We start from the raw sequence: 57,671 nt of genomic DNA on the forward strand, positions 1-57,671 counted from the left end.
CAGATCGACGCGCTGGCCACCTTGGCCGCGCTGACCACCAAACAGCTGGGCGCGTTCAGCACCGACCAGCTGTCGCACCTGAACCTGGCCGACCTGCGCTCGCTGCGCTCGAACCAGATCGCCGCCCTCAACAGCGACCAGTTGATCGCGCTCACCACCGACCAGATCGCCGGGCTGGCCACGGCCCAGTGGCGCGGCGTGTCGACCGCCAACATCGGCCTGCTGACCACCGACCAGATCGTCGCGCTGGGCTACACGGCGCTGGCCAGCCTGTCGACGCGCCAGGTGGCGGCGCTGTCGACCGACCAGGTGGCGGCGTTGACCACCAACCAGATCACCGTGCTCACGACGCAGGAGATCGCCGCGCTGACGGCCGAGCAGAAGGCCGCGCTCACCACCGACCAGCTCGGCGCGCTGGCGTCGCTGGCGAGCTTCTCGACGGCGGCCATCGCCGCGCTCACCACCGACCAGATCGCCTCGCTGTCGGCCGGCATCCTCGTCAGCCTGACCACGCGCCAGATCGCCGCGCTCACGACCGACCAGATCGCCGCGCTGACGACCAACGCCATCGTCACCCTGGGCACGGCGCAGTTCCGCGCGCTCGGCTCGGACCAGATCGCCGCGCTGACGTCCGACCAGGTGCCGGCCATCGAGATCGCCGACCTGCTGGCGCTGTCGACGCGGCAGATCGCCGCGCTGAGCACCGACCAGCTGGGCCGGCTCACGAACGTCCAGTTCGCCTCGCTGAGCACGCAGGACATCGCCGCGCTGACCACGCGCCAGATCGCCGCGCTCACGACCGACCAGGTGGCCAGCTTCGCCAACCTGGCGCCGCTGACGAGCCGGCAGATCGCCGCGCTCACCACCGACCAGATCGCCAGCTTGGCGCCGGGCCGCATCGCCACCCTGCGCACCAACCAGATCGCCGGCCTGACCAGCGCCCAGGTGGGCGCGCTGACGACCGACCAGATCGTCGCGCTGAGCACGGCGCAGGTGCGCAGCCTGGGCGCCGCCACCCTGGCCGCGCTGACCACCGACCAGGTGGCCGCGATCGAGGCGGTCGACATCGCCGCGCTGGGCACCAACCAGATCACCGCCCTCAACAGCGATCAACTGGCGGCGCTGACGGCCGGCCAGTTCGCCGCGCTGAGCACGCGCGCGCTGGCCAGCCTGACGGGCGCGCAGGTGGCCGCGCTGTCGACCACCCAGATCGGCAGCCTGGCAAGCCTGGCGCCGCTGACGACGACCCAGGTGCGGGCGCTGACGACGGACCAGATCGACAGCCTCGGGCTGGGCCAGATCGCCACCTTGTCGACGCGCCAGCTCAACGCGCTGGCCAGCGCCCAGCTGCAGGCGCTCACCACCGACCAGATCGTCGCGCTCGAGACGCGCCAGGTGCGCGGGCTGGCGACGGCCGCGCTGGCGGCGCTCACGACCGACCAGATCGCCGCGATCGAACTGGCCGACCTGGTGGCGCTGCGGACCGACCAGGTGGCCGCGCTGACGACCGACCAAATCACCGCGCTGACCCTGGCGCAGCTGTCGACCATGACCAGCCAGGAGATCGGCGCGCTGACCAGCCGCCAGATCGCCGTGCTCAGCACCGCGCAGTTCGCCGCGCTGGGCAGCCTGGCCAGCCTGAGCACGCGCCAGATCGCCGGCCTGTCGAGCGACCAGATCATCGCGCTCACGCCGGACCAGTTCGCCGCGCTGCGCACCGCCCAGATCGCCGCGTTCAGCACCGCGCAAATCCAGTACTTCACCAGCGACCAGATCCCGGCGCTGACGACGGCGCAGGTGCGCGCGCTGTCGAACGGGGCCATCGCGGCGCTCACCACCGACCAGATCGTCGCGCTGGCCGGCGACGACCTGGCCGCGCTCAAGACCAGCCAGTTCGTCGCGCTCACCAGCGACCAGCTGGCGGCGCTGTCGACCGACCAGTACGGCATGCTGGCCAGCGCCGAGATCGCCGCGATGACGACCCGCCAGATCGGCTACCTAAGCACCGACCAGATCGCCGCGCTGTCCAGCCTCAAGCCGCTGACGTCGGCGCAGATCGCCGCGCTGAGCACCGACCAGCTGGGCGCGATGGCGGCCGAGCGCTTCGCCACCCTGGGCACCAAGCAGTTGGCGGCGCTGACCAAGAACCAGGCCGGCGGCCTGACGGCGGCCCAGCTGATCGCGCTGTCGACCGGCCAGATCCGCGCCATCGGCACCGGCCTGCTGGCGCGCCTGGACCCGACGCTGATCGCCCAGATCGAGGTCGAGGACCTGGCCGCGTTCACCACCGCGCAGCTGCGCTCGCTCACCACCGACCAGGTCGTCGCGCTGACCTTGGACCAGTTGCACGCGCTCAGCAGCGCCGACATCGCCGCCTTCTCGCAAAACCAGCTGGGCGCGATGACGCCGGAGCAGGCCGCCGCGCTGGGCAACCTGGCCGACTACACGACGGCGCAGATCGCCGCGATGTCGCTGGCGCGCATCGCCGCGCTGACCGCGTCCGACATCGAACTGCTGAGCACGCGCCAGATCGGCGCGCTGCAGACGGTGCAGATGACGGTGCTCACGGCCGACCAGCTCGCCGCGCTGAGCCCGGCCCAGCTGGGCGCGCTGAGCCTGCCCGCGCTGGCCACCCTGACGGTCGACCAAATCGCCGCCATCGAGGCGCGCGACATCCCCGGCCTGAAGACGGCGCAGGTGCAGGCGCTGAGCACCGACCAGTTGCTGGCGTTCACCACCGACCAGATCGCCGCGCTGACGTCGCAGGAGGTGGCCAGCCTGAAGCTGACCCAGCTGGGCGTGCTGACGGCCGACCAGTTGCACGCGCTCGTCAACCTGCGGGCGCTGACGACGGCCCAGGTGCGGGCGCTGACGGCCGACCAGCTGCAGGCGCTGCTGCCCGAGCAGATCGCCGCGCTGCGCACCGTCCAGATCGCCGCGTTGAGCAACACCCAGGCCGCGCTGCTGACGACCGACCAGATCGTCGCGCTCACCACCGCCGAGATCGTGTCGCTGAGCACGCGCGCGCTGGCCGCGCTGACCGCCGAGCAGGTCGGCGCGATCGAGGGCGCCGACATCACCGCGCTGCGCTCGACGCAGGTGATGGCGCTGACGACCGACCAGATCGTCGCCCTCACCACCGACCAGATCGGCGCCATCGGCACCGCCGGCATCGCCGCGCTGAGCGACCGCCAGGTGCGCGCGCTGACGGTCGACCAGGTCGCCGCGCTGGGCAACAACCAGGCGAAGGCGCTGTCGACCCGCGCCATCACCCTGCTCAGCGTCGACCAGTTCGCCGCGTTCGAGCCGGGCGACCTGGCGGCGTTGCGCACCGCGCAGATCCGCGCGCTCACGTCCGACGAGATCGCCAACATGAGCGACGCCCAGCTGCAGGCGCTGACGTCGGCCCAGGTGGCCGCGCTGAGCTCGGCCCAGCTGGGCTACCTGACGCCGGCGCAATTCGCGCTGCTCGACATGATCGCCTCGCTGAGCACGACCCAGGTGGCGGCGCTGAGCACCGACCGCATCCAGGCGCTCAGCGACACCCAGTTGACCGGGCTGAGCAGCAAACAGGTGGCCGCACTCACCAGCCGCCAGGTGCAGGCGCTGACCACGCACCAGATCCAGGCGCTGACGGCCGAGCAGTGGCGCGCGCTGGGCACGGCCGCGCTGCGCGGCCTGTCGAGCGAGCAGATCGCCGCGATGGAGATCGAGGACCTGGCGGGGCTGCGCACAGCCCAGTTCGCCAGCCTGACGACGGCGCAGATCGCCCAGCTGGGCGTCGACCAGTTCGGCGTGCTGTCCACGGCCGAGCTGGCCGCGCTGACGGCGGCCCAGATGAAGGCGGTCAGCAACGCCCAGCTGGCCGCGCTGACGAGTTTGTCGGCGTTCGGCGCCACGCAGATCGGCGCGCTGACGACGGCGCAGCTGGCCGCGCTGGCCATGGACCAGTTCACCACGCTGCGCACGGCCCAGGTGGCCGCGCTGACGGCGGCGCAGCTGCAGGGCGTCACCACCGACCAGTTGGCCGCGCTGAGCACGGCCCAGGTGCGCGCCATCGGCGCGGCCGCGCTGGCCGGCCTCAGCACCGACCAGATCGCCAGCATGGAGGTCGACGACATCGGCGCGCTCAGCGACGCCCAGGTCGACGCCCTGACCCGGCCGCAGATCGCGGCGCTGACCTTGGCCCAGGTCGCCGGCCTGAACACCTCGCAGATCGACGCCATCAGCGTCGGCGACATCGGCGCGCTGTCGAGCGACCAGCTCAACAGCCTGCGCACCTTGGCCGCGCTCAACGCCGGCCAGGTGGCGGCGCTGACGACGCAGCAAGTGGGCGCGATCGACGTCGACCACTTCGCCACGCTGCGCTCGACGCAGCTGGGCGGGCTGGCGCTGACCCAGGTGGCGCAGCTGACCGCCGCCCAGCTCGGCGCGCTGGGCACGCGCCAGATCCCGGGCCTGAACCTGCCGGCGCTGAGCACGCTGCAAATCGCCGCGCTCAGCGTGGCCTCGGTCGGCAGCCTGAACTCGGCGCAGCTGAGCGCGCTCAAGACCAACCAGCTGGGTGCGCTGACGATCGAGCAATTCTCGGCGCTGGGCACGCGCGCGCTGGCCGGGCTGGACGTGACCAAGGTGCGCGGCCTGAGCACCAGCCAGCTGGCCTCGCTCACCTCGCTCAACACCTTCACGGCCGGGCAGATGGTGGGCTTCACGTCGGCCCAGATTTCGGCGCTGGAGGCCGGCATGATCGGCGGCCTGCGCACCAACCAGCTGGCCGCGCTGGGCGCGGCGCAGGCGCTCGGCCTGACCACCGCCCAGATCGCGACGCTGGACGCGCCGCAGGTGGTGGCGCTGAACGCGGCCGTGTTCAACGCGCTCAACTCCGACCAGATCCAGGCGCTCGACGCCAACGACATCGTCGCGCTGCGCACGGCGCAGGTGGGCGCGCTGTCGGCGGCGACGATCGCCAACCTGAGCGCACTGCAGGTGGCCTCGTTCTCGACGGCGCAGGTGCGCGCGCTCAAGGCGACCCAGATCGCCGCGCTGACGTCGGACCAGATCGCCGCGCTGACGGTGGCCGAACTGTCGGCCTTCACGATGGTGCAGGCCGGCGCGTTCAGCGCCGACCAGCTGTCGGCGATGGCCGACGAGCAGCGCGCGGCGCTGCTGACCAGCCCGCTGATCCTCGACCTCGACGGCAACGGCGTGCGCACGCGCGACGTGGCGGCCGGGGTGCGCTTCGACCTGCACGCGGACGGCCACCAGGTCGCGACCGGCTGGGTCGGCCAAGGCGACGGCCTGCTCGCGCTCGACCGCAACCATGACGGCGCGATCAACGACGGCGGCGAGCTGTTCGGCACATCCACCGCCACGGCCGGCGGCGCCAAGGCGCGCGACGGCTTCGCCGCGCTGGCCGGGCTCGACGCCAACGGCGACGGCGTGGTCGACCGCCAGGACGCGCAGTTCGGCGACCTGCGCGTGTGGGTGGACGCCAACGCGGACGGCATCAGCCAGGGCGACGAATTGCGCACCTTGGACGCGCTGGGCATCGCCAGCCTTACGGTGGGCGCCACGGCGACCAGCGAACTGGACAACGGTAACTGGATCGGATTGCGCTCCAGCTACACCAGCACCGACGGCCACGTCGGGCAGGTGGCCGACGTCTGGTTCCGCGCCGAACGGGCGGCGCCGGCGAGCACGCCGGCAAGCTTGCAGGTAGGAACACCGGTGAGCACGCAAGTGAGTGCGCTGGCGCAGGCGCTGGGCGGCTACGCGTTGGCGCAGGCGGCCCAGGGCCAGTTGACGATGCCGGCGCCGTCCGGCGCGACGGCCGATGTCGGCGCGCGGTCCAACTCAAGCGGATTGAACGGCTTGAGCGGCAATATCGCCACGCTGGCCGAGCAAATCAAACGCTACGACGCCAGCACCGGTTTGAGCGGCAGCGCGACGGCGCACACCGACGAATGGTTCCGCAAAGCTAGCATCAACGGTATGCTGGCGGCGAAGTAAGGCGTTCGGCGCCGGCCTTCAAAACCAAAGCGGCAAGCCCGATGCTTGCCGCTTTTTTTTGCTTCCTCCTTCCAGCAAAAAACTGGAGGGGACTATGTCACAGCGCCGTCCCAGCGCCGGTGGACGGCCGGGGCGGGCCATGGGCGCTCATCGCCCGCAAGTGTCGATAGTTGGCTAACGGGCCGGAGCGACATGGCGTTCAGGGCCGCGTGCGCATCCCCGAGGATGGCGAGGTTGTGTAGTGTTAACCGGGTGAGGTCGGCGGGTGCTCGGGCAAGGACTGCCTAGCCTTCGGTGCCACTGTTGCCGGCCATGCCTTGCATCAGGCGATAAACCGATGCGGCAATTGTATTCGCCTGCGAAGGGCCGGTTGCCTGTCCCGCTGTCGCCCTCGGCATCGCGGTTTCATTGAAACCCATATCCCCGCGATTGTCGATGATCACTCGAGTGATACCCGCGGCATTCCTTGCATTTTCAAGCGACATGGTCGCTATGTTCGGCAAGTACATCTCGTTTATTTCTGGACGCATCTTTTCCGCTTCGCGCACTTGCTTCGCGGTGCCGGCTGCCAGTTCTTCCGCAGCGGCTCTGCGTTTAGCGACCTCCGCCGTTTGCTCGGCTGTCGGCGTTCCGCGACGAAAAACCGTGACCTCATGCTCGACAGCGCGAAAGGCCTTGACCTCGTTACCGGGTTCGACCGCAATGCGCCTTGAAGGCGCCACCTGGACAGCTGTGGCGGTACTGCTGGAAATGGTCGTCATCTTCTGTCCTTTGATCAAAGCGTAGTCAGCTTCCACATGCAATCCTACCGCCTCCGCGCGTGCCATGAACGGGGGAGAAGAACGGCAAATCCCCCCCGTCATTGCTTTTTACAGCAGCCGCGATGTGCTATAAAAATCCGCACGTGAGCAGCCATACGCCATCGCTGCCGTCTTGATCTCCCCGAAAACCCGTCGAAACGGGTTTGTCGGGCATCATTTGTTAGGTGCCAGGATGAATTCCGCCGTCTGCGGTAACGATAAATTCAACGGTGTTTCCACCAGTGAACCAGCCTAGCAACAGCACGCCTGAATTCCCCACGCCGTTGTCGTTCATGTCGGCCTGGGAAGTCAAATATAGATCATCGCCCCGTTGCTCTTGGAAGAGATCGTTAAACGTGGCGATATTGTTCAAATAGACATAGTCGGTGCCTGTCGTTCCCGTATCGCGTATGTGGACGATGCCCGACGACTTCACATAATATGTATCGCCGCCTTCACCACCAAAAGCGTCTCCCACGCCATCGAGGTTGAGCGTGTCCGCGCCGGCATCGCCATACAGGGAATACAGGCTGCCATATCCGGTAATGCCGTCATCGCCATCGCCTCCCCGTGCCACGCCTTGTCCGTTCACGGCGATGCGGTCGTCGCCCTCGCCGCCCAGGGCCTGGCCGCTGCGCACCGTGAGGAAATCATTGCCGATGCCGCCATCGGCGATGCCGTTGACGACGGTGATCGTGTCCACCCCGGCTTCGCCAAAGGCAATGCTGCCGACATCGTTCGCCGCGGTCGTGATCGTGTCATTGCCGTTTCCGCCATACAGCATATCCGCCTGTGCCCCACTGTTTGCGGCAATCAGCGGCAAGACGGAACTGCCCACGTCACCGAAGATCGTATCGGCCCCGTCACCACCATAGATGATGTCGTCACCATAGCCGCCCTCGAGAACATTGACGGCCGTATTGCCGGTGATCGTGTCGTTGAGGGAGGATCCGATCAGGTTCTCGACGCTGGTCAGCGCGTCGCCGGCGGCATCGCCACCGGCGGCCGTTCCCGCCGCCAGATCGATTTGGACGCCGGCGACACTATGCAAGTACCACGAGGTGTCGTTGCCCAAACCGCCGGTGATCGCGTCGGCTCCGGCGCCGCCGATGAAAATATTGGCGTTCCCGTCGCCGACCAGGGTGTCGGCGAAACCAGTCGCTTGAATGACCTCGATGTTCGTCAGGAGATCGCCCGCAGCGATACCCGTTTGGATTTTGGCGGCCAGATCGAACGTGATTGCCGATGTCGCCGTTTCGTAACTCACCATGTCAACCCCGGACTGGCCATCGAGCTGATGGCTGTCGCCACTCTCGATGAAGATGTCGCCAAAATTCGAGCCGGCGAATTTCTCGATATCGTGGAAGCTGTCGCCGTGGCCGATGCCGGAGAAGTCGCCGGTGGCGAAGTTCAAGGTCATGGCGTTGCCGTCCGTGTAGCTGACGGTGTCGATGCCGGCGCCGCCGAAAAACTCGTCCGCCCCCGCGCCGCCGAGCAAGTTGTCGTTGCCCGAACCGCCTGTGAGGACATTGTCGCCCGCGTTGCCGGTGCCGGTGAAGGACGCCGTGCCGAGGTAGGTCAGTTTCTCGACATTGGCATAGGCCGCGATGCTGAGCGCGGCCAGCCCGGTTTGCACTTCGTCGATGCCGTTGCCGGCCGCCTCCGCCACCACGACGCTGGCGATGCCGACCGTGTAGAGGTCGTTGCCGGCGCCGCCCGCCAGCGTGTGGCCGGCGGTCGACGAGGCCAGCGTATCGTTGAAAGCCGAGCCGGTCACCGCTTCCATCGCGGTCAATATATCGCCCTGCGCGTCGCCGCCCGCGACCACGTTGGTCGTCAGGTTGACGTTGACGGCCGCCGTCGAACTCGAGTAATCGATCGTGTCGACGCCGGCACCGCCGTCGAAGGTGTTGGCGTCGGCGTTGCCGGCGAAGGTGTCGGCGAAGTTCGAGCCGCGGATCACCTCGATGTTGTCGTAGGTGTCGCCGGCGGCGATGCCGGTGTGCACGCCCGTCTTGAGGTTGACCGTAACGGCGGCGGTGGCATCGGCATAGCCGACGGCGTCGGTGCCGGCGCCGCCGTGGAACTCGTCCGCGCCCGCGCCGCCGTAGAGCGTGTCGTTGCCCCCGCCCCCCGTGATGATGTTGTCGATGGCGTTGCCGGTGCCGGTGAAGGCGCCCGTGCCGATATAGGTCAGCTTCTCGACGCTGCCATAGCCGGCGATGCTGAGCGCGGCGATCGCCGTCTGCACCTCGTCGTAGCCGTTGCCGGCCGTCTCGGCCACCACGACAGTGGCGAGGTTGACGATGTAGAGGTCGTTGCCGGCGCCGCCCCGCAGCACGTGGCCGGCGGTCGACGAGCTCAAGGTGTCGTCGAAGGCCGAACCGTTCACCGCCTCGAACCCGAGCAGCACATCGCCCTGGGCGTCGCCGCCCGATACGGCGTTGGTCGTCAGGTTGACGGTGACGGCCGCCGCCGACGTCGAATAGTCGATCGTGTCGGCGCCGGCGCCGCCGTCGAAGCTGTCGGCGCCGGCCTTGCCGGTGAAGGTGTCGGCAAAGTTCGAGCCCCGGATCAGCTCGATGCTGTCGTAGGTGTCGCCGGCGGCGATGCCGCCATGGATGCCGGTCTTGACGTTGATCGTAACGCCGGCGGCGGCGTCGGCATAGCCGGCGACGTCGGTGCCGGCGCCGCCGTGGAACTCGTCCGCGCCGGCGCCGCCGTAGAGCGTATCGTTGCCCAAGCCGCCGGTGATGATGTTGTCGCCGGCGTTGCCGGTGCCGGTGAAGGCGGCCGTGCCGGTGTAGGTCAGTTTCTCGACATTGTCGTAGGTTGCGATGCTGAGCGTGGCGAGCGCGGTGCGCACCTCGTCGTTGCCGTTGCCGGCCGCCTCCGCCACCACCACGCCGGCGACGCCGAGCACATAGATATCGTCGCCGGCGCCGCCGCGCAGCATGTGGGTGGCGTTCGACGAGGCCAGCGTATCGTTGAAGGCCGAGCCGGTCACCAGCTCGATCGAGACCAGCGAGTCGCCCTCGGCGTCGCCGCCGGAGAGCACGTTGGTACTCAGGTTGACGTTGACGGCCGCCGCAGAGGTCGAATAATCGACGCCGTCGAAGCCAGCGGCGCCGCCGTCGAAGCTGTTGGGGTTGGCGTCGCCGGTGAACGTGTCGCTGTAGCTCGTGCCGCGCATCACCTCGATGTTGTCGAAGATGTCGCCGGCGGCGATGCCGGTATGGATGCCGGTCTTGAGGTTGATCGTGACGGCCGCGCCGACGGCGTCGGCGTAGCTGGCGGTGTCAATGCCGGCGCCGCCGCGCAGCAGGTCGTCGCCCACGCCGCCGGCCAGCGTGTCGTTGCCCAGACCGCCGATGAGCTCGTCGTTGCCGGCGCCGCCCGTGAGCATGTCGTTGCCAATGCCGCCGGTGATGATGTTGTTGGCCACGCTGCCGGTGCCGGTGAAGGCGCCCGTGCCGGTGTAGGTCAGTTTCTCGATATAGTCATAGTTCTCGATGCTCAGCGCGGCGAGCCCGGTCTGCACCTCGTCGTTGCCGTTGCCGGCCGCCTCGCCCAGCACCACGCCGGCGGCGCCGACGATATACAGGTCGTCGCCGGCGCCGCCGCGCAGTGTGTGGGCGGCGTTCGACGAGGCCAGCGTATCGTTGTAGGCCGAGCCGGTCACCAGTTCGATCGAGACCAGGGAATCGCCCTGGGCGTCGCCACCCGAGAGTACGTTGGTGCTCAGGTTGACGTTGACGGCCGCCGCCGAGGTCGAATAGTCGACGCCGTCGAAGCCGGCGGCGCCGCCGTCGAAGCTGTTGGGGTCGGCGTCGCCGGTAAACGTGTCGCTGTAGCTCGTGCCGCGTATCACCTCGATGCTGTCGAAGACGTCGCCGGCGGCGATGCCGGTATGGATGCCGGTCTTGAGGTTGATCGTGACCGCCACGCCGACGGCGTCGGCGTAGCTGGCGGTGTCGATGCCGGCGCCGCCGCGGAGCACATCGGCCCCCACGCCGCCGGCCAGCGTGTCGTTGCCCACACCGCCGATGAGCTCGTCGTTGCCGGCGCCGCCCGTGAGCGCGTCGTTGCCGATGCCGCCGGTGATGAGGTTGTCGCCCGCGTTGCCCGTGCCGGTGAAGGCCGCCGAGCCGGTGTAGGTCAGCTTTTCCACATTGTCGTAGCCGGCGATGCTGAGGGCGGCGAGCCCGGTCTGCACCTCGTCGTAGCCGTTGCCGGCCGTCTCCAGCACCACCACGGTGGCGATGCCGACCGTGTACAGATCGTCGCCGGCGCCGCCCGCCAGCGTGTGCCCGGCGGTCGACGAGCTCAAACTGTCGTTGTAGGCCGAGCCGATCACCGTCTCAATCGCCACCAGCGTATCGCCCTGGGCATCGCCGCCGAAGGCCGCGCCGGTCGTCAGGTTGACCGTCACCGCCGCCGCTGAATTGGCATAGGTCGCGATATCAACGCCCAACCCGCCGTTGAGCGCATCGGCGCCGGCGCCGCCGTCCAGCACATCGTTGCCGGCGTTGCCGAGCAAGGTGTCGTTGCCTTCCAGCCCGAACATCTGATCCGCAGTGGTGCTGCCGGCCAGGGAGTCGTTACCTGTCGTACCCGTGAATGTTGCCATGTTTAGCTATCTCTCAAAAAGGGGAGTTTCCCAGGACCGAAACGAGAATCTATTTTCCAATGCAGCCAAGTCGACCTGCCCCTGTGGCGCCTTGCTCGTCCACGAGAGTTGGTTGCTGCCGAAAAGATGGAAAGGAGGGTCTTCATTGGTAAATTTTATATTTACCAAAGGCAATTTTAATAGATACAAAAGATTACAAACTAACCAATTGTAACAACCTAAGAAGTTGCTGTAGTTGCGCAATTTGGCTGGCGCTCAGGCGTTTTTGTGTCGCCCGGCACTTCTCATGTGCATTTTTCGAGGATGAATGGGATGACGGGACGAGCCCCTTAGCATTTAAAATTTACACAACCCCGATTCCTTCATAGACTAGGTGGATACGTACACCGGTCACGACCAACATGCCCACAAGAAAAATCAAGATCGGCGCCAAAACCGTGCAACTGGACGCGCGCCCGGACCGGCTCGACCTGCGCGACCGTCCGTACGCGCCGCCGATCGCCTCGCTGCCGCCACGCTGGCCCGAGGACGCTGCGCTGCGCAAGCTGCTGCCGCCCTACATCGCGCGGGGCTTGGTGCTGGATCAAAAAACCGAGGGCGCCTGCACCGGCTATGGCCTGGCCGCCACCGTCAACTTCCTGCTGTGGAGCAGCGCCCGGAATAAAAAGGATTTCACCGGCGTCAGCCCGCACATGCTGTACGACCTGGCGCGCTTTTACGACGAGTGGCCCGGCGAGGATTACGACGGCTCGAGCTGCCGCGGCGCGATGAAGGGATGGAACAAGCACGGCAGTTGCGCGCGGGCGCTGTGGACCCGCAGCGTGCACGCCGCCAGCGCCAAGGCCTACCGCCCCGCCGCCGACTGGGCGCGCGACGCGCTGGCGCGCCCGCTGGGCACCTATTACCGCATCGACAGCGCCTCGGTGACCGACATGCAGGCCGCCATCCACGAGATCGGCGCGATCTACGTGTCGGCCGCGGTGCACGACGGCTGGGCGCTGGCGCCCGCGCCGCCGGGGGCGCCGGCCAAGGGCCACGACGGCCTGCCGGCCATCGCCTGGCGCGACGGCGCGGCGGCCACCGGCGGCCACGCGTTCGCCATCGTCGGCTACAACGAGCGCGGCTTCGTGGTGCAGAACTCCTGGGGCGGCGACTGGGGCGCCGGCGGCTTCGCCGTGCTGGGCTATCCGGACTGGGCCGCCAACGGCACCGACGCCTGGGTCGCCGCGCTGGGCGTGCCGCAGGTGGCGCACGCGCTGCCGCCGTCGCGCGCGCGGCGCATCGGCCATTCGCTGGTGGCGGGCGATGTCCTGGCCCGCACCGGTGCGCCCGCCGGTCCGGCCACCGCGGCGGCGCAGCCGTGGAGCACCGAGGGCGCCTACGAGCACGCGCTGGTGGCCGGCAACAACGGCGCCGTGCGCATCGGCCGCCCCGACATCGGCCGCCCGGACGACCTGGTCGAGCAACTGGTGCTGGGCAACCTGGGCCAGTGGCTGCGCGGCGCCGGCGCGGCCGGCGGCAAGGTCGTGATCTACGCCCACGGCGGCCTCAACGCGGAGGCCGACTCGATCCAGCGCATCCGCGTCATGGGCCCCTATTTCCAGGCCAACGGCGTCTATCCGCTGTTTTACACGTGGCGCACCGGCATCCTCGACACCTTGTCCGGCGCGCTCGACGACGCGCTCGGCCTGGCGCCCGGCCAGGCCATCGCCGGCGGCCTGGTCGCCGAGGCCCGCGACAAGCTGCTGGAGGCGGTGGCCCACAACCTCAAATGGTCGTGGAACGAGATGAAGGCCAACGCCGCCCAGGCCGCGCAGGGCGGCGGCGCGCTGGCGCTGCTGGCCGCCGCGCTGGGCCGGCTGCGCGCCGCCCACCCCGCGCTCGAGCTGCACCTGGTGGGCCACTCGGCCGGCGCCTTCGTCCACGGCCACCTGCTCGAGCTGTGCCGGGCCGCCGGGCTGCCGGTGGCCTCGGTCACCTTGTACGCGCCGGCCTGCTCGCTCGAGTTCGCGGCCAGCCACTACCAGGCGCGCGTGGCCGACGGCTTCCTCGCCGCCGACCGCTTCTGGCTGCATATGCTGTCCGATGTCAGCGAGCGCGCCGACCGCGTCGGGCCGTACGGCAAGTCCTTGCTGTACCTGGTGAGCCGGGGCTTCGAAGAGCGGCGCAAGACGCCGCTGGCGGGCCTGCAGCGGCCGCTGTACCGGGGCGCCGACCAACCCGACGACGAGCTGTGGACGCCGGCCGACTGGCCGCGCGTGAAGGCGTGGCGGGCGTGGGTGGCGGCGCTGCCGCCGCAGGCCGACGGCGCCGCCGCCTGCGAGGTGGTCAGCGACCGCGTCAAGGTGTCGGCCACGCGCACCGAACAGGCCAGCCACGGCGGCTTCGACAACGATCTACGCGTGCTCGCGCGCACCATCAACCGGGTGCTGGGACGCCCGCCGTCGGCGCCGCTGGCGGTGCCGATCGGGGACCTGGAGTATTAGTTGGTCCGGGTACTAGCTGATGTAGTTAAACAGCGACAGGCCCGACATCGTCTTGAACGACTTCTGCGCCGCGTCCAACGTGGTCTGCTGCTGCGTGAACAGCGAGATCGCCTTGACCACGTCGACGTCCTGCAGGCCCGACAGGGTGGTGGCGTATTGCAGGTTGAGGTCGTCGCCGGAGCTGTCCAGGTAGTCGAGCTCCTTGAGCCGCGAGCCGACCGCCGACTCCACCGACAGCATGTTGTCGGCGGCGCTGTCGATGTTCAGCTGCGCCTGGTTCAGCTTGTTGTTCAGGCTGGCCTGGCCGGCGGCGCCGTCGCCGGGCGCGCGCAGCGCCGTGATCAGGTCGGTGATGGTGGTAAACACCGACTGCTTGGTGCTGGGCTCGACCGTGAAGTTGTCCTGGTCGGCCGGATCGCCCTTGATATCGAACTGCAAGCCGTCAAACGCGATGTTCTGGCCGCTGACATAGGGCTGCGGCACGGCCGGCACCGGCGCCGCCGGCACCGGCTGGTTCAAGGTCAGGTCGGTGACCGTGTAGGTGGTCACCTTCGGCACGCCCGGCGTGGCCGGCACCACCTGGAAATCGATCTGGTACTGGTGGCCGGTCAACTGGGTGGCGTCCTTGACCGAGCCGCCGCTGATGATGCCGCTGCCGCCGCGGCCGTAGTTGCCGGCCGCCGCGCCGGTGACGAAGGTGCCGTTGCCGGTGGCGTTGTTCTCGAACACGGACGAGCCCGAATCGCTGATCGGCAGGGTGCGGGTCGAGCCCACCTGCAGCGCGCGCTGGCCCTGGTCGCCCTGGTAGGCGGCGCCGGTGGCCGTTCGCGTGAACGGCAAGGTGGTCGATTTATACCCGGAGAACACATAGCCGCCGACCCCGTCCGAACTGTTGGCCTGGCCCAGCAGATCCTGCAGCCGGCCCTCGAGCTCGACGGCCAGCGATTCGCGGTCCTTCTGCGTCATGCTGCCGTTGCCGGCGTTGACGGTCAAGGTCTTGATGTCCTGCATGATCGTGCCCGAGCTGCGCAGCGCCACCGACTCCAGCGACAGCATGGTCTTGGCGTTGGCGCGGTTGGTCACCAGCTGCGTGTTGATGCCCTGCGACTGCGTCACCTCCAGCGCGCGCGCGGTGGCGATCGGATCGTCGGCGGCGGTCAGGTTCTTGCGTCCGGTCGACAACTGCGACTGGGTGCGCGCGAGCGCCGACTGCAGCGAGCTGATCTGCCCGACGCCGACGTCGTAGATGGTCTTCGAACTGATGCGCATGGTCATGGTGCCACCTCTTTCATCTTCTTAAAACGCCGGCCGCCGTCAGCGGCCCAGGCTGAGCAGGGTATCGAACAACTGGCTGGCCACCTGCATCACCTTGCCGGCGGCCTGGTAGGCCTGCTGGTAGCGTAACAGATTGGCCGCCTCCTCATCCAGATTCACGCCCGACACGCTTTGCTGCGCGTTGGTGGCCTGGGCCACGGCGGCGTCGGCCGCGGCGCCGCCGATCTGCGCCTCGCGCGCCTTGTTGCCCACATAGTTGACCATCTGCGCGTACGAGGTCTGGAACGTGGCGTTGCCGTTGTCCATCGTGTTCTTGGTCTGCAGCGCCGCCAGCAGGGCGCCGTTGCGGCTGTCGCCCACGCCGCTGGTGTTGGGCCCGACCGTAAACTTGTCGAGGTCGGCCGGGGTGCCGCTGATGGCGAAGTTGACGCCGCCAAAGCTGATCGCCGCGCCGTCCGTGTACGGGATGCTCGGCGTGCCGGCCGGATACACCGTGGCCACGCCGTTGACCGTCACCGTCACGTCCTGGCCGGCCGGGAAGCCCGACAACGAATTGCTCGCCTTGTCGAACGCCAGGGTCACCGGCGCCGTCAGCGCGTTGCCCGGCGCCAGGTAGTTGGCGTCGACGGTGCCGGCCGTGATCTTGGCGTTGCCGGCGTTGGTCGTCGGCGCGGCCGTGGCGATCGGCGCGGCCAGCGCGATCTTGGTGCGGTCCTCGACCAGCACGTCGAAATCCTTGGCCGCGTTGTAGGTCGGGCGCACCAGGAAGTTGTCGTTGGCGGCCGGCGTGCCGGTGATGGTGTAGGCCACGCCGTCGATCACCTGCGGCGCCGTCTGCGGGAACGGGTTGATCTGCGTGACCTGGCCGTCGCTGAGGCGCTTGACGCTGAAGTTGGCGCCGTCGTAGTCGACGCTGTAGTCGCTCGCCGTCAACCCGGCGGCGTCGGTCACCACGGCGCTGACGGCGGCCGTGCTGCTGCCCAGGTTGTGGCTGTTGGTGCCGACGTAGGCGTTGATCGGGCCGAAGAACGGCGTGCCCAGCGCGCCGTTCTGGTCCTGGCCCAGCTGGTGCTGGGCGTTGAAGCTGACCGCCAGCGCGGCGGCCACCTGGCCGAGCGAGTTTTGCGCGCGGTCCATCGGGCCGTTGCGGAACTCCAGCAGCCCGCCCAGCTGGCCGCCGCTCAGCACCCGGTCCGGCAGCGCGCTGAAGTTGCCGTTGTCGGTCACGTAGCCGACCGTCATGCGGGTGACGTCGGTCGGCGAGCCGGCCGTGCCCAGCGTGAACGCGGTGTTGCCCACCACCAGCGGCTGGCCGGTGCCCATCTCCACGGTCAAGGCGTTGTTGTCGCCGGCGATGACGGTGGTCTTGACCAGCTTGTTCAACTCGGTCAGCAGCGCGTCGCGGTGGTCCAGCAGGTCGTTGGGCGCCTTGCCGTCGGTGCTGAGCGCCGAGATGCTTTTGTTGAGCTCGGCGATCTGGCGGGCGAAGGAATTGATCTCGCCCACGTTCGAGACGATCTGGCCGTTGACGCCCGACGAGATCTCCGACAGCCGCGCGCTCATGCCCTGGAAGCGCGCCGCCAGCGATTCGGCGCTCGACAGCATGGCCTGGCGCGACGCCGCCGAGGCCGGATTGGACGTGGCGTCCTGGACGCCGTTGAAGAAGTCCTGCAGCGCCGGCGACAGCCCGGCGGTGGGATCGGCCAGCAGGTTGTCGATCTGGCTGATCTGCTTGGAGTAGACGTCCAGCGAGGCCTGGTTCGACTCGGCGTTGCGCAGCTGCGTGGCCAGGAAATTGTCGTAGTAGCGGCGCACCGCCGTCACCTCGGTGCCGGTGCCGACGAACCCGAAGCCCTGGTCCAGGGTCGGCGTGTCGCTCTGGATCGCCACCTGGCGGCTGTAGCCGGTCACACCGGCGTTGGTGATGTTGTTGCCGGTGGTCGACAACCCGACCTGGGCCGCCAACAGACCGCTTTTACCAATGCTCAGTAGACTCATGATGTTTTACTCTTAGTTATGATGGGTAACGGCGGCGCGCGCGAAAACTTGAATCAACGTTGCATGAAGCGCCACGGCGCCGGGCCCGTCCCCGCTCAGCCGGCCAGCGAGCGCGTGATAATGCTGGTCAATTTGGCCGCGTACTGCGGATCGGTGGCGTAGCCGGCCTGCTGCAGGCCGCGCGCGAAGCTGCTGGCGTCGCCGCCGCTGGCGAGCACCTTCTCGTAGCGCGGGTTGTTCGCCAACAACTTCGCGTAATCCTTGAAGCTGTCGGCGTAGCTGTCGTAGGCGCGGAATTTCTCGACCCGCGTCTGGGCCCGGCCGTTGACGTACTCGGTGGTGGTGGCGTCGACCGTCTTGCCCTTCCAGTCGGCGCCGGCCTTGATGCCGAACAGGTTGTGGCTGGTGCTGCCGTCGCGGCCCTTGATCTCGCGCTTGCCCCAGCCGCTCTCGAGGGCGGCCTGGCCCAGCATGAACTTGGCCGGGATGCCGGTGGCCTGGCTGGCCTCCTCGGCGTGCGCCGCCAGCTTGTCCTGGAAGCTGCGCACGTGCGCCGCCTGCGAGCCGCGGTTGCCCACCACCGTGGCCGGCACGGCCGACCGGTCCTCGACCGATCCCGCCTTGGCGGCCGCGCCGGCGCCGCCGGCCGCCGCGATCGCCTTTTGCAGCTTGGCGTCCATCAGGCTGGCCACGCCGCCGAAGCTGCCCGCGTTGGCGCCGCTGGCGCCGTCGCCGGCGCCGCCGATGGCCAGCGCCTGGGCGTCGGCGGTCTTGGTCAGCTGGCGGATCAGCACGTCCGACAGGCCGATGCCCTTCTTGGCGATGTTCTGGCTGGTCTGCTGGTCGAGCATGGTGGTGAACATCTTGGTCTGTTCGCTGTTCATCATGCCGTCCTGCGGCGAGGCGTCGCGCATGCTCTTCATCATCATGTTGACGAACATCGCCTCGAACTGGGTCGACGCCGTCTTCAGCGCCTCGGGGCCGCCGGCCTTGGCCGACTGGCGCAGGCCGCCCATGTCCTTGAGGTCGAGCGCGAACTTGCTACTGAGGTCGTTGTTGGTTTTGGAGGTGGTCATGGCGAACTCCGCTTAAATGCGCTTAAATGATCTCGAGCTCGGCGCGCAGCGAGCCGGCCGCCTTCATCGCCTGCAGGATCGACAGCAGGTCCTGCGGCGTGGCGCCGATGGCGTTGAGGGCCTTGACCACCTCGGCCAGCGAGGCGCCGCCCTTGACCATCATGACCTTGCCGCCATCCTTCTTGATATCGACGGTCTGGTTCGGCGTGACCACGGTGCGCCCGCCGGACAGCGCGTTGGGCTGGCTCACCTGCGGATCGGCCGTGACCGAGACTGACATATTGCCATGGGAAATGGCGCACGTTTCAAGCGTCACCGCGCGGTTCATCACCACCGAACCGGTGCGCGCGTTCATGATCACCTTGGCCGGCTGCTCGGCCGGATTGACTTGCATGTCCTGCAGGGTGCCGATGAAGCTGACGCGCTGGTCGCTGCCGCTGGGCGACTGCACCCGGATCACCCGGCTGTCGAGCGCGTAGGCGATGCCGGCGCCGTATTTCTCGTTGATGGCCTCGACCACGCGGCTGGCCGTGGCGAAGTCGGCGGTGTTGAGTTCCAGCTTGATCTGGTTGCCCTCGCCCAGGTTGGAGGCGACCGCGCGCTCGACCGTTGCGCCGGCGGAAATCTTGCCCACGCTCAGGTGGTTGACGGTCAGCGAGCTGCCGCCGGCGCCGCCGGCGGCGACGCCGACGCCGCCCACCAGCACGTTGCCCTGGGCCATGCCGTAGACCTGGCCGTCGGCGCCCTTGAGCGGCGTCATCAGCAAGGTGCCGCCGCGCAGGCTCTTGGCGTTGCCCATCGACGAGACGGTGATGTCGAGGGTCTGGCCCGGTTGCGCGAACGGCGGCAAGGACGCCGTGACCATGACGGCGGCCACGTTCTTCAATTGCAGCTGGGTGCCCTGCGGCAGGTTCACGCCCAGCTGCTGCAGCATCGACACCACGCTTTGCACGGTGAACGGGGTCTGCGTGGTCTGGTCGCCGCTGCCGTCGAGGCCGACGACGATGCCGTAGCCGATCAACTGGTTCTGGCGCACGCCGGCGATGCTGGCCAGGTCGCGCAGGCGCTCGGCGTGGGCGCTCCGCACCAGGGTCGCCAGCAGGAGGAACGCCAGCGCGACCAGCGCCAGCTTGCCAAATTTAAACAGTTTGGCCAGGCGGCGCGGGCCGGGGAACAGGTCGGAAGTGGTCATCATGGCCTCAGAACGGCAGCAGGCTTTGGAAGAAGCGCGAGGCCATCGAGGCCATCTCCGCGCGGTCGACCTGGCTGCTGGTGCGGTATTCGACCTTGGCGTCGGCCACGGCGGTCGACGCCACCGTGTTGCCGGTGGCGATGCTGTCGGGATTGATCATGCCGGAGAAGCGGATGAACTCGACGCCCTTGTTCATCGCCACCTGCTTCTCGCCGGCCACGATCAGGTTGCCGTTCGACAGCACCTCGACCACCGTCACGCCCATGGTGCCGGTGAAGGCGTTGCTGGCGGACTGGTTGTCGCCGTCGGCGTATTTGGTGTCGTTGCTCACGGCCAGCGGATTGCCGAAGGTCGACTGCAGCGGCTTGGGCAGCGCCACGCCGACGCTGCCGGACTTGTTGCCGGAGCTGGCGCCGGTCTTGTTGGCGCTGGTGCGCTCGGTGATGAGCAGGGTCAGCACGTCGCCCACCTGGCGCGCGCGGCGGTCCTCGAAGATCGGCCGGAAGGCCGTCCCCTGGTAGATGGCGCCGTTGTTCGGCTTGGCGGCCAACTGCTCGCTGTTGAGCGGACGGGCCGACATCGGCATGCTGACGATCGACGTCGGCGTGGTCATGCAGCCGCCCAGCGCGGCGGCGGCGGCGATCAGGATAATGGCGTGTTTCATGCTGCTCCCCTTACAGCTGCGCCAGCTTGGCGAGCATCTGGTCGGACGTGGTGATGGCCTTGGAATTGATCTCGTAGGCGCGCTGGTTCTGGATCATGTTGACCATCTCCTCGACCACGTTGACGTTGGACGATTCGACAAAGCCCTGCAGGATGGCGCCGGTGCCGTTGGTGCCCGGGGTGTTGGTCTGCGGATTGCCCGACGCGCCGGTCTCGACGTACAGGTTCTCGCCCTTCGATTCCAGTCCGGTCGGATTGATGAAGGTCGACAACTGGATGCTGCCGATCTGCTGCGGCGCCACCTGGCCCGGCAACGTCACCGACACGGTGCCGTCGCGGCCGACGGTGATGCTTTGCGCGGTGATCGGGATGGTGATGGCCGGCTGCAGCACGAAGCCGCTGGAGGTGACCATCTGGCCGTTGTTGTCGCGCTGGAAGGAGCCGTCGCGGGTGTAGGCGGTGGTGCCGTCGGGCAGCAGCACGTTGAAGAAGCCGTTGCCGTTGACCATCAGGTCCTTGTCGTTGCCGGTCGACTGCGGGTTGCCCTGGGTGTGCACGCGTTCGATCGCCACGGGACGCACACCGGTGCCGAGCTGCATGCCAGACGGCAGGTTGGTCTGCTGCGACGACTGCCCGCCGGGCTGGCGGATGTTCTGGTACAGCAAATCCTCAAAGACGGCGCGCGACTTCTTAAACCCGTTGGTGCTGACGTTGGCCAGATTGTTGGATGTGACGTCGAGCGCGGTCTGCTGCGCCTCCATGCCCGTCTTGGCGATCCAAAGTGAACGTATCATTTTCCTTCTCCCGTAGCATGGATGGGAGCGGCCAGAAGCGACAGCTACTCATCCCACACCACCATTATGCGGGAGAGGTCATCAACCCAAAGCGAGGATCTGGGTGGCTTTTGCGGCGTTATTCTCGGCGTTCTTGAGCAGGCTCATTTGCATCTCGAACTGCCTTGCCAGACTGATCATGTTGACCATGGAATCGACCGGATTGACGTTGCTGCCCTCGACCGCGCCGTCGACCACGCGCACCAGCGGATCGTTCTGCGCCGGCGTGCCGTCCTTCTGGCGGAACAGGCCGTCGTTGCCGCGCACCAGGCCCTTGGGGTCCGGGTTGACCAGCTTGATGCGGCCCAGGGTGTTGGACGGGCCCGGCTGGTAGTCGGTCGACACGGTGCTGACGGTGCCGTCGCCGGCGATCATCACCGTCACGTCCGGCGGAATGGCGATCGGGCCGCCGTCGCCGATCAGGGTCTGGCCGCCGGCCGTCTGCAGCAGGCCGTTCTCGCTGACCTTCAGGCTGCCGTTGCGGGTGTAGGCCTCGGAGCCGTCGGGCGACTGCACGGCGATCCAGCCCTGGTCGCGGATGGCGATGTCGAGCGGGCGGCCGGTGGTCTGGATCGGCCCGGCGCGCATGTCGGCGCCGACCGTCGAATCGACCACGAAGGCACGCGTGGGCAAGCCCGGCGACACCACCGGCACCGCGCGGAAGCTGTCGAGCTGGGCGCGAAAGCCGGTGGTGTTGACGTTGGCCAGGTTGTTGGACGTGGTCGCTTGCTGCTCGAGCACGTGCCGCGCCCCGGTCATCGCGGTGTAGATCAGACGGTCCATGGCTTACTCCTTCATTAACGCAGCGTATTACCGCAGGTTCACCAAGGTCTGCATGATGCCGTCCTGGGTCTTGATGGTCTGCGCGTTGGCCTGGTAGACGCGCTGCGCGGTGATCATGTTGACCAGCTCGGCCGTCAGGTCGACGTTCGAGATTTCCACCGAGCTGGCGCGCAGCGAACCCATCGAGCCGGCGTTGGGCACGCCCACTTGCGGCGGACCCGACTTCGAGCTTTCCTCCCACGCATTGTTGCCCAGCGGGGTCAGGCCGTCGACGCTGGCGAAGTTGGCCATGGCGATCTGGCCCATGGCGCGCGACTTGCCGTTGCTGTACTGGCCCAGGATGACGCCGTTCTCGTCGATCGCGTAGCGCTGCCACGAACCGGCCGAGTAGCCGTCCTGGGTCGAACCGAGGTCGTTGGTCACGCTGCCGTACTGGGTGGTCTTGTCGAACGTGGTGCTCACCACCATCGGCTGCTGCGCGCCGGTGTCCGGGAAGATCGGCAGCGTGATCGAGAACGGCAGGGTTTGCGGCGTCGGCAGCGCGGCCATGGCGCCGGGGCTGAGCGCGCCGTTGCGGTCGAACACCAGGGTGCCTGCCTTGACGGCCGGCACGGCGACGGCGGCGGCCAGCTTGTGGGCGATATCGTCCGGCGTCATGTTGACAATCGCACTGCTGCCGGTCGGGTCGAGCGCGGCGAGCGCGTCGTCCAAGGCCTGCAATTGTTCCGGCGTGGCATTGGCCGGCGGCGTGACGGCCGCGGCGGCCATCACGTTGTGCGCGGCCTGCGCGTAGGCGAAGGCCGCGGAGGCGATGTCGCCCGGTACGGGCGGCGTGGCCCGGACCGCGTCGTTGTAGGTCTGGCGGGCCAAAACCACATCGGAGTCGTTGTTGATCGATGCGACCACCCCGGCCGACACCACCTCCTTGTTATCGGCGGAAGCGTACACGTCCCAGGTGTTGGCGTCGGTCTTGACGTAGTACGTGGTCATGATGTGCGAGGTGCCCAGGCTGTCGTAGACGTTGAGCACGGTCTGCTTGTTGTACGTGTTCGGGTCGTTCGCGTTGAACGGGTTCACTTTCGGCACTGCTTCGCCCGAACTCAGGTTCATCTGGAAGTTGGCCTTGGTGGTCTGCACCGGCGTCAGGTCGGACTTGTCCAGGGTCAGCGGCACCGGCGCGCCCAGCTGGATCACGCCGGCCGTGTTCGACAGGTAGCCGGTCAGCTGCGCGCCCTGGGCGTTGACCAAGGTGTGGGTGTTATCCTCGTGGAACTGGCCGTTGCGCGAATACTGCACCGCGCCGTTGACCACCTGGCGGAAGAAGCCGCCGCCGTTGATCGACACGTCCAGCGGGTTGTTGCTGGTCTCGATGTTGCCCTGCGTGAATTGCTGGGCCAGCTTGGCAGTCGTCACACCGATGCCCGGGTTGTTGCCGGAGACGCCGTTGAGCGAGTTCGCGTACAGGTCCGCGAACTGCGCCTGCGACCCCTTGAAGCCCACCGTGCTGGCGTTGGCGATGTTGTTGCCGATGACGTCCAGCGATTTGGATGCGGCGTTCAGGCCGCTCAGTCCTTGTTGGAACATGGTATTCCCCTATGGTGTGAAGACTACAAAACTTCCTTGATTTCAGCCATCGTGAAATGGCCGAGCGAGGTATTCAATTTGACGCCGGCGGCGCCGGTCGACACGCTGGCCACGGCCGCCAGCTGCAGCTGGGTGGCATCGGTCAGCGTCTTGCCGGTGGAGACGGCCTTGACGCTGAAGGTGTAGCTGCCGGCCTCCGCCGCCGTCTTGTCGTCGGTGGTGCCGTCCCAGGTGATCGGGTAGGTGCCGACGTCGACGTTTTTCATCGACATGGTGCGCACCACCTTGCCGGTCTTGTCCATGATGCTGATGTCGACCGTCTCGGCCGGCGAGGCCAGGTCGACGCCGAACACGCTGCTGCTGGTCTTGACGCCGGCCGCGTCGGTGCTGGTGCTCAGCTCGACGCCCTTGCCGGCCACCAGCACGCCCTTGCCGATCAGGCTGACCGCGTTCATCGACTGCGCGCTGGCCTGGTCGGTGCGCAGCGATTCCAGGGTGGCGTTGACCTTGTTGATGCCGGTCACCGTCGACAGCTGCGCCAGCTGGCTGGTCATGGCCGCGTTGTCCATCGGATTGAGCGGATCCTGGTTCTTCAGCTGCGTGATCAGCAGCTTCATGAACTTGTCCTGGTCGGCGCCGATGTCGCTGCTCGACGTCGTGCTGGTATTGCTGGTCGTGGCGACCGTGTTGAAGGTCGACGCCTTGGGCGTGTCGATGATGCCGCTGGTGGCCATGCTGGACTCTCTTCCTGTTCTGGTTAGCTCTGACCGATGGTCAGCGTCTTCGACAGCAGCGACTTGGCCGCGTTCATCGTCTCGACGTTGGTCTGGTACGAGCGCGACGCCGACAGCATGTTGACCATCTCGTCGACCACGTTCACGTTCGGCATCGTCACATAGCCCTTGTCGTCGGCCATCGGATGCTTGGGGTCGTACATCTGCTTCATCGGCGACTGGTCCTCGACCACCTGGCGCACGCGCACCCCGGTCGAATCGCCGCTGGCCGTCGGCGTGGCCTCGAACACCACCTGGCGGGCGCGGTAGGCCGCGCCGCTGGCGCTGGTGGCGCTGTCGGCGTTGGCCAGGTTGGAGGCAACCACGTTCAACCGCTGCGCCTGGGCGCTCATGGCCGAACCGGAAACATTAAAGATTTTAAATAGCGACATGGTTAATTCCCTGACTGGATCGCCGCCATCATGCTTTTGATCTGGGCGTTGATCATGGTGACCCCGGCCTCGTAGCGCAGCGCGTTGTCGGCGAACTGGTTGCGCTCGACGTCCATGTCGACCGTGTTGCCGTCGACGGCGCCCTGCACCACGCCGCGGTACAGCAGCGGCGTGCCGTCCTCCATCGTGGTGCCGTTTTGCTGAGGGTTGGGGAAATGCTTGCCGGCCGTGGTCTTGAGCGTGGCGGCCGCGCTCGGGCTGGCCTTGTCCATGGCCGCCTTCAGGGCGCTGCCGAAATCGACGTCGCGGGCCTTGTAGTTGGGCGTGTCGGCGTTGGCGATGTTCGATGCCAGGACCGTCTGCCGCTGCGAGCGCAGGCTCAGAGCGGCTTCGTTGAAGCGCATGTAATCGTCGAGTTTACCAAGCATGACAACCTCCGGATACCGCCCAAACAGTGGACGAACTTGTTATGACAGGATTCATCATACGGAGTTGCCTGAGTGAACCATCGACGGAGAAGCACCCGCTTTTCCGCGCTATTCAAGGTTTCAAGCGCGGCCCGGCGGACTATCATGGCAACATTGAAGGGGAAACCTACGCCATGACACCACGCCTTACACCATCCGCCCTGCGGCTCGCCGCCACCGCCCTGTTGTCCTTGGCGGCAAGCGCCGCCCACGCCCAGCAGAATCAGCCGGCCCAGCAGGCCCAGCAGGCCCAGCGCCCGGCCGCCTACCACGACCGCGCCGCCCTCAAGCGCACCGTCGAGGAATTCCTGCAGGTGCAGACCGGCGGCCTGCCGGGCCAGGTGACGGTCGCCGTGGGCGCCATCGACCCGCGCATGAGCCTGGCACCCTGCCCCGCTCCGCAAGCCTTCTTCATGCCCGGCGCCCGCGCCTGGGGCAAGACCACGGTCGGCGTGCGTTGTGCGACACCGGCCGCGTGGACGGTATATATTCAAGCCAGCGTGACCGTCATCGGCGAGTACGTCGCCAGCGCCGCGCCGTTGGCGCAGGGCCAGACCATCGAGGCCGGCCAGCTGGTGATGCTCAAGGGCGATTTGACAATGTTGCCGGCCGGTATAGCGACCGACATCAACCAGGTGGTCGGGCGCAGCAGCAACAGTTCGCTGCCGCCCGGCACGCCGATGCGCGTCGACACCTTGCGCATCAAGCCGGTGGTGCAATCGGGCCAGCTGGTGCGGCTGGTGTCGAGCGGCGCCGGCTTCAGCGTGTCGGCCGAGGCGCGCGCGATGGGCACGGCCGGCGACGGCCAGGTGGTGCAGGTGAAAACTTCCGGTGGGCAACAAATCACCGGGATCGCCAAGGCGGGCGGGCTGGTGGAGGTGGCGTTTTGAAGGTGGCGTTTTGCACAAACGCGGGGTTCTGATGACAAGCGAGGCTAAAGTTTTACCAGCGGGCGTCGTTAATGACTCAGATCCCGGGGTTTTAGGCCCCACCCAGAGAAGGATGATGCTGTGAAAATCAACGATACATTAAAGAACACGACCGGCCTGCCGGCGTCGAACGCGGCCCCCGCCGCGACCGCGCGCGGGACCGACAAGGCGGCGCCGGCACCGACCGCCACCAGTTCGGAAAGTGTGCGTCTGTCGCCCCAGGGCCAGGCGATGGCGGCCAGCGCGGCCGGCGGCGCCAGCGGCGTGTTCGACACCAAAAAGGTCGAGCGCATCAAGCTGGCGATCGCCGACGGCCAGTTCCAGGTCAACTCGGAAAAAGTGGCGGACGGCCTGCTCGACACGGTCAAAGATCTGCTGCACTCACGAAAACGATAGGATTTATCATGTCAACCGTCACCCCGCTCGACAACCTGCGCGAAGAAGAGCAGATCATGGCCGCGCTGCTGGAACTGCTCAAGCAGGAACAGCAGCTGCTGGTGACGGCGGACATCGACGGCCTGCCGGCCGTCACGTCGAAGAAGACGGCGCTCATCGCACAGATGACCTTGCTGTCGGCGCAGCGCCACCGCGCGCTGGGCAAGGCCGGTTTCCCGGCCGAGGAAGCGGGCATGGAGGCGTGGATCGCCGCCGGCGCCGACCAGCACATCGCGCAATCGTGGAAGCTGCTGCTCGAGCACACGCGCGAAGCCAAGGAGCTCAACCGCGTCAACGGCATGCTGATCAACAAGCAGATGGGCCACACGCAGGGCGCGCTGCAGGCGTTGCAGCCGCTGTCGTCGGGCGCCAACAATTTCTACAGCGCCAGCGGGATGTCGAGCACGATCCCGCGCAGCCGCGGCTTCCTGGCCGGCTGAGAACGCCCTTAAATCCCGATTTTTCGTACAACACGTAATCATGCGCCATCGACGGCGCATGCATGGCGGATTACGCTACGCTAATCCGCCCTACGTGTTTTAGATAGGATCTTGTTACCGCGCCGGAATCGGCGCCGTGGTCGGCAATTCCGTGACCGTGTCGGGGATGCCCGACAGGATGGTGACGGCCACGCGGCGGTTGCGCGCGCGCCCGATCGGGGTGTCGTTCGGCGCCACCGGCACGTTGGAGCTGAAACCGACGGCCGTCAGCCGCTGCGGCGCCACGCCGGCGTCGATGAACAGGCGCACCACGCTGCTGGCGCGCACCGCCGACAATTCCCAGTTCGATGGATACAGCGCGGTGCTGATCGGCAGATTGTCGGTGTGGCCCTCGACCTGCACATTGTGGCTGTCGTCCTTGAGCAGCGCGGCGACCGCGCGCAACGCCTCGACCGATTCGGCCGTCAGGCGCGCCTCGGCCGGATCGAACAGCACGCTGGCGTTGATCTCGACGCTGACGCCGCGGCTGTTCTGCGTCACCCGCACCTTGCCCTCCTTGACCAGCGGCGCCAACGTCGACAGCAGATCCTGCGCCAGCTTGGTCATCTGCTCCTTTTCCTTGCGCAGCAACTCGGTGCGGCGCTTCAGGCCGGGATTGGGAATCGGCAGGTTCTGCACCTGGGTGTTAATCGGTTCGGCCGCCCCGGCGCCGCCGAAGGCGTCGCCCAAGGCGTCGGAAAACACCTTGTACTTGCCGATATTGACCGACGAGATGGCGTACATCACGACGAAGAACGCGAACAGCAAGGTGATGAAGTCGGAATAGGAAATCAACCATCGCTCGTGGTTCTCCACCTCGTCGTCGAACTTCCTGCGCGCGCGCCGGTACTGGTACTGCATGTCAGTGCTCCCGCAGCAGCGTGGCGATGCGCTCGTCGATGACGCGCGTGTGGTCGCCGGTGGCGATGTCGTAGAACACGGCGGCGGCGATCTCCTGCTGGTGCACGGCCTGCGTGACGATGGCCTTGAGTTTGTTGGCGACCGGGTAGAAGAACAGGTTGGCCAGCCCGACGCCGTAAATGGTCGACACGAAGGCGACGGCGATGCCGGCCCCCAGCTTGCTCGGATCGGTGAGGTTCTCCATCACGTGGATCAGGCCCAGCACCGCGCCCAGGATGCCGATCGTCGGCGAGTAGCCGGCCGCCGATTCCCAGATCCGCACCGCCTGGCGCTCCTCGGTTTCGTAGGCGGTGATCTCGGTGTCGAGCAGCTGGCGCAGCTTGTCGGGATTGATGCCGTCGACGATCAGGCGCAAGCCCTTGGTGTTGAATTTATCCTTGGACGAGAGCATGTAGCGCTCCAGCGACAGCAGGCCGTCGCGCCGCGCCGCCAGGTTCCAGGCGTTGATGTCGCGCGCCAGCGCCGCGCGCGTGTCCTTGGGCGGCGCGAACACCAGCCGCAGCATCCGCACGCCGCGCACGAAGGTGCGGAAGCGGGTCTGCAACAGCACCGCGCCGAAGGTGCCGATGACAACAATCGCGAAGGCGGCCGGCTGCAGCAGCGACGCGATCTTGCCGCCCTCGAGGCTTTGGCCGACGACGATGCCGGCCAGCGCCAGCAGCACCCCGATTACGCTGGCCCAGTCCACGACTTCTCCCGGAGTGAGGCGCGCAGGCGCGCCACGGCCTGCGTATGCAATTGCGATACGCGCGATTCCGACACGCCCATGACGGCGCCGATTTCTTTCAAGTTGAGCTCCTCTTCATAGTACAACCCCATCAGGATTTTCTCGCGCGGCGGCAGCGCGTCGATGGCGTCGATCACGGCCTGGCGGAAGTCGCCGTCGAGCAGCGAGCGCAATGGATCGCTCTCCTCGTCCGAGCAGTAGCGGTCGAGGAAGCTGTCGTTGCCGTCGTCGTCGTGGAAATCCTCGTAGTACACCAGCTGGTGGCCGCCGCCGTCGGACAGCATCTCCTGGTAGTCGGCCAGCGACAGCTTGAGCATCTTGGCCACCTCCGACTCGGTCGGCGGATGGCCCAGGCGCTGCTGCAGCGTGCTCATCGCCGTTTCGATCTTGCGCATGTTCTGGCGCATCGAGCGCGGCAGCCAGTCGCTGTTGCGCAGTTCGTCGAGCATGGCGCCGCGGATGCGCAGCACGGCATAGGTCTCGAACTGGGCGCCATGGGTTTCCTCGTAGCGGCTGATGGCGTCGAGCAGGCCGATCATCCCGGCTTGCACCAGATCGTCGACTTCGACGCTGGGCGGCAGTTTCGCCTTCATGTGATGGGCAAGGCGCTTGACCAACGGCATATGCTCCGTCAGCAAAGAATTCTTGTCCGCTTTCCCTTTGACCGTGTACATAGCCTGATGTTTGTATTCTTATTGATAGTGCATTGATAGTTAGCTATGCGCCAAGATCGCCACCGCTCCCCCGCTCACAACGAGCGCGCCACCGACGGCGTGCCGGCCATCGCGAAGCGTCCCGCCAGCTGGCGGAACGCGACCGAGGCGCCGGCCAGCGGGAAGGCGTCGACCACCGCCCGCCCCAGGCGCGCGGCGCGCTGCAGATATTCGTCGGCCGGCACCGATCCCATCGAGACCAGGTTCACGGCCAGATAACGGCTAGCCGCCTGTGCCATATTATCGTATACCACTTTTGCCTCGGATTCGGAAGCCCCGGTGACCAGAATCCCGAACGGGCGCCGTCCCAGCTCCTGGTTCAGGCGCTTGATCATGCTGTAGGCGGCCTTGATCGAGGTGGCGCTGTTGGACACCTGCACCACGATCTCGGAACTGGCCATGACCGGCACCGGGAAAGCCTCGCCGTCGAATTCGCCGTCGACGATGACGATGCCGGTCTGCTTGACCAGCACGTCGAAGGCCTTGGCCAGGCGGCGCGTTTCGTCCGGGCCGCTGCGCGCGGCGCCGCGTGTCATCGACGCCACAGCGAAACCCTGCGGTACCTGGTGGATGACCTGGTTGAGCGCGCACTCCTGGCGCGCCACGTTGAGCAGGCTGGCGCCGCCGTCGACGCCGAGGCGCGTGGCCACGCCGTGCGCGCTGGCGCAGGCGTCCATGATCAACACGTCGTTGCCGGCGCGCGCCAGCGAGGCGCCCAGGTTGACCAGCATGGCGCCCTTGTCGTCCTGCGGCGTGGCCGACAGGAAGGTGACGATGCGGGGCTTGGGCCCCGCCAGCATGCGGCGCAGTCCCTCCGCCTGGTCGAAATCGAAATTAGCCAAGGTGCACCTCGCGCATCGACAGGTCGTTGCCCGCGTTCGACATCAGCATCGGCAGCTCCGCGTCCAGGTATTGGGTGTTGACGACCTCGCGTTTCAATTTGAAAGCGCGGTCGATCAGGTAGGCCGGATCGGCCAGGTGCAGGTCTTCCGGCACCCGCTGGCCGTTCGAGACGTAGAACAGATTGAGCTTCTGGCGGATGACGACGTCGAGCACGTTGCCGATCGCGGCCGCCTCGTCGAGCTTGGTCATGATGCAGCCGGCCAGGCCGCTGCCCTGGTAGGCGCGCACCACTTCGTTGAGCGTCTCCTGGGTCGCGGTGGCGTTCAGGCACAGCAGCCGCTTGACGTGGGCGCCGGCGCCCTGCAGCATCGACACCTGTTCGGTCACCATCTGGTCGCGCTGGCTCACGCCGACGGTGTCGATCAACACCGTGTGCTTGTTGCGCAGCTCCTTGAGGGCGATGCGCAGGTCGGCCTCGTCCTTCACCGAGTGCACCATCACGCCGAGGATCTTGCCGTAGATGCGCAGCTGCTCGTGGGCGCCGATGCGGTAGGCGTCGGTGGTGATCAAGGCCAGCTTGTCGGGGCCGTGGCGCATCACGCAGCGCGCGGCCAGCTTGGCGGTGCTGGTGGTCTTGCCGACGCCGGTCGGGCCGACCAGCGCGAACACGCCGCCCTGGTCGATCAGCGCGTCCTCGTTGGCCATCGTCGACAGGTTGCGGGTCAGGACGGTTTTAATCCAGCGCATGCTGTCGGCGGCGTCGCGGTCGGCCGGCAGTTTGTCGATCAGGTAGCGCGCCAGGCTGGCCGAGAAGCCGGCGGCCAGCATTTCGCGCAGCACGGCCGCCTTCTGCGGCTCGCGCGCCTGGGTGCTGCCCCAGGCGATTTCGGCCAATTGGGTTTCCATCATGCCGCGCATGGCGCGGATTTCGCTCATCATGACTTGCATCTCGGCGGCGGCGTTCTGCTTGGCGCTGGCGACGGCCGTGGCGACCATCGCGGTGATCTGGTCGACGTCGAGCGCCGGCGCCCGCGGCGGCTGCGCCGCCGGGGCCGGCGCGGCGGCGGCGGTCTTGCTGGCGTAGGACGACGGCGAGGCGACCACGCGGCGCACCGGTTGCGCGGGCATCTCGGCGGCCATGTGGTCAAAGCGCGGCTCCAGGCGCTGCTCGGCGCGGCCGTGCGGCAGGTTCAGGTCGAGCGACGGCATCGGCTCGGCCATCGGCGAATGCGGCGCCGGCGACGACAGCGACGCGGCGTCGTCGTTGGCCAGCGCGAGGATTTCGACGCCACCGTCGGACTGGCGGTTCGACAGGATCACGGCGTCCGGCCCGAGCGCTTCGCGCACCTTGCGCAACGCCTCGCGCGACGTCGGCGCGGTAAATTTTTTCACGTTCATGGCCGGCTCCCCAGGGACTGGGTGGCGCGTGGTTGCGAGGTAGGTTTGGCCATCATCGACTCCTGTAGCTTGAGTAGCGCGCCTGCCGGACGAGACGCTTTTCTACTCGGACAGTGCCATTATTGACGATGCACTCAGGAAACGATCCGCCGAACAAGCGCGGAAAGGGGCCGCATTTCCCCCCGGCCGGGAAGCTTGTCTATTTTTCAGCAAATACCTCCCATAGGCTACCGGCGCCAGGACTTCTTTTTATCCATTCGCCGAGCCGTTCAACGGTTGCCGCCGCCAGCAGCTCCCGAACCGACTCATCCAGTTCGCCAAAACGCTGGCTTAACAATAACGCCAACACTTCCTCCATCGCCTCCCGCCGTCCTTCCTGCAGCCCCCTCTCCCAACCGATCCGCCTTCCCAGCTCCTCCCCCTTCTTCATGCCGATTTCCATACCGATGCGCTCTATTGAAGACATGTAAGGCATGGTCTTTCTCCTTTCCAAATACAAGATGCCATGACGCAGCCGGGCATCCCATTCCGGTGGTAACGCCATGATCCAATCGATCACGCGATACAGGTTGATGATACGCTGACGATCCCAATCCCGCTCATACAGTAGCTTGGTCAACCGCCACTTGGCGACGTGCCGGCGATGCGCGTCGCCCTTGGTCTTTTGCGTGAGCAAATGCGCCACGGTGACCAGCGCAAACGGGTTGTCCAGCGTCAGCAATTCGTCGACGCGGCCGGCATAATCTTGCAGCTTAACGATAGGAAAATCGATGCGCATCTCGCAGCCGAACAAGCGGTAGGAGAAGGCACACGGCCGCCAGCGCTTGCTGGCATCGGTCAGTAGTGCCAAGCTGGCCACAGGACGCCGGTAGCGATCGTAGACGCGATAGTTGTAGACGAAAATGCGCTCGGCGAAATCGGCATCGTGCCGGCCCTGGACCTCCAGATGGACCAGCACCCACTGCTCGCCGCCCGCCAACGTATGGACGCGCACCAGCTTATCGAGCAGGCGCTTGCCCAGTTCGGCGTCGCGGGTCAGCGCGGCGAATTCCTGGTCGAGGAAATCATGCGGCCGCGACCAGTCGATCGCGGCGTGTGCCACGGGAAAATAGAAGGCCATGAACTCCGGAAAATGGTGCATGACCACTTCCTTCCACGGCGTGTCGAAATCATCATCCATGCGGGCAGTCTAGGCCGCCCGCATGGCCGCGATCGCGAATCGGTCAATCTTGCGCGGTCCGCCCGCCGCTTATTGCTGCCCCACCAGCGCCGTCACCCGGATGGTTTTGGTTTCCGGAATCTCGGCATGCGACAACACCTTCAACTGCGGCAACGCGCGGCGCAGGAAGCGCGACAGCAAGGCGCGCAACGGCCCCGGCACCAGCAGCACCGGCGTCAGCCCCAGCGCCTCCTGCTGCTGCGCGGCCTGCTGGGCCTGCTGGGCGATGGTGTCGGCCAGGCCCGGCTCGATGCCCGCGCCGTCCGGCCCGCTGGCCGCCAGCGCCTGCATCAGCAAGCGTTCCAGACGGTTGTCCAGGGTCATCACCGACAGCTCGGCCGCGCCCGGGAACAATTGCTGCACGATGGCCCGGCCCAGCGCGATGCGCACCAGCGCCGTCAGGTCGTTCGGGTCCTGCGTGTGCACGGCGTGCTCGGCCAGCGTCTCGATCACCGAGCGCATGTCGCGGATGTGCACGCCTTCCATCAGCAGGTTCTGCAGCACCTTCTGCAGGGTCGACAGCGACACCAGCTTCGGCACCAGGTCCTCCACCAGCTTGGGCGCCTCCTTGCCCAGGTGGTCCAGCAGCGCCTGCACCTCGGCGCGGCCCAGCAGCTCGGACGCGTGGGTCGTGATCAGATGGTTCAGGTGGGTCGCCACCACGGTGCCGGCGTCGACCACGGTATAGCCCATGCCCTGCGCCTGGTCGCGCAGGCCGGCGTCGATCCACGTGGCCGGCAGGCCGAAGGCCGGATCGGTGGTGACCAGGCCCTGCAGGGTGCCGCTGGCCATGCCCGGATTGATCGCCAGGAACTGGCCGTTGAAGGCCTCGCCCGAGCCGACCTCGACGCCCTTGAGCGTGATGCGGTAGGCCGACGGCTTGAGCTCGAGGTTGTCGCGGATGTGCACCGGCGGCGCCAGGAAGCCGACCTCCTGCGCGAACTTCTTGCGGATGCCCTTGATGCGCTTGAGCAGCTCGCCGCCCTGGGTCTTGTCGACCAGCGGGATCAGGCGGTAACCGACTTCCAGACCGAGCGTGTCGACCGGCATGATGTCCTGCCAGCTGGCCTCCTCCTGCTCGGGCGCGGCGGCCGGCGCGGCGGCTTCGGCGGCGGCGGCCTCGGCGGCCGCCTCGCCGCCGGCCTTGGCGCGCTTGGTCATCAGGTAGGCCGAGCCGCCCAAAATCGCGGCCAGCAGCAGGAACACCAGGTTCGGCATGCCGGGGATCATGCCCATGCCGCCGATGATGGCGGCGGTGATATACAGCACCTGCGGCTTGGCGAACAGCTGGCCGACCATCTGGGTGCCGATGTCCTGGTCGCTGGCCACGCGCGAGACGACGATACCGGCCGCCACCGAGATGACCAGCGACGGGATCTGCGCCACCAGGCCGTCACCGATGGCCAGCAAGGTGTAGACCTTGATCGCCTCGCCGAACGGCAGGTCGTGCTGGATCACGCCCACCAGCAGGCCACCGACCACGTTGATCACGGTGACCATGATGCCGGCGACGGCGTCGCCGCGCACATACTTACTGGCGCCGTCCATCGCGCCGTAGAATTCGGCTTCCTGCGCCACTTCGCTGCGGCGCTTGCGGGCCTCGGCCTCGCCGATCAGGCCGGCGTTGAGGTCGGCGTCGATCGCCATCTGCTTGCCCGGCATCGCGTCGAGCGCGAAACGCGCGCCCACTTCGGCGATGCGGCCGGCGCCCTTGGTCACGACGGTGAAGTTAATGATGGTCAAGATGATAAACACCACCAGGCCGACCGTGTAGTTACCGCCGATCAGGAAGTGGCCGAACGCCTCGATCACCTTGCCGGCGGCGTCGGCGCCGGTGTGGCCCTCGGTCAGCACCACGCGGGTCGAGGCCACGTTCAGCGACAGCCGCAGCATGGTCGACACCAGCAGGATGGTCGGGAAGGCCATGAAGTCGAGCGGCTTGACCGTGTACAGGCTGGTCAGCAGCACGATCACGGCCAGCGCGATATTAAAGCTGAAGAAGATGTCGAGCACGAACGCCGGCAACGGCAGCACCATCATCCCCAGCAGCATCACGATCAGGATCGGCGCGGCCAGGCTGGACTTGTTTTTGCTGTTGGCGAGGCCCTGCAGCCATGGCGGCAGGTTAATGTTGCTCAGTGCGTTCATGCGGATGCTCCGTTATTCAAATCGGGTTGCTTGCCATGCTTGGGAATGAAGGCCGGGTTCAGCGGATCGAGCTCGGGCGGCACGTCCAGCGTCTTCGGCACGTCCGGACGGTTGCCGCCGCCCTTGCTGAACAGGCGCAGCTGGAACACATAGGCCAGCACCTCGGCCACGGCCGCGTACAGCGCCTCCGGAATCTCGTCGCCGATCTCGGTGTGCTGGTACAGCGCGCGCGCCAGCGCCGGCGCCTCCAGCAGCGTCACCTTGCTGTCCTTGGCGATCTCGCGGATCTTGGCGGCCACCTCTTCGGTGCCCTTGGCCACCACCTTCGGCGCGCCGCGCATGCCGTCGCTGTACTTGAGCGCCACCGCGTAGTGGGTCGGATTGGTCACCACCACGTCGGCGGTCGGCACGTCGGCCATCATGCGGCGCTTGGCCATCTCGCGCTGCAACTGGCGGATCTTGGCCTTGATTTGCGGATTGCCGTCGGACTCCTTCGATTCCTGGATCATCTCCTGGCGCGTCATCTTCAGCTTGTTAGCGTAATGCCACATCTGGTAGGGGCCGTCGATGGCGGCGATCAGGCCCAGCGCGCCGACGATGAACAGGAAGCTGCTGCCGAGGATGTGGAGCATGTGCGCGCTGCCCAGCTTGAGCGGCTCGACGGCCAGGCCGATGACGGCGTCCTTTTGCTTCATCACCACCATGTAGGCGACCACGCCAACCACCAGCGCCTTGGCGATGGCCTTGAACAGTTCGACCAGGGAATTCTTGGAGAACATGTTGCCGATGCCGTTGATGGGATTGAGCTTGCTGAACTTGGGCAGGAAGGCCTTGCCGCTGAACAGCCAGCCGCCCACCAGCAGCGGCGAGGCCAGCGCCACCACCATCACCGCCACGGCCAGCGGCAGGCAGGCGACCATCACCCGGGCGACGTCGACCAGGATGCGGTTGAGCAGCACGTCGGCATTGAAGATTTGCTCCTGGTCCAAGGTCAGGCCGGACACCAGGGCGGAATTGAGTTGCCGTATCAGGCCGTCGCCGGTCATCCACAGGCCGGCGCCGGCGGCCATCAACACGGTGAACGTGGCCACTTCCCGCGATCGGGGAACGTCGCCTTCCTCGCGCGCCTGCTCGAGGCGCTTCGCTGACGCCGGTTCGGTCTTTTCTGCGTCGCTATCTTCTGACATGGTCGGTCTGCCGCGGGGTTCATTTCGATGTTGCCATTATCGAATGCGGGGCGGCCCGACCATCGGTCGAATACGGCGGTGTTTCAGTGCTTGCTCACTGATTCCACACGGCAATTACCGAAACGCCTACAGTGTCTTTTGCGTCACTTTTTGCTCGATGGCGCCGAACACCGACTTGCCGTCGGCGTTGAGCATCTCGATGCGGATGGTGTCGCCGAAGGCCATGAATGGCGTGACCGGCTCGCCGCCGGCGAGCGTTTCCAGCGCGCGCAGGCCGGCGATGCAGGAAGAGCCCCGCTTGGCGTGCTTGTTGGACACCGCGCCCGAACCGACGATGGTCCCGGCGCGCACAGTGCGCGTGGCCGCCAGATGGGCGATCAATTGGGGGAAGTTGAACACCATGTCGACGCCGGCGTGCGGCTGGCCGACCAGCTTGCCGTTCCACGTCGAGCGCAGCGGCAGGTGCACCTTGCCGCCCTTCCAGGCGTCGTCGAGCTCGTCCGGGGTGACCGCCACCGGCGAAAAGCTGGCGCCCGGCTTGCTTTGCAAAAATCCGCCGCCCATGGCCAGTTCGTCCGGCATCAAATTGCGCAACGACACATCGTTGGCCAGCACCAGCAGCCGGATGCGCTGGTGCGCCTGGTCCGGCGTCGCGCCCATGGGCACATCGTCGGTGATCACGGCCACTTCCGCCTCGAAATCGATGCCCCACTGCTCATGCAACAGCGCGATGTCGTCGGCCGGGCCGCGCAGCTCGTCGCTGCCGGCCTGGCACATCAGCGGCGCGTCCCAGAACGACGCCGGCGTTTCGGCGCCGCGCGCCTTGCGCATCAGCTCGACATGATGGACGTAGGCCGCGCCGGCGACCCGCTGGAAGGCGCGCGGCAGCGGCGCCATGCAGTTGGCCGGCTCGAAATCGAAGACGCGGCGCGCGCGCCCTTGGTTCAGGTCCTGGTAGATCGCCTCCAGCTGCGGCGCGATGAAGCTCCAGTCGTCGAGCGCGCGCTGCAGGCTGCGCGCCACGCCGTCGGCCAGCTGCGCCGTCTTCAGGTCGCGCGAGACGACGGCCAGCTGGCCGTCGCGGGTGCCGTCGTCGAGCGTGGCCAGCTTCATTGCGCGGCGGCCGGGGCCAGCAGGGCCAGTTGCTCGGGCGTCAGATAGCACCACTCGCCCTCGGCGATGCCCAGCGACTCCAGCGTCAGGCCGCCGATGGCCGACCGGTGCAGCGCGCTGCAATGGTTGCCGGCGGCGGCCAGCATGCGCTTGACCTGGTGGTATTTGCCCTGCTCGAGCACGATTTCCAGCAGGTGCTCGCCGCGCGGGACGCAGGTCTGCGCCGCCAGCGGCGCCGGTTCGTCGTGCAATTGCACACCGGACAACAACTGCGCCACCAGCGCGTCGGTGACCGGCTCTTGCGTGGTGGCCCGGTAAATCTTGGGCACGTGCCGCTTCGGCGACGATTGCGCGTGGATGAAGGGGCCATCGTCGGACATCAGCAGCATGCCGGTGGTGTCGTGGTCGAGCCGGCCGACCGGCTGCACGTCGCGCCAGGTGAATTGCTCGGGCAGCAAGGTCAGCACGCCGGGGTGGTGGCTGGGCTTGCGCGAGCATTCGAAATTGGCCGGTTTATGCAGCGCGATATACAGATGCTCCCGATAGACCCACTCCTCGTCGAAGATGGTCAACACCAGGCCATCGGTCTCGATCGGGGTCTTGTAGTCATCGTGCACAACGCCGTTGATGCGCACTTCGCCATCCTCGACGAGGGAGCGGCAGTACTTGCGGGTGCCATAACCCTGCGATTGCAGGATGCGGTCCAAGGATAATTTACTCATGGGCCGGATTTTACAGGATGCGCCGGATAGCGGGAAGGCAGGCGGAAAGGTAGCGTCGGCGCCACATGGCAATGTCCTGGACACTCCATTTTATTGATCCACATCAAGTGCCACGGAGATTGAATTGGTAGACTCGAAACTCATTAGGAATCCGCCTAATGGACTAGGAAATACTCAGCAGGACGACACCATGACTACCGTACTCACCGTGAACGCCGCGGCGCAAGAACAGGCCGCCATGCACCGCACCGAATTACTGCTGGCCCGCTGCCGCAACTGCCCCCCTCCGCGCGCCCCGATGGCGGCCCCGCAGAGCCTTTGGCACGAGCAGCGCCAGGCCCACTTCCTCGCCTGGCTCGACGCCGGCGGCTTCGCGCTGCTCACCCAGGACCGCCAGGACCAGGAGCAGGCCGATCCGGATCCGGCCACGCCGCGCCCAATAGAAAACAGCGGCATTGCGCCGCTGTTTTCAGTCCCATGAAGGGACTCTGACGAGGAATCGAAATTCTCTCAAATCCGCATCCACGATGCGGCTTAAAGTAGTTCAATCGCACTGCAAGATCTGCTGACAACGAGATAAACTGTTTATATCGGCCTCCCTTGGAAAGAACTACCCCCTTACTATAGTCCACCGAGTCGGATATGCAAGCTGAAATAAGACCGTATTGTTAATGTTTATCGGCGCGGCGGCCACACCACCGCCGCGCCTACCGGCCCGCCCCGCCTATCCCCATGGAAGCGGGCCCATGGAGCCTAACGCAAGCTGGGCTTGACGGTCTCGACCGCCGATTTCATCGCCCCCGCGCCCATCGCCGCGCCGAACTTCTTCAGCACGCGCTCGGGCAGGCCCTCGTGCTGGGTATAGTCGACGATGTCCTCGGCCCGGATGACGTCGCGCGCGACGCTGTCGACGGTGCCGAGCGCGTCGGCCAGGCCCATGTCGATCGACTTGGCGCCGGTCCAGAACAGGCCGGAGAACATCTCCGGGCTTTCCTTGAGGCGCTTGCCGCGGCCGGCGCGCACCACCTGGATGAACTGCTGGTGGATCTCGTCGAGCATCGCCTGCGCATATTGGCGGTGCTTGTCGGTCAGCGGCGTGAACGGGTCCATGAAGCCCTTGTTCTCGCCGGCCGTCAGCAAGCGGCGCTCGACGCCGACCTTCTCCATGAAGCCGGTGAAGCCGAAACCGTCCATCAGCACGCCGATCGAGCCGACGATACTGGCCTTGTTGACATAGATGCGGTCGGCGCCGGCGGCGATGTAATAGCAGCCGGAGGCGCAGATCTCGTCGACCACCACGTACAGCGGCTTGCCCGGATAGCCTTTGCGCAGGCGGTTCATCTCATCGACGATCATGCCGGCCTGGACCGGGCTGCCGCCGGGGCTGTTGATGTGCATGACGACCGCCACCGAGCCGGCGTCGGAAAACGCCTTGTTCAGCGCCGGGATCACCACCGAGGCGGCGCCGCTGCCCTCCGATTCGATGGCGCCGTCGATTTCGATCAGCGCGGTGTGGCGGCCCAGCGTCTCCTCCGAGCCGGTCCAGCTGAAATCGAAATAGCTGCCGAGCGCGACGACAATCACCAGCAAGGTGGCGAACTTGAAGAAGATGCCCCAGCGGCGCGCCAGTTTTTGCTCCTTCAACGTGGCGAACACGAGCTTTTCGAGCACCTCGCGCTCCCAGCTCGAGGCGGGCACGGTCGATGCGGCCGGCTGCGCCGGCGTCGGAGGGGTGTGGGGGCTGCTGCCACCGGTGTCGAGGTTGTCGCTCATGGATTAAATTAGGTGAGGTTGTCGGGCGGGGTGGTCGGGCCGGCGTCGGGCGCCTGCGGCGCCGGGCGCACATAGTCGTCCGGTTGCCAGAAGATCCGCTGGTCGTGCTCGACCACGGCGATCGGCCGCAGGCGCCCGCCCCGGCACGGACCGCCGGCGCACAAGCCGCTTTCCGGCACATAGATCGCGCCGTGGGTGGAACACATCAGATACAGGCCGCTGGATTCGAAGAACTCGCCCTCGGCCCAGTCGAGCTCGATCGGCACGTGGGCGCACCGGTTCAGGTAGGCGTACGGCTTGCCGCCGTAGCGGACCACGAAGCCGGTGCCGTCGGCGCCGCCGGCGAGCACGGGGAAACGCACGCCCTTGCCGCCCTCGGCCACGGCGTCCGACGCGCAAACCAGTATTTCGTCGCTCATCAGGCGTGCTCGCTCAGCCATTGGTGCAGTTCGGCCACCGTCGCCGCCGAAAACAGCGGCTTGCACGCGGCCAGCTGGTCGACCGGGTGGGCGCCGTACTGCACCGCGATGCCGGCCGCGCCGGCGTTGTTTGCCATCAGCAAGTCATGGGAAGTATCGCCGATCATCACGGTACGGCGCATATCCTGCCCCAACTCCCGCGTCAATTCCTGCAACATGGCCGGGTGGGGCTTGGAGAACGTTTCGTCGGCACAACGCGTGGCATCGAACATCGACAGCAGCTTGACGTCGTTCATGGCGCGGTTCAAGCCGACCCGGCTCTTGCCGGTGGCCACCGCCAGGAAGTAGCCGTTCTGCGACAGTTCCACCAGCATGTCATGCACGCCCGGGAACAGCACCAGTTCATGGTCGCGCGACAGAAAATGATAGCGGTAACGCTCCACCATGCGCGGATAGTACGCTGGATCGATCTCCGGCAACACCGCCTGCATCGCCTCGTGCAGGCCCAGGCCGATGACATGCGCGGCGACGTCGTCGCGCGGGATCGGCAGGGACAAGTCCTTCGCCGCCGCCTGGATACATTTCACGATCGTTGAGGTGGAATCCATCAACGTTCCATCCCAATCGAAGACGATCAGATCAAATTGCTTTCTTGCCATGTGTTCCGGCCGCTGCGCGCGGCCGGCTCCTTAGAATATTTGCGATTAGTTAAGTGGTTTTCCCAAGCTTACCAAGAATCGTTCACATTCGGCGGCCAAAGGCGCGTTCAGCGTCATGATTTTTCCGGACTCCGGATGGGTGAACGTGATTTGATGCGCGTGCAGAAACATCCGCTTGAGCGCGCCGCGCGTGGCGTCGGCCTTCAGCAGCATGCGGTTCAAGGCGAAATCACCGTATTTATCGTCACCCAGGATGGCGAAGCCGGACGATGACAGATGAACGCGGATCTGGTGGGTGCGCCCGGTCTTCAGCTCGGCCTCCAGCAACGCGAAATCCTTGAACTTCTTCAGCAAGGTGAACACCGTGTGCGACGGCAGGCCGTCGGCCTGCACCGCCACGCGGCGTTCGCCGTCGGCCGTGGTGTACTTGTGCAGCGGCAGCTTGACGTGCTGGCGCGCGTTCTTCCAGTCGCCGGCCACCATCGTCAGGTAGCGTTTGTCGGTGTGGCCGTCGCGCATCTGCTCGTGCAGATTGGTCAGCGCCGAGCGTTTCTTCGCCAACAGCAACAACCCGGAGGTGTCGCGGTCGAGCCGGTGCACCAGTTCGAGGAACTTGGCGTCCGGACGCGAGGCCCGCAACTGCTCGATGACGCCGAACGACACGCCCGAGCCGCCATGGACGGCCACGCCGGCCGGCTTATCGATGACTAATAAGTGGGCGTCCTCGAAAATCACCTTGAATTCGGCCGCCGGCACGTGCGTGGCGTCGGCTTTTTCGGCGATGCGCACCGGCGGAATGCGCACCACGTCCCCCTGCACCAGGCGGTACAGTTGGTCGATACGGCCCTTGTTCACGCGCACTTCGCCCGAGCGCAAGATGCGGTAAACGTGGCTTTTCGGCACTCCTTTGCAAATTCGCAACAAGTAGTTGTCGATGCGTTGACCGGCTTCTTCTTCAGTGATGGTGACGAATTGTGCTTGCAGCGGCAGCGGTGTTGAAGGGGGAACAACATCATTTTGCATCTTCATTTGATCTGTCTTCCCAGAAATCTCTCTAAGTCCTTCATTTTGAATATATAATTGTTTCGCTGCGGTTCGATCTGCGGCAAGTGTAAGAATAAAAGCACATTTTACACAGGGGCGTCTCCACTGGCCTCGCCAAATTGCAAATTCAGAGGAAAATATGTATACGCACCAGCCATGCGGGAATCAAGGTTGCACCGTTGTTGTAATCGGATGCCGGCATGGATGCAGAATTAAAATGATTGGATTGTAAGGATAAAGTCCGGCCAGCCTGGCTTCGAGCCAGGCTGGCCGGTTGATGAAGTTGATAACGCTTGCCGTTTTCGCCAGACCCCATGCTTTGCTGCAAGCGACGGAAGGCTGAAACCAGCCTGGTTACATTGCAACTTCGCGAAGTTGTAAATCGAAGTTGTAATACTTGTAGTACGTAAGCGTGGCCAGGATTTGGCTTTCAACGACGCTGCTCACCGCCTGCATTTCTCTGCCTCCCTTACGGGCCGCATGGAAGAGTTGCAGGTGATGCGAGCACTCGGCATGTCGATCGACCTCATGCGCCCAGTTGCGGCCGCGACGCTGGTTCACCGCCGGCGCCGCTGCGTCGCACAGGATGGGCATACCCACCGCAATCGTCTTAATTCTCGCGTATATCCCTGTACCTCGCCGTTATGTTCCAACGAGCACGACGGCATAGAGATGGCCTACGGGTCGCGGAGTTAATAAAAATGAAACGCATGTTGTTTAATGCTACGCAGCAGGAAGAATTGCGCGTAGCGATCGTCGACGGTCAGAAACTGATCGATATCGACATCGAAACCGCCGGGCGCGAACAGCGCAAGTCCAATATCTACAAAGGCGTGATCACCCGCATCGAGCCGTCGCTGGAAGCGTGCTTCGTCAGCTACGGCGAGGACCGCCACGGTTTCCTGCCGTTCAAGGAAGTCGCCCGCACGTATTTCCGCGAGGGTGTCGACGTCCGCACCGCCTCGGTCAAGGAAGCGCTGCGCGAAGGCCAGGAAATCATGGTCCAGGTCGAAAAGGAAGAGCGCGGCAACAAGGGCGCCGCCCTGACCTCGTTCGTCTCGCTGGCTGGCCGCTATCTGGTCTTGATGCCGAACAACCCGCGCGGTGGCGGTGTGTCGCGCCGCGTCGAGGGTGAAGAGCGCCAGGAACTGCGCGAAACCATGGACAAGCTGGACCTGCCGCCGGGCATGTCGGTCATCGCCCGCACCGCCGGCATCGGCCGCAACGTCGACGAGCTGCAGTGGGACTTGAACTACCTGATGCAACTGTGGCGCGCGATCGAAGGCGCCGGCAAGTCGGCCTCCGGCGCGTTCCTGATCTACCAGGAATCGTCGCTGGTGATCCGCGCCATCCGCGACTACTTCCAGCCCGATATCGGCGAGATCCTGATCGATACCGACGATATCTACGAACAAGCGCACCAGTTCATGAGCCACGTGATGCCCGACATGGTGCACCGCGTGAAACGCTACAGCGACGACGTGCCGCTGTTCTCGCGTTTCCAGATCGAACATCAAATTGAAACGGCATACTCGCGCACCGTGCCGCTGCCATCGGGCGGCGCCATCGTCATCGACCACACCGAGGCGCTGGTCTCGGTCGACGTCAACTCGGCCCGCGCCACGCGCGGCTCGGACATCGAAACGACCGCCTTCAACACCAACTGCGAAGCGGCCGAGGAAGTGGCCCGCCAGCTGCGCCTGCGCGACCTGGGCGGCCTGATCGTCATCGACTTCATCGACATGGAAGTGGCCAAGAACCAGCGCGAAGTCGAACAGCGCCTCAAGGACGCGCTGCACCACGACCGCGCCCGCGTTCAAATGGGCAAGATTTCCCGCTTCGGCCTGATGGAACTGTCGCGCCAGCGCCTGCGTCCGTCGCTGTCGGAAGGCTCGCACGTGACGTGCCCGCGCTGCTCCGGCACCGGCCACATCCGCGACACCGAATCGTCCGCCCTGCAGGTGCTGCGCATCATCCAGGAAGAGGCGATGAAGGAAAACTCGGCCACCATCCACGTGCAGGTGCCCGTGGACGTGGCCGCCTTCCTGCTCAACGAAAAGCGCGGCGAAGTGCTCAAGATCGAGAACCGCCACCGCATCGCCGTGATCCTGATCCCGAACAAGCATCTGGACACGCCGCACTACAAGCTCGAGCGCATCAAGCACGACGACCCGCGTCTGGAAGACAGCCAGGCCAGCTACACCCTGGCCGAGACCGCCGAAACCGACATGGCCTACAGCAAGCGCCAGAAGGAAGAAGCCAAGCCGCGCCAGGAAGCCATGGTCAAGACCATCACCCCGGACCAGCCGGCCCCGCTGGTCGAGCGCAAGCCGACCGAGACGGTCATCACGCCGGCGCCCGCCCCCGTGCCGGCCCCGGCCGAGCAAGGCTTCTTCGCCAAGCTGTTCAGCTTCCTGAGCCCGAAACCGGCCCCGGTCGCCCAGCCGCAGCAGCCGACCATCGTCGTCAAGGCGCCGTCGCCGGACCGTGGCGACCGCAACGCCCGCGGCCCGCGCGGCCGCAGCCGCAACGGCAAGGGCGCTCGTGGCGAGCGCGAGGAGCGCGAACCGGGCGCGGCCCGTCCGGTAGCGGACGAAGCCAAGCCGGTCGACGCCACCGGCCGTCCGGCGCGTCCGCCACGTCCGCCGCGCGAACCGCGCGAGCCGCGTGAGAACGCCGGCGCCGTCGCCGCCGACGGCCAGGCGCCGCGCGAACGCGCCGAGCGTCCGGAGCGTCCTGAACGCGCCGAGCGCACCCCGCGTCCGCCACGCGAACCGCGCGCCGACAAGGCCCCGGTCGAAGCCAAAGTGGAAGAACTGGCATTGAACGCCGGCCTGGCGTCGACCGGTCCAGTGACCGACGCCGCCACCAGCATCCTCAAAACCGCGCCCAATGCCGGTCCCGAGGGTGACGAGAACGAAGTGACGGCCGACGGCGAAGAGCCGCGCCGCCGCCGCCGTCGTGGCGGTCGCAACCGCAACCGCCGCGACCGCGAAGGTGGCGAGGGCGTCGACGGTGTTGACGGCCAGGAAACCGAAGTAGCCGGCGCAGCTGGTGAGCAAGGCGAGCACAAAGCGCCGAGCTTCAGCGTCGCCCCGGTTGCCGACATCGCACCGGCTCCGGTCGAAGCGTCCGTCGCCGAGCCGGTGACCGCGAAGGTTGAAGCGGCCGAGCCAGCGCCGGTGGCGGAGGCGGTCGCTTCCCCCGCCCCTGCTGCGGTGATCGAATCGGCCCCGGTGGCCGAAGCGGTCGGCTCCGCCATCGAAGGCACGGTGGTGATGCAAGCCGAAGCGCCTGCCGCGGCGACGACGCCGGTGCAAACCGAGGACGCCTTCGCGGCCCCGGTCGCCGAGCCGACGCCGGCCCCGGCAGTGGTTGCCGAAGCCGCCGCGCCAGTCGCAGTCGAGGTCGCTCCGGTTGAAGCGACGGTCGAAGCCAAGGTCGAAGCTCCGCTGGCAGCGCCGGTTGAAGCGCCGGTGGTTCAGGCGCCAGTGGTTGCCGAGCCGGTCGCCGCCGCGCCAGCACCAGTGCCAGCGCCGGCACCTGTCGCAGCACCAGTCCCGGCACCAGCTTCGGTAGCGACCGCGCCAGCCGCGCCGGTCGACCTGCAAGCGGTGCTCGGTTCCGCCGGCCTGACTTTGGCGGCCACCGATCCGGCCAAGCTGCGCGCCGCGCAGGAGGCCGCCGCCAAGGTAGCGGCGCCGGTACGGGTTCCACGCGAACGCAAGCCGCTGCCACCGCAAGCCGACGAGCCGCTGGTTCAGGTCGACACCCGCCGCTAATCCGGTGACGTAGCGAACAAAAAAGGGAAGCCGCGCGCTTCCCTTTTTTCATCCGGGGTCAGGTCCACCATTTCTACACGGACCCGGCCGTACAAGCTGTAATGGCTCAGGCCGTGTAGAAATGTTAGACCTGACCCCGGAGTTGTTTGACATGGCCGCTAAACCCGGCGGGCGCCATCGTGCTATCGTAGCTTCTTCGGCGGTCAACGAATTTCCTAAACAGTAACATTGTAGAGTCATGGCAGAAAAAATCATCATGATGGCCGAGCAGCGCGGCAACGCGCCCGCCATCCCCGCGATCCTGGAAGCGCCCACCGGCCTGCTGAGCGATCGGTTGGCGCGGCCGCTGCACGACCTGCGCATTTCCGTCACCGACCGCTGTAACTTCCGCTGCGTCTATTGCATGCCGAAGGCGGTGTTCGACAGCGATTACCAATACCTGCCGCACACTTCCCTGCTGTCGTTCGAGGAAATCACGCGGCTGGCGAAAATCTTCATCGCCCACGGCGTCGAGAAAATCCGGCTCACCGGCGGCGAGCCGCTGCTGCGCAAGAATCTCGAACGCCTGATCGCCATGCTCGCCGAGCTTAAAACCATCCACGGCAAGCCGCTCGATCTGACCTTGACCACCAACGCCTCGCTGTTGGCGCGCAAGGCGCAGTCGCTCAAGGACGCCGGCCTGCAACGCGTGACCGTGTCGCTCGACGCGCTCGACAACGCCACCTTCCAGCGCATGAACGATGTCGACTTCTCGGTCGACGATGTGCTCAAGGGCATAGACATGGCGCGCCAGGTCGGCCTCGGCCCGATCAAGATCAACATGGTGGTCAAGGGCGGCATGAACGACGATCAAATCCTGCCGATGGCGCGCCATTTCAGGAACACCCCCTACATCCTGCGCTTCATCGAATACATGGACGTCGGCGCCTCCAACGGCTGGAAGATGGACGAGGTGATCCCGTCGGCCGAAGTGGTGCGCCGCATCCACGCCGAGATGCCACTCGCGCCGGTCGCCGCCAACTACGCCGGCGAAACCGCCGCCCGTTGGCGCTACGTGGGCAACGATGGCGACGGCGGCGGCGAGATCGGTCTGATCTCCAGCGTCACGCAGGCCTTCTGCGCGGACTGCTCGCGCGCGCGCCTGTCGACCGAGGGCAAGCTCTATACCTGCCTGTTCGCCACCAGCGGCCACGATCTGCGCGCGCTGCTGCGCAACGGCCGCGCCGACGAGGAAATCAGCACCGTGCTGGCGCACCTGTGGCGCGCGCGCGAAGACCGCTATTCCGAACTGCGCACCAACAATACCGACGGCCTGCCACGCAGCGCCAACAAGGTCGAAATGTCTTACATCGGAGGCTAGTGGCTGTGAAGAGCAAGATCACCGGACTGATACTGGCGGGCGGACGCGGCACCCGCATGGGCCGCGTCGACAAGGGCCTGCAACCGTTCCGCAACGCCACCATGGTCGCGCATGTGCTGCGCCGGCTGGCGCCGCAGGTGGACACGGTCGCCATCAACGCCAACCGCAATCTGCCGCAATACCAGGCCGCCGCCGGCGCCGACACCGTCGTCATGCCCGATCAGATGAGCGGCTTCGAAGGCCCGCTGGCCGGGCTGCAGGCCGGCTTGCAGTATTGCGCCACCGAGCTGCTGCTGACGGCGCCCTGCGATTCGCCCTTCCTGCCGGCCGACCTGGCCGAGCGCCTGTACGCCGCGCTGGCGGACGGCGACGCCGACCTGGCCGTCGCCGTGACGATGGAAACGGACGACGAGGAAGGCGGCGCGCCGCGGCGCCAGACGCATCCCGTATTCAGCCTGCTCAAGGCCAGCCTGCTGCCGCAACTGGACGCCTACCTGGCCACCGGCGCGCGCCGCATGGAGGGCTGGCACAAGACGCTGCGCGTGGCCGAGGTCCTGTTCGACGACGCCGCCGCCTTCCGCAATATCAACACGCTGGAGGACTTGAAGCGGCACGAGCCGGAGCAGACCACCTCCGCGCCGGCGGCGCCGGCCAGCGCGGGCATGTCCGCCGACCCGGACGCCCTGCCCGTCGACGAGGCGGCCCGCCTGATCGCGCGGCGGATAACGCCGGTGGCCGCGACCGAGACGGTCGCCTTGTGCGCCTCGCTCGACCGCGTTCTGGCCGAGGACATCATCTCGCCGATCAACGTTCCCGCGTACGACAACTCGGCGATGGACGGCTACGCGCTGCGCGGCGCCGACCTGCCGCCGGACGCCGGCGCGGACCCGGTCACCTTGACGGTCATCGGCGTCGCCTACGCCGGCCGGCCGTTCACGCGCACGACGGCGCCCGGCGAATGCGTCCGCGTCATGACCGGCGCCGCCATGCCGCCCGGCTGCGACAGCGTGCTGCCGCAGGAGCTGGCGGCGGCGATCGGCGAATCGGGCGTCACCATCGCCCACGGCGCGATCCGCGCCGGCGCCAACCGCCGCTTCGCCGGCGAGGATTTGAAGGCCGGCGGCGTCGCGCTGGCGCAAGGCAAAATCATGCGTCCGGCGGACCTGGGCCTGGTGGCCTCGCTCGGCATCGCCGAAGTGACCGTGCGGCGCCGCCTGCGCGTGGCGTTCTTCTCCACCGGCGACGAACTGCGCTCGCTGGGCGAGACGCTCGATACCGGCTGCGTCTACGACAGCAACCGCTACACCTTGTTCGGCATGCTCGCGCGCCTGGGCTGCGAGGTGGTCGACATGGGCATCGTGCGCGACGATCCGGCGGCGCTGGAGGCGGCATTGCGCGCGGCCTGCCGCGACGCCGACGCCATCGTCACCTCCGGCGGCGTGTCCGAGGGCGCGGCCGATTACACGCGCGATATCATGGCCTTGCTCGGCGACGTGGCTTTCTGGAAGCTGGCGATGCGGCCCGGCCGCCCGCTCGCCTTCGGCCAGGTGCGGAGCGGGGACGACGCCGCGTGGCTGTTCGGATTGCCCGGCAACCCGGTGGCGGTGATGGTGTCGTTTTATATGTTCGCGCGTCCGGCGCTGCTGCGCATGATGGGCGTGGCCGAGGCGCTGGCGGCGCCGCGCACGGTGCGGGCGCGGGCCACGGAGGCGATCCGCAAGCGCCCCGGGCGCACCGAATACCAGCGCGGCATCGTGGCCACCGGCACGGACGGCGAGGCGCGGGTGCGGCTGACCGGGGCGCAGGGTTCGGGCATCCTCAGCTCGATGACCGAGGCCAATTGCATCGTCGTGCTGGGGCATGGGCAGGCCAATGTCGCCGCTGGAGACATGGTCGATATCATTCTGTTCGATGGCCTGATTTAACGTCATCGACGGCTCACAGATGGCGGATTACGGCGTTCCGCCTAATCCGCCCTACGTGCCTCCAGAATTTGCAAACGAAAGCATCCATACCCGGAAACAACCTGTCTCCAGAATTTGCAAACGAAAGCATCCATACCCGGAAACAACGTGTCTCCAGAATTTGCCAACGAAAGCGTCCATACCCGGAAACACGTAGGGCGGATTAGCGTAGCGTAATCCGCCATGCATGCGCCGCCCGGAACTACTCCTCCTGCCGCAACCGCAGCAGCGCCTCCGCCGAGTTGGCGAACAGCGCCGCGTCCTTTTCGATGCGCCGGAACGCCCGTCCCAGGCTGGCGCGCATGAAGGTGCTGTGCGCATAGCGCGTGACCTTGCTGTAATACCGCTCCGCCAACCCATTGACCGCCTCCACATATTGGTCCATCAAGTCCGGCGCGATCGAGAAATTGTCATAATTGATCACCGCCGGCACCTTGCGCCCCAACGGCGCCAGACGCTCCGCCACCAGCTCGCAAATGCGCTCGATGGTCGCCGCGTCGCCCACCTCGAAGCCTTCGAAGTCCGCAAAGAATAAGCCCTGCTGCGCGTCGTACACCAGCCGCCGCTCCAGCGGCCGCGCCAGGAAGTCGACCCGCCAGTTCATCGGCAGCGGCCCGAAGATGCGCGCGTCCATCAACTTCAACTGCGCGCTGATCGACGGCTTGAAATCCATCTGCGCCAGGATATCGCGCTGCAGATCGACGCCGGGCGCGATCTCGATCAGCTCCAGCCCCGACATGCCGCCGTCGAGCACCAGCTTGAACACGCAGCGCTCGGTGATGAACAAGGCCTCCTGGCCGCGCCGCGCGGCGTACTCGCCGCTGTAGGTGCGATGCTCGACCTCCTCGACGAATTTACGCGTGCGCCCCTTATCGGCGGTGAAGGTGCCGACAAACACCACCTTGCGCGCGTTCTGGCTGATGTTGATGAATCCCCCGGCGCCGGCCAGCTTGCTGCCGAATTTGCTGACATTCAGGTTGCCGTGCCGGTCCGCCTGCGCCAGTCCGAGGAAGGCCACATCGAGTCCGCCGCCGTCGTAGAAATCGAACTGGTAAGGCTGGTCGATGATGGCGTCGGCGTTGGTGGCGGCGCCGAAGTTCAAGCCGCCGGCCGGCAGGCCGCCGATCACGCCCGGTTCGGCCGTCAACGTCACCAGGTCGAGCAGCTTCTCCTCGGCCGCCACGTTGGCCACTCCCTCCGGCATGCCGATGCCCAGATTGACCACGTTGTTCGGCCGCAGCTCCATCAGCGCGCGGCGCGCGATGATCTTGCGCTCCGACAGCGGCATCGGCGCCATCGCCGACAAGGCCACGCGCAGTTCGCCCGCGTAGGCCGGGCTGTAGGCTTCGGCAAACGTCTGCATGTGGTACTCGGGCTTTTCCGCCACCACCACGCAATCGACCAGGATGCCGGGTATCTTGACCTGGCGCGGATTGAGCGTGCCGCGCTCGGCGATGCGCTCGACCTGCACGATGACGATGCCACCGGAATTGTGCGCGGCCATCGCGATCGCCAGCGCCTCCAGGGTCAGCGCCTCGCGCTCCATCGTCACGTTGCCGTTGGCGTCGGCCGTCGTGCCGCGGATGATCCCCACGTGCACCGGCTGCGCCTTGTAGAACAGGTACTCATGTCCGCCCATGGTCGCCACCTCGACCAGCTCCTCGGTGGTGCGCTCATTGATCTTGCCGCCGCCGTGGCGCGGATCGACAAACGTGCCAAGGCCCACGTGGGTCAACAATCCCGGCTTGCCGGCGGCGGTGTCGCGAAACAGCTGGCTGATGACGCCTTGCGGCAGGTTGTAGGCTTCGATCGCGCCGCCGATGGCCAGCTGCTGCAGCTTGGGCACCAGGCTCCAGTGGCCGCCGATGACGCGTTTGAGCATGCCCTCGTGCGCCAGGTGGTTGAGGCCTCGGTCCTTGCCGTCGCCCTGCCCGGCGGCGTAGACCAGGGTCAGGTCGCGCGGATGGCCGCCGCCGTCGGCCGCCGGCGCCAGGAAGCGCCGCTCCAGCGCCACCGCGATATTCTCCGCGAAGCCGACGCCGACGAACCCGCCGGTGGCGATGGTGTCGCCGTCGCGTATCAGGCTGACCGCGTCGGCCGCGCTGACGATCTTGTCGCGCTGGATGGCCGGCATGCCGACCGTGGAAAAATCAAGGCTACGTCCTGGCATGATCGGCTCCGTTTTTTAGTCCGTCTCGAGATCGTTCTTATCCACTTCAGGCCCCAGCAACAGTTGCGCCGCCTCGCTCGGCAGCGCCTCCACCGTCTTGAGCTTGCGCGCCATCTGGCGGCTGCGGGTTTCGGCCGATTCGATGTTCTTGGCGGCGCGTTCCAAAGTCAGCTTGGTCGCGGCCAGCACGTCGCCGAATTTGGCGAACTCCGTCTTCACCGCGCCGAGCACCTGCCACACCTCCGACGAGCGCTTTTCCAGCGCCAGCGTGCGAAAGCCCATCTGCAGGCTGTTGAGCAGGGCCGACAACGTCGACGGCCCGGCGATGCTGATGCGGTTCACCCGCTGCAGCTCGTCGGCCAGGCCGGGCCGGCGCATCACCTCCGCGTACAGCCCCTCGGTCGGCAGGAACAGGATCGCGAAATCGGTGGTGTGCGGCGGCGACACGTATTTTTCCGAAATCGTCTTCGCCTCGCCGCGCACCGCCCGTTCCAGTTCGCGCCCGGCCAGCGCCACGCCGTCGGCGTCGGCGCGCTCGGCGGCGTCGAGCAGGCGCTCGTACTGCTCCTTGGGGAACTTGGCGTCGATCGGCATCCACACCGGCGCCCCGCCCTCGACCTGGCCCGGCAGCTTGAGCGCGAACTCCACGCGCGCGCCGCTGCCGGCGATGGTCTCGACGTTTTTCGCGTACTGCTCCGGCGTCAGCACCTGCTCGAGCAGCATTTCGAGCTGCACCTCGCCCCAGGTGCCGCGCGTTTTGACGTTGGTCAGCACCCGCTTCAAATCGCCCACGCCCAGCGCCAGCTGCTGCATCTCGCCCAGCCCCTGGTGGACCCGCTCGAGCCGCTCGGACACCTGCTGGAACGACGCCGTCAAGCGCGTCTCCAGGGTCGCGTGCAGCTTCTCATCGACCGTCTTGCGCATCTCCTCGAGCCGGGCGCCGTTGTCCGCCTGCAGATCCTTGATCTTGGCCTCCAGGGTCGCGCGCACCTCCTGCATGCGCGCCGCGTTCGACTCGGTGAGCCGGGCCAGGGTCTGGTTCATGCTGTCGGCGAACTGCTTCAGGCCCCGGCTTTGCTCGTCGCGCCCGACCAGCCCCTGCGCCTGCAGCTGGCGGCGCATGTCGTCGAACTGCTGGACGGTGGCCGCGTGCGCCGCCTGCGCCGTCGTTTGCAGCTGCACCCGCACCTCGCGCTCGACCCGCTCGATGCGCTCGGCCAGGCCGGCGTCGGCGCCGGCGGCGCGCCCGCGCAGCAGCGCCACCACCTGCAGCACCATCACCAGCGCCAGCGCCGCCAGCAGCACAAAAAATTCGGTCTGGGTCATGGTCAGTCCGGCTTGTTGCGCATCCAGTCGGCGGTCTGGTAGAACGACTCCATCAGCCGCACCCGCAGCGCCTCGTCGATGCCGACATCCTCCATCGCCCACGCCATCGCGCGCAGCCACTGGTCGCGCTCCTGGGTGCCGATGGCGAACGGCATGTGCCGCATCCGCAACCGGGGATGGCCATGCGCGGCGATGTACAGGTCCGGCCCGCCCATCCAGCCGCTGAGGAACATGAACAGGCGCTCGCGCGCGTTGTCCAGGGTCGGCGGGTGGGCCGCGCGCAGCAGCGCGAACTCGGGCTCCAGTTCCATCAGATCGTAAAACCGGTCGACCATGTCGCGCACGCGCGATTCGCCGCCGATCACTTCGTAGAGAGTTTGTGGTTCAGTCATAGCCGCCATGATAGCGCACCGGGCGCCGCCCATGCGCGCCGGCGCGACCTGGCGTGACAGGCGGGGTGGCAGGTGCGCCGCGCCCATCTCAGACCAGCGCCAGCCGGTTCAGGCGCCGCGTCGACGACCAGTTCGCCAGATCGACGTGGGGCAGGATATCCTCGCAGGCCTGGACGATGCGCGCCAGCTGCGACCGGTCCAGGCCCGAGTTGAGCGTCAGCCGCACCAGCGAGCGGTTCTTGGCCGTGGCCGGCGCGCAAAACATGGCGCCGTAGACACCGTGCGCCTCGAGCAGCTTGCGCAGCGCCAAGGTCTTGGGCTCGGGCCCCGGCTCCAGCGCGATGATCTGCTCGCTGCCCTCGCCGACGTTGTAGCCGAGCGCGCCCAAGTCCTCGCGCAGCGCCAGCGCGCAGGCGTGCAGCGCGGCGCGGCGGTCGTCGGCGGCCGCGACGAAATCGATGGCGGCGTCGAACCACGCCAGCTCGTGGCTGAGCAGGCAAGAACTGAAAATGGCGGGGCGCGACTCCGACAGGAAGTAGCCCTTGAACTTGCTCGAACAGGTGATGAAGCCGGCGCGCCCGGCGAATGCCTTGGCCAGCGACGCCGTGCGGAAATGGACCCGCTCGCTCAAGCCGTGGGCGGCCACCAGCCCGGCGCCGCGCGGCCCGTGCGTGCCCAGCGAATGCGATTCGTCGACGATCAGCAGGCAGCCGTATTGCTCGGCGATCTCCACCAGCTCGGCCAGCGGCGCCAGGCTGCCGTTGGTGCTGTAGAGCGCGTCGACGGCGATCAAGCCGCGCCCGTGGCGCGCCAGCTGCTTGCGCAGGTGCTCCATGTCATTGTGCAGGAACGACACCGGCGCCGCCCCGGCCGACTGCACGCCCTCCCACAACGACGCGTGGGCCTGCATGTCCAGGTACACGGGGATGCCGGGCGCGGCCAGCGTTTGCACCAGGCCGACGTTGGCGGCCCAGCCCGACTGCGCGAGGATGCCGTCCTGCGCCCCCATCAGCGCGGCGAACTTGCGCTCGAGCCGGTGCTGCGCGCTGCCCTCCTGCAAGTACACGGCCGACATCAGCAGCTCGCCCCCGCTGTCGCGCAGCGCGGCGATCTGCGCGCCCACCAGCGCCGGCTCGCCGCCCAGGCACAGGTAATCGTTGCCGGCCAGGAACACGGCGCCGCGCGGCGTCGGTTGCCACGCGTGCGGATGCTCGCCGCCGAGCAACTGCCCGATGCGCGTGACGTAATGCTCGTCCATGCGGGCGTTGACATAGTCCGGCATCGCCTGCTCGGCGGCGATGTTGAGGCCATGGGACAGGGACACGGCGTTGCCGCGGATGCCGTTCTCGGCGAAGTTCTCAGCAATAGTTGGCGACATCTGGTTCGCTCCTTAGAAGTTGAAAGGTTGCTTTTTGTGAATCTCATGTCGCACCTTGCAGCAAATAAAGAGAAGGAGATTGATACACATCAACTTGTTATTTGATATTTCCAAGCACGCTCCGATTTCAGGCGATGATGCAAACTTGATACAAGTCACATTGGCCATGAAGCAACCCCTGCACGCACGCTGGAAACGTTGGCAACACGCACTGGTGCAGTCGCTGCTGCTCTATCACGGACGCGAGGACCACGCCACCGTGCGCGTGCTGCTGCTCGCGTGCATCGGCACGGTCGGCATGCCGCTGTACTACGTGATCTGGCAGCATTTTTTCCCACAGGAATATGAAAGCCTGCCGCTGCGCATGTTCGGCATCCTGCTGTGCGCGCTGGGACTGTTCGCGCGCCAGTTTACCCGCCGCATGCTGGACCTGTACCTGCTGGTCGCGCTGAGCTACATCTTTCCGTTCTTCTTCACGTTCATGTTCGTGATGAACCACGCCTCGGGCGTGTGGGGCGAGTCCTTGCTGATCGGCCTGGTCGTGCTGTTCCACTTCGACACCAGCCTGGCGCTGAAGGCCTACCTGATCGGCACCGCGCTGGCGTGCGCGGCCGCCGTCGCCCTGGGCGAGGGCGCCGCCCTGCTCGGCAGGCCGGTGCTGCAGCAATTGCCGGTGCACTGGTTCACCATCGCCGTGCTGTCGGCCGCCAAGATCAGCCGCAACGTGCTGGCGCAGGAAAAGCTGGCCGGACTGGGCGCCGGCCTGGCCACCGTCGCGCACGAGCTGCGCACGCCGCTGACCAGCGTCGACGCCAACGTGCGCGGCCTGCTGCGCTTGTTCTCCGACATCAACGGCCACGGCGCGGACGACCGCCTCGGCATGATCGACGCGCTGGCCCGCATCCAGTTCGAGGTGCGGCACATGAACCACATGATCGACCTGTTCCTGCTCAGCGCGACGGCGGTGCGGCAAAACCTGCGGCCGGTCGAGGCGGTGTCGATGGAGACGGTGGTCGAGGCCGTTCTAAAGCGCTATCCGTTCTCCAGCACCGGCCAGCAAAAGATGGTGACCCTGGAGGTGCGGCGCGACTTCCGCTTCGCCGGCCAGGCCGAACTGTCGGTGGTGGTGTTGCTCAATTTGCTGCGCAACGCGCTCAAGGCGGTGCAGCGCGCCGGCAAGGGCCGCGTGCGCATCGTCGTCGACGGCGCCCACGCGCCGCCGCGCCTGCTGTTCATCGACACCGGCTGCGGCATCCCGGCGCCGCAGATGGCCCTGATTTTTCGTCGTTTCTACTCCTACCCGCCGCACAACGGCGCGGGGATAGGCCTCGCGCTGTGCCAGGAAATCATGGAAGCGTGGAACGCCACCATACGCTGCGTGTCGCGCGAGAGCGCGTACGCCATCTTCGTGCTGGAGTTCCCCCAGCAGCTGCCCACTTCAAGGTGATCCCAATGCATTTGCCCGTCTATTCCCATCCCACGCTGACCGTGTTGGTCGACGACAGCGACTCGTTCCTCAAGAGCCTGTCGTTCCAGCTCGATCCCATGCTGGCCAGTAAAACCTTCCACGACACCTCGGCCGCGCTGCAATGGCTGCGCCAAAGCGAAGCCGACGACGGCGTGCTGCTGCAGGTGAACTTCGACATGCAAAACCTGACGGGCGACCAGTGCAACATCGCGCTCGACCTGGAGCGCATCTACCGCATCGGCGAGCAGCGCCGGCGCTTTGCCACGCCGTCGGTGCTGGTGATCGACTATTCGATGCCGCAAATGAATGGGCTGGAGTTTTGCGAGGCGGTCAGCCACCTGCCGTGCAAGAAGATTTTATTCACCGGCACGGCCGATGAAAAGATCGCCGTGAGCGCCTTCAACCGCGGCCTGATCGACCGCTACATCAAGAAAAGCGACGACCACGCGCTCGACATCCTGGAGGTGGAGATCGCCGCGCTGCAGCGCAGCTACTTCGACGACAAGTCCGAAACGCTGCGCGAGCTGGTGCTGCTGCACAACTACCACTTCCTCGGCGATCCGGTGCTGGCCAGCCTGGTGCAGCACACGATGGCGTCGATGGGCTTTGTCGAGCACTACATCTTTCCCAACCCGACCGGCATCCTGTTCCTCGACAAGCACGGCAAGGCCAAGCTGATGATGATCGAAACCGAGCAAGGCATGTTCGCGCAGTATGAGATCGCCCGCGACAGCGACGCCCCGCCGTCGCTGCTGGACGCGCTGCTGGCGCGGCGGGTGTTGCCGTTCTTTTCGGACGCCGACGGCGACGGCATGTACTCGCGCCAGGTGGGCGATAACTGGCACCGTTATTGCGCGGCGCCGCAGGTGTGCCAGGGGCGCGAGACGTATTATTGGGCCTTGTTCGACCTGCCGGCGCATTATTTCGACAAGCAGCCTTACGCGTTCGCGCAATTTTTGAAGGAACGCGGGGCGCATGAGGGCGTTGCCGCGTAAGAATGCGCGGGCCAGGGGCGGCTCGCCGATGGCGGATTACGCTGCGCTAATCCGCCCTACGTGGAACGGTGGTGCGCGGCCGTCGCGTTCCGCCACGGTTCCACGTAGGGCGGATTAGGCGGAACGCCGTAATCCGCCGCGCGCCGCCACCGGCCACTTTACGCCTCGCGCAAGGTCTGCAATGGCGGCTGGCGCAACACGTTGCGCAAGCCCAGCCAGCCGCCGGCGATGGCACATGCGGCCCCCGCCACCAGCCCGACCACCCACACCGACGGACTGAACGCCCAGTCGAACTTGAACTGGTAGGTCGCCAGCGCCCAGCCCATGGCCGCCGCGCCGGTCGCCGCCAACGCGCCCGACAACGCCCCCACCAGCGAGAACTCGATCAACTGCGCCTGCGACAACTGCTTGCGCGTGGCCCCCAGCGCGCGCAGCAGGCCGGACTCGCGGGTGCGCTCGTCCTGCGACCCCATCAGCGCCGCGTACAGCACCAGCAAGCCCGAGGCCAAGGTGAAGATGAACAGGAACTCGATCGCCGTCACCACCTGGTCCAGCACCGCCTGCACCTGCCGCAGCAGCCCGCCGACATCGACGATGGTCAAATTCGGGAAATCCCGCGTCAGCGCGTTCATCACCCCGCCCTGCCCGGCCGGCAGGTGGAAGGCGGTGATCCAGCTCTGCGACACTTCCCGCATCGCCGCCGGATTGATGATGACAAAGAAATTGACGCGCATCGATCCCCACTCCAGCTTGCGCAGGCTGGTGATGGTCACGTCCACCGGCGCGCCGGCTATGTCGAAGCGCAACTTGTCGCCCAGCTTCCAGCGCAAGGTCTTGGCGATGCCCGCCTCCACCGACGCCTCGGCCGAACCGGGCGTGTCGGCGAACCACTTGCCGGCGCTGATCTTGTTCTCGGCCTGCATCGTGGCCATCGTCGACAGGTTGAATTCGCGCTCGGCCAAGCCGCGCGCGCGCTCCTCGGTGTAGGTGTCGGCGGTGACCGGGCTGCCGTTCACGGCCGTCAGGCGGCCGCGTATCATCGGATATTGCGGCGCGTACGCGACGCCGGCCGCCTGCAGCCGCTTGGCGACCTGCTCGCGCTGCTCCGGCTGGATATTGATGATGAAGCGGTTGGGCGCGTCCGGC

At 66.6% G+C, this 57,671-nt stretch carries 44 protein-coding genes (2 of these 44 cut by a window edge); 11 read left to right on the plus strand and 33 right to left on the minus strand.

Annotated elements, in window-relative coordinates; all coding sequences use genetic code 11:
* A protein-coding gene (locus JOD97_RS30660; protein WP_209726597.1) for an S-layer family protein crosses the window boundary here: on the plus strand, positions 1–6,009 show its 3' portion. It extends 2,859 nt beyond the left edge of the window; the window shows 6,009 of its 8,868 coding nt (coding positions 2,860–8,868); its start codon lies beyond the left edge, outside the window; it ends in the stop codon at positions 6,007–6,009.
* Positions 6,010–6,293: 284 nt separating this feature from the next.
* Here JOD97_RS30660 and JOD97_RS30665 read toward each other — a convergent pair whose 3' ends face one another.
* Both JOD97_RS30665 and JOD97_RS30670 read right to left on the minus strand, forming a co-directional pair.
* On the minus strand, positions 6,294–6,770 hold the full coding sequence (locus JOD97_RS30665; protein WP_209726598.1) for a hypothetical protein: 477 nt from the start codon (positions 6,768–6,770) through the stop codon (positions 6,294–6,296).
* Between the two features lie 220 nt (positions 6,771–6,990).
* A complete protein-coding gene (locus JOD97_RS30670; protein WP_209726599.1) occupies positions 6,991–11,439 on the minus strand; it encodes a calcium-binding protein in 4,449 nt (1,482 codons plus the stop codon).
* A 401-nt stretch (positions 11,440–11,840) separates the two neighbouring features.
* On the opposite strand from JOD97_RS30670, the gene JOD97_RS30675 reads away from it, so the two are divergent.
* Complete coding sequence (locus JOD97_RS30675) at positions 11,841–13,925, plus strand: C1 family peptidase (protein ID WP_209726600.1); 2,085 nt, start codon at positions 11,841–11,843, stop codon at positions 13,923–13,925.
* Between the two features lie 12 nt (positions 13,926–13,937).
* On the opposite strand, the gene flgL is transcribed toward JOD97_RS30675, so the two are convergent.
* The 11 genes from flgL to flgB all read right to left on the minus strand — a co-directional run bounded on the left by flgL (position 13,938) and on the right by flgB (position 24,922).
* Positions 13,938–15,200 carry a flagellar hook-associated protein FlgL gene (gene flgL, locus JOD97_RS30680; RefSeq protein WP_209726601.1) on the minus strand — a complete coding sequence of 421 codons (1,263 nt, stop codon included), beginning with the start codon at positions 15,198–15,200 and terminating at the stop codon, positions 13,938–13,940.
* A gap of 39 nt (positions 15,201–15,239) precedes the next feature.
* On the minus strand, positions 15,240–17,198 hold the full coding sequence (flgK, locus tag JOD97_RS30685; RefSeq protein ID WP_209726602.1) for a flagellar hook-associated protein FlgK: 1,959 nt from the start codon (positions 17,196–17,198) through the stop codon (positions 15,240–15,242).
* A 95-nt stretch (positions 17,199–17,293) separates the two neighbouring features.
* Positions 17,294–18,274: a flagellar assembly peptidoglycan hydrolase FlgJ gene (gene flgJ / locus JOD97_RS30690; protein ID WP_209726603.1), complete on the minus strand. Its 981-nt coding sequence runs from the start codon at positions 18,272–18,274 to the stop codon at positions 17,294–17,296.
* Between the two features lie 22 nt (positions 18,275–18,296).
* Positions 18,297–19,466 (minus strand): flagellar basal body P-ring protein FlgI, encoded by a 1,170-nt coding sequence (locus JOD97_RS30695; RefSeq protein ID WP_229264860.1) that lies wholly within the window; start codon positions 19,464–19,466, stop codon positions 18,297–18,299.
* Between the two features lie 7 nt (positions 19,467–19,473).
* The gene (locus JOD97_RS30700) at positions 19,474–20,130 is read right to left on the minus strand and encodes a flagellar basal body L-ring protein FlgH (protein WP_209726604.1); all 657 of its coding nucleotides are present in this window, start codon (positions 20,128–20,130) and stop codon (positions 19,474–19,476) included.
* A gap of 10 nt (positions 20,131–20,140) precedes the next feature.
* On the minus strand, positions 20,141–20,923 hold the full coding sequence (gene flgG, locus JOD97_RS30705) for a flagellar basal-body rod protein FlgG (RefSeq protein ID WP_209726605.1): 783 nt from the start codon (positions 20,921–20,923) through the stop codon (positions 20,141–20,143).
* Positions 20,924–21,004: 81 nt separating this feature from the next.
* Positions 21,005–21,745: a flagellar basal-body rod protein FlgF gene (gene flgF, locus JOD97_RS30710; protein WP_209726606.1), complete on the minus strand. Its 741-nt coding sequence runs from the start codon at positions 21,743–21,745 to the stop codon at positions 21,005–21,007.
* Positions 21,746–21,772: 27 nt separating this feature from the next.
* Positions 21,773–23,329, minus strand: coding sequence for a flagellar hook protein FlgE (locus tag JOD97_RS30715; RefSeq protein WP_209726607.1), 1,557 nt, complete (start codon positions 23,327–23,329; stop codon positions 21,773–21,775).
* Between the two features lie 23 nt (positions 23,330–23,352).
* The gene (locus tag JOD97_RS30720) at positions 23,353–24,063 is read right to left on the minus strand and encodes a flagellar hook assembly protein FlgD (RefSeq protein WP_209726608.1); all 711 of its coding nucleotides are present in this window, start codon (positions 24,061–24,063) and stop codon (positions 23,353–23,355) included.
* 23 nt (positions 24,064–24,086) lie between these two features.
* Positions 24,087–24,494 carry a flagellar basal body rod protein FlgC gene (gene flgC / locus JOD97_RS30725; protein ID WP_209726609.1) on the minus strand — a complete coding sequence of 136 codons (408 nt, stop codon included), beginning with the start codon at positions 24,492–24,494 and terminating at the stop codon, positions 24,087–24,089.
* A gap of 2 nt (positions 24,495–24,496) precedes the next feature.
* Complete coding sequence (gene flgB, locus JOD97_RS30730) at positions 24,497–24,922, minus strand: flagellar basal body rod protein FlgB (protein WP_209726610.1); 426 nt, start codon at positions 24,920–24,922, stop codon at positions 24,497–24,499.
* A gap of 173 nt (positions 24,923–25,095) precedes the next feature.
* On the opposite strand from flgB, the gene flgA reads away from it, so the two are divergent.
* The 3 genes from flgA to JOD97_RS30745 all read left to right on the plus strand — a co-directional run bounded on the left by flgA (position 25,096) and on the right by JOD97_RS30745 (position 26,765).
* Positions 25,096–25,851: a flagellar basal body P-ring formation chaperone FlgA gene (flgA, locus tag JOD97_RS30735; RefSeq protein WP_209726611.1), complete on the plus strand. Its 756-nt coding sequence runs from the start codon at positions 25,096–25,098 to the stop codon at positions 25,849–25,851.
* A gap of 120 nt (positions 25,852–25,971) precedes the next feature.
* Entirely contained in the window at positions 25,972–26,286 is a 315-nt protein-coding gene (gene flgM / locus JOD97_RS30740; RefSeq protein WP_209726612.1) for a flagellar biosynthesis anti-sigma factor FlgM, read from the plus strand.
* Between the two features lie 8 nt (positions 26,287–26,294).
* The gene (locus tag JOD97_RS30745) at positions 26,295–26,765 is read left to right on the plus strand and encodes a flagella synthesis protein FlgN (RefSeq protein ID WP_209726613.1); all 471 of its coding nucleotides are present in this window, start codon (positions 26,295–26,297) and stop codon (positions 26,763–26,765) included.
* A gap of 114 nt (positions 26,766–26,879) precedes the next feature.
* Here the strand turns inward: JOD97_RS30745 and motD are convergent, their stop codons facing one another.
* The 10 genes from motD to JOD97_RS30795 all read right to left on the minus strand — a co-directional run bounded on the left by motD (position 26,880) and on the right by JOD97_RS30795 (position 37,795).
* On the minus strand, positions 26,880–27,665 hold the full coding sequence (gene motD, locus JOD97_RS30750; RefSeq protein ID WP_209726614.1) for a flagellar motor protein MotD: 786 nt from the start codon (positions 27,663–27,665) through the stop codon (positions 26,880–26,882).
* Between the two features lies 1 nt (position 27,666).
* Complete coding sequence (locus JOD97_RS30755; RefSeq protein WP_209726615.1) at positions 27,667–28,413, minus strand: flagellar motor protein; 747 nt, start codon at positions 28,411–28,413, stop codon at positions 27,667–27,669.
* Entirely contained in the window at positions 28,395–29,126 is a 732-nt protein-coding gene (locus JOD97_RS30760; protein WP_209726616.1) for an RNA polymerase sigma factor FliA, read from the minus strand. The genes JOD97_RS30755 and JOD97_RS30760 overlap by 19 nt, the downstream gene beginning before the upstream one ends.
* A 74-nt stretch (positions 29,127–29,200) precedes the next feature.
* Positions 29,201–30,007, minus strand: coding sequence for an antiactivator of flagellar biosynthesis FleN protein (locus tag JOD97_RS30765; RefSeq protein WP_209726617.1), 807 nt, complete (start codon positions 30,005–30,007; stop codon positions 29,201–29,203).
* Positions 30,000–31,406 carry a flagellar biosynthesis protein FlhF gene (gene flhF / locus JOD97_RS30770; protein WP_209726618.1) on the minus strand — a complete coding sequence of 469 codons (1,407 nt, stop codon included), beginning with the start codon at positions 31,404–31,406 and terminating at the stop codon, positions 30,000–30,002. The genes JOD97_RS30765 and flhF overlap by 8 nt, the downstream gene beginning before the upstream one ends.
* Before the next feature lie 199 nt (positions 31,407–31,605).
* Positions 31,606–32,586 (minus strand): transposase, encoded by a 981-nt coding sequence (locus JOD97_RS30775; RefSeq protein ID WP_229264850.1) that lies wholly within the window; start codon positions 32,584–32,586, stop codon positions 31,606–31,608.
* 69 nt (positions 32,587–32,655) lie between these two features.
* A complete protein-coding gene (gene flhA, locus JOD97_RS30780; RefSeq protein WP_209726619.1) occupies positions 32,656–34,773 on the minus strand; it encodes a flagellar biosynthesis protein FlhA in 2,118 nt (705 codons plus the stop codon).
* Positions 34,770–35,960: a flagellar biosynthesis protein FlhB gene (gene flhB / locus JOD97_RS30785; protein WP_209726620.1), complete on the minus strand. Its 1,191-nt coding sequence runs from the start codon at positions 35,958–35,960 to the stop codon at positions 34,770–34,772. The genes flhA and flhB overlap by 4 nt, the downstream gene beginning before the upstream one ends.
* Before the next feature lie 126 nt (positions 35,961–36,086).
* On the minus strand, positions 36,087–37,073 hold the full coding sequence (locus JOD97_RS30790; RefSeq protein WP_209726621.1) for a fumarylacetoacetate hydrolase family protein: 987 nt from the start codon (positions 37,071–37,073) through the stop codon (positions 36,087–36,089).
* Positions 37,070–37,795, minus strand: a complete 726-nt coding sequence (locus JOD97_RS30795; RefSeq protein WP_209726622.1) for a pseudouridine synthase — start codon at positions 37,793–37,795, stop codon at positions 37,070–37,072. Before JOD97_RS30795 ends, JOD97_RS30790 begins: the two co-directional genes overlap by 4 nt.
* Positions 37,796–37,985: 190 nt before the next feature.
* Between JOD97_RS30795 and JOD97_RS30800 the strand changes: the two genes are divergently transcribed.
* On the plus strand, positions 37,986–38,276 hold the full coding sequence (locus JOD97_RS30800; RefSeq protein ID WP_209726623.1) for a hypothetical protein: 291 nt from the start codon (positions 37,986–37,988) through the stop codon (positions 38,274–38,276).
* 272 nt (positions 38,277–38,548) lie between these two features.
* Here the strand turns inward: JOD97_RS30800 and JOD97_RS30805 are convergent, their stop codons facing one another.
* The 5 genes from JOD97_RS30805 to JOD97_RS30825 all read right to left on the minus strand — a co-directional run bounded on the left by JOD97_RS30805 (position 38,549) and on the right by JOD97_RS30825 (position 42,290).
* Positions 38,549–39,568 carry a S49 family peptidase gene (locus JOD97_RS30805; RefSeq protein WP_209726624.1) on the minus strand — a complete coding sequence of 340 codons (1,020 nt, stop codon included), beginning with the start codon at positions 39,566–39,568 and terminating at the stop codon, positions 38,549–38,551.
* Between the two features lie 8 nt (positions 39,569–39,576).
* The gene (locus JOD97_RS30810; protein WP_209726625.1) at positions 39,577–39,987 is read right to left on the minus strand and encodes a Rieske 2Fe-2S domain-containing protein; all 411 of its coding nucleotides are present in this window, start codon (positions 39,985–39,987) and stop codon (positions 39,577–39,579) included.
* Positions 39,987–40,646, minus strand: coding sequence for an HAD-IIIA family hydrolase (locus tag JOD97_RS30815; RefSeq protein WP_209726626.1), 660 nt, complete (start codon positions 40,644–40,646; stop codon positions 39,987–39,989). Before JOD97_RS30815 ends, JOD97_RS30810 begins: the two co-directional genes overlap by 1 nt.
* A gap of 45 nt (positions 40,647–40,691) precedes the next feature.
* The gene (locus JOD97_RS30820; RefSeq protein ID WP_209726627.1) at positions 40,692–41,675 is read right to left on the minus strand and encodes an RluA family pseudouridine synthase; all 984 of its coding nucleotides are present in this window, start codon (positions 41,673–41,675) and stop codon (positions 40,692–40,694) included.
* A 369-nt stretch (positions 41,676–42,044) separates the two neighbouring features.
* Positions 42,045–42,290, minus strand: coding sequence for a hypothetical protein (locus tag JOD97_RS30825; protein WP_209726628.1), 246 nt, complete (start codon positions 42,288–42,290; stop codon positions 42,045–42,047).
* Between the two features lie 101 nt (positions 42,291–42,391).
* On the opposite strand from JOD97_RS30825, the gene JOD97_RS30830 reads away from it, so the two are divergent.
* The 3 genes from JOD97_RS30830 to glp all read left to right on the plus strand — a co-directional run bounded on the left by JOD97_RS30830 (position 42,392) and on the right by glp (position 48,757).
* A complete protein-coding gene (locus tag JOD97_RS30830) occupies positions 42,392–45,472 on the plus strand; it encodes an Rne/Rng family ribonuclease (RefSeq protein ID WP_209726629.1) in 3,081 nt (1,026 codons plus the stop codon).
* Between the two features lie 238 nt (positions 45,473–45,710).
* Entirely contained in the window at positions 45,711–46,832 is a 1,122-nt protein-coding gene (gene moaA, locus JOD97_RS30835; protein ID WP_209726630.1) for a GTP 3',8-cyclase MoaA, read from the plus strand.
* A 5-nt stretch (positions 46,833–46,837) separates the two neighbouring features.
* Positions 46,838–48,757, plus strand: coding sequence for a gephyrin-like molybdotransferase Glp (gene glp, locus JOD97_RS30840; RefSeq protein ID WP_373999979.1), 1,920 nt, complete (start codon positions 46,838–46,840; stop codon positions 48,755–48,757).
* A gap of 241 nt (positions 48,758–48,998) precedes the next feature.
* Here glp and JOD97_RS30845 read toward each other — a convergent pair whose 3' ends face one another.
* From JOD97_RS30845 to cqsA, 4 genes are all read right to left on the minus strand, one after another.
* Positions 48,999–50,966, minus strand: a complete 1,968-nt coding sequence (locus JOD97_RS30845) for an acyl CoA:acetate/3-ketoacid CoA transferase (RefSeq protein ID WP_209726632.1) — start codon at positions 50,964–50,966, stop codon at positions 48,999–49,001.
* Positions 50,967–50,981: 15 nt separating this feature from the next.
* Positions 50,982–52,292, minus strand: a complete 1,311-nt coding sequence (locus JOD97_RS30850; RefSeq protein ID WP_209726633.1) for a DNA recombination protein RmuC — start codon at positions 52,290–52,292, stop codon at positions 50,982–50,984.
* Between the two features lie 2 nt (positions 52,293–52,294).
* Positions 52,295–52,693 (minus strand): group II truncated hemoglobin, encoded by a 399-nt coding sequence (locus JOD97_RS30855; protein WP_209726634.1) that lies wholly within the window; start codon positions 52,691–52,693, stop codon positions 52,295–52,297.
* A 79-nt stretch (positions 52,694–52,772) separates the two neighbouring features.
* On the minus strand, positions 52,773–54,062 hold the full coding sequence (gene cqsA, locus JOD97_RS30860) for an alpha-hydroxyketone-type quorum-sensing autoinducer synthase (RefSeq protein WP_209726635.1): 1,290 nt from the start codon (positions 54,060–54,062) through the stop codon (positions 52,773–52,775).
* A gap of 166 nt (positions 54,063–54,228) precedes the next feature.
* On the opposite strand from cqsA, the gene JOD97_RS30865 reads away from it, so the two are divergent.
* Positions 54,229–55,509 (plus strand): HAMP domain-containing sensor histidine kinase, encoded by a 1,281-nt coding sequence (locus JOD97_RS30865; RefSeq protein ID WP_209726636.1) that lies wholly within the window; start codon positions 54,229–54,231, stop codon positions 55,507–55,509.
* A gap of 5 nt (positions 55,510–55,514) precedes the next feature.
* Positions 55,515–56,525 carry a hypothetical protein gene (locus JOD97_RS30870; RefSeq protein WP_209726637.1) on the plus strand — a complete coding sequence of 337 codons (1,011 nt, stop codon included), beginning with the start codon at positions 55,515–55,517 and terminating at the stop codon, positions 56,523–56,525.
* Between the two features lie 158 nt (positions 56,526–56,683).
* Here JOD97_RS30870 and JOD97_RS30875 read toward each other — a convergent pair whose 3' ends face one another.
* A protein-coding gene (locus JOD97_RS30875; protein WP_209726638.1) for an ABC transporter permease crosses the window boundary here: on the minus strand, positions 56,684–57,671 show its 3' end. It continues 1,550 nt past the right edge of the window; the window shows 988 of its 2,538 coding nt (coding positions 1,551–2,538); its start codon lies beyond the right edge, outside the window — the gene reads right to left on this strand; its stop codon occupies positions 56,684–56,686.

The sequence above is a fragment of the Duganella sp. 1411 genome, from assembly GCF_017833525.1.
In the GTDB taxonomy this organism is placed as follows: domain Bacteria; phylum Pseudomonadota; class Gammaproteobacteria; order Burkholderiales; family Burkholderiaceae_D; genus Rugamonas.

What these genes read in the sequence shown, in the direction of transcription:
- JOD97_RS30855 (WP_209726634.1), bottom strand. Translation starts at nt 52,693, where the DNA reads ATGGCGGCTATGACTGAACCACAAACTCTCTACGAAGTGATCGGCGGC.
- flgJ (WP_209726603.1), bottom strand. Translation starts at nt 18,274, where the DNA reads ATGACCACCTCCAAAACCAACAACGACCTCAGTAGCAAGTTCGCGCTC.
- JOD97_RS30675 (WP_209726600.1), top strand. Translation starts at nt 11,841, where the DNA reads ATGCCCACAAGAAAAATCAAGATCGGCGCCAAAACCGTGCAACTGGAC.
- JOD97_RS30870 (WP_209726637.1), top strand. Translation starts at nt 55,515, where the DNA reads ATGCATTTGCCCGTCTATTCCCATCCCACGCTGACCGTGTTGGTCGAC.
- JOD97_RS30865 (WP_209726636.1), top strand. Translation starts at nt 54,229, where the DNA reads ATGAAGCAACCCCTGCACGCACGCTGGAAACGTTGGCAACACGCACTG.
- JOD97_RS30850 (WP_209726633.1), bottom strand. Translation starts at nt 52,292, where the DNA reads ATGACCCAGACCGAATTTTTTGTGCTGCTGGCGGCGCTGGCGCTGGTG.
- JOD97_RS30795 (WP_209726622.1), bottom strand. Translation starts at nt 37,795, where the DNA reads ATGAGTAAATTATCCTTGGACCGCATCCTGCAATCGCAGGGTTATGGC.
- JOD97_RS30745 (WP_209726613.1), top strand. Translation starts at nt 26,295, where the DNA reads ATGTCAACCGTCACCCCGCTCGACAACCTGCGCGAAGAAGAGCAGATC.
- JOD97_RS30715 (WP_209726607.1), bottom strand. Translation starts at nt 23,329, where the DNA reads ATGTTCCAACAAGGACTGAGCGGCCTGAACGCCGCATCCAAATCGCTG.
- flgB (WP_209726610.1), bottom strand. Translation starts at nt 24,922, where the DNA reads ATGCTTGGTAAACTCGACGATTACATGCGCTTCAACGAAGCCGCTCTG.
- JOD97_RS30800 (WP_209726623.1), top strand. Translation starts at nt 37,986, where the DNA reads ATGACTACCGTACTCACCGTGAACGCCGCGGCGCAAGAACAGGCCGCC.
- flgC (WP_209726609.1), bottom strand. Translation starts at nt 24,494, where the DNA reads ATGTCGCTATTTAAAATCTTTAATGTTTCCGGTTCGGCCATGAGCGCC.
- JOD97_RS30845 (WP_209726632.1), bottom strand. Translation starts at nt 50,966, where the DNA reads ATGCCAGGACGTAGCCTTGATTTTTCCACGGTCGGCATGCCGGCCATC.
- flgK (WP_209726602.1), bottom strand. Translation starts at nt 17,198, where the DNA reads ATGAGTCTACTGAGCATTGGTAAAAGCGGTCTGTTGGCGGCCCAGGTC.
- flgG (WP_209726605.1), bottom strand. Translation starts at nt 20,923, where the DNA reads ATGATACGTTCACTTTGGATCGCCAAGACGGGCATGGAGGCGCAGCAG.
- JOD97_RS30820 (WP_209726627.1), bottom strand. Translation starts at nt 41,675, where the DNA reads ATGAAGATGCAAAATGATGTTGTTCCCCCTTCAACACCGCTGCCGCTG.
- flhA (WP_209726619.1), bottom strand. Translation starts at nt 34,773, where the DNA reads ATGAACGCACTGAGCAACATTAACCTGCCGCCATGGCTGCAGGGCCTC.
- moaA (WP_209726630.1), top strand. Translation starts at nt 45,711, where the DNA reads ATGGCAGAAAAAATCATCATGATGGCCGAGCAGCGCGGCAACGCGCCC.
- JOD97_RS30790 (WP_209726621.1), bottom strand. Translation starts at nt 37,073, where the DNA reads ATGAAGCTGGCCACGCTCGACGACGGCACCCGCGACGGCCAGCTGGCC.
- JOD97_RS30700 (WP_209726604.1), bottom strand. Translation starts at nt 20,130, where the DNA reads ATGAAACACGCCATTATCCTGATCGCCGCCGCCGCCGCGCTGGGCGGC.
- flgL (WP_209726601.1), bottom strand. Translation starts at nt 15,200, where the DNA reads ATGACCATGCGCATCAGTTCGAAGACCATCTACGACGTCGGCGTCGGG.
- JOD97_RS30815 (WP_209726626.1), bottom strand. Translation starts at nt 40,646, where the DNA reads ATGGCAAGAAAGCAATTTGATCTGATCGTCTTCGATTGGGATGGAACG.
- flhF (WP_209726618.1), bottom strand. Translation starts at nt 31,406, where the DNA reads ATGAACGTGAAAAAATTTACCGCGCCGACGTCGCGCGAGGCGTTGCGC.
- JOD97_RS30670 (WP_209726599.1), bottom strand. Translation starts at nt 11,439, where the DNA reads ATGGCAACATTCACGGGTACGACAGGTAACGACTCCCTGGCCGGCAGC.
- flgA (WP_209726611.1), top strand. Translation starts at nt 25,096, where the DNA reads ATGACACCACGCCTTACACCATCCGCCCTGCGGCTCGCCGCCACCGCC.
- JOD97_RS30810 (WP_209726625.1), bottom strand. Translation starts at nt 39,987, where the DNA reads ATGAGCGACGAAATACTGGTTTGCGCGTCGGACGCCGTGGCCGAGGGC.
- flgF (WP_209726606.1), bottom strand. Translation starts at nt 21,745, where the DNA reads ATGGACCGTCTGATCTACACCGCGATGACCGGGGCGCGGCACGTGCTC.
- JOD97_RS30775 (WP_229264850.1), bottom strand. Translation starts at nt 32,586, where the DNA reads ATGGATGATGATTTCGACACGCCGTGGAAGGAAGTGGTCATGCACCAT.
- JOD97_RS30805 (WP_209726624.1), bottom strand. Translation starts at nt 39,568, where the DNA reads ATGAGCGACAACCTCGACACCGGTGGCAGCAGCCCCCACACCCCTCCG.
- JOD97_RS30760 (WP_209726616.1), bottom strand. Translation starts at nt 29,126, where the DNA reads ATGTACACGGTCAAAGGGAAAGCGGACAAGAATTCTTTGCTGACGGAG.
- cqsA (WP_209726635.1), bottom strand. Translation starts at nt 54,062, where the DNA reads ATGTCGCCAACTATTGCTGAGAACTTCGCCGAGAACGGCATCCGCGGC.
- motD (WP_209726614.1), bottom strand. Translation starts at nt 27,665, where the DNA reads ATGCAGTACCAGTACCGGCGCGCGCGCAGGAAGTTCGACGACGAGGTG.
- flhB (WP_209726620.1), bottom strand. Translation starts at nt 35,960, where the DNA reads ATGTCAGAAGATAGCGACGCAGAAAAGACCGAACCGGCGTCAGCGAAG.
- JOD97_RS30695 (WP_229264860.1), bottom strand. Translation starts at nt 19,466, where the DNA reads ATGACCACTTCCGACCTGTTCCCCGGCCCGCGCCGCCTGGCCAAACTG.
- JOD97_RS30720 (WP_209726608.1), bottom strand. Translation starts at nt 24,063, where the DNA reads ATGGCCACCAGCGGCATCATCGACACGCCCAAGGCGTCGACCTTCAAC.
- JOD97_RS30830 (WP_209726629.1), top strand. Translation starts at nt 42,392, where the DNA reads ATGAAACGCATGTTGTTTAATGCTACGCAGCAGGAAGAATTGCGCGTA.
- JOD97_RS30665 (WP_209726598.1), bottom strand. Translation starts at nt 6,770, where the DNA reads ATGACGACCATTTCCAGCAGTACCGCCACAGCTGTCCAGGTGGCGCCT.